Origin of the sequence: Mycobacterium bulgaricum, from assembly GCF_041287165.2 — a bacterium.
Taxonomy (GTDB): Bacteria; Actinomycetota; Actinomycetes; order Mycobacteriales; family Mycobacteriaceae; genus Mycobacterium; species Mycobacterium bulgaricum.
On the sequence record NZ_JBGGKV020000002.1, the window covers coordinates 518244 to 574776 of the forward strand.

General features: G+C 67.3%; 56 protein-coding genes (2 of these 56 only partly in view). 31 read left to right on the forward strand and 25 right to left on the reverse strand.

The window, feature by feature from the left end; translation table 11 throughout:
* From ACAG24_RS09045 to ACAG24_RS09055, 3 genes are all read right to left on the reverse strand, one after another.
* Nucleotides 1-125, reverse strand: partial view of a pyridoxamine 5'-phosphate oxidase family protein gene (locus ACAG24_RS09045; protein WP_370472171.1) — the start only. 292 nt of this gene lie to the left of the window's left edge; only the first 125 of its 417 coding nucleotides appear in the window; it begins with the start codon at nucleotides 123-125; its stop codon lies beyond the left edge, outside the window.
* 37 nt (nucleotides 126-162) lie between these two features.
* Nucleotides 163-585, reverse strand: coding sequence for a nitroreductase family deazaflavin-dependent oxidoreductase (locus ACAG24_RS09050; RefSeq protein ID WP_370472170.1), 423 nt, complete (start codon nucleotides 583-585; stop codon nucleotides 163-165).
* A 75-nt stretch (nucleotides 586-660) separates the two neighbouring features.
* Nucleotides 661-1260: a TetR/AcrR family transcriptional regulator gene (locus ACAG24_RS09055; protein ID WP_370472169.1), complete on the reverse strand. Its 600-nt coding sequence runs from the start codon at nucleotides 1258-1260 to the stop codon at nucleotides 661-663.
* A 72-nt stretch (nucleotides 1261-1332) separates the two neighbouring features.
* On the opposite strand from ACAG24_RS09055, the gene ACAG24_RS09060 reads away from it, so the two are divergent.
* Genes ACAG24_RS09060 through ACAG24_RS09070 form a run of 3 tightly spaced genes read left to right on the forward strand, consistent with a single transcriptional unit; the run spans nucleotide 1333 to nucleotide 5273 of the window.
* On the forward strand, nucleotides 1333-2313 hold the full coding sequence (locus ACAG24_RS09060; protein ID WP_370472168.1) for a nitrilase-related carbon-nitrogen hydrolase: 981 nt from the start codon (nucleotides 1333-1335) through the stop codon (nucleotides 2311-2313).
* Nucleotides 2310-3914: an amidohydrolase gene (locus tag ACAG24_RS09065; RefSeq protein ID WP_370472167.1), complete on the forward strand. Its 1605-nt coding sequence runs from the start codon at nucleotides 2310-2312 to the stop codon at nucleotides 3912-3914. The genes ACAG24_RS09060 and ACAG24_RS09065 overlap by 4 nt, the downstream gene beginning before the upstream one ends.
* 9 nt (nucleotides 3915-3923) lie before the next feature.
* The gene (locus ACAG24_RS09070) at nucleotides 3924-5273 is read left to right on the forward strand and encodes an APC family permease (RefSeq protein WP_370472166.1); all 1350 of its coding nucleotides are present in this window, start codon (nucleotides 3924-3926) and stop codon (nucleotides 5271-5273) included.
* A gap of 58 nt (nucleotides 5274-5331) precedes the next feature.
* Here the strand turns inward: ACAG24_RS09070 and ACAG24_RS09075 are convergent, their stop codons facing one another.
* From ACAG24_RS09075 to ACAG24_RS09085, 3 genes are read right to left on the reverse strand one after another with little or no spacing between them, the layout of a single operon-like run.
* Entirely contained in the window at nucleotides 5332-6366 is a 1035-nt protein-coding gene (locus tag ACAG24_RS09075) for a ketopantoate reductase family protein (RefSeq protein WP_370472165.1), read from the reverse strand.
* A gap of 34 nt (nucleotides 6367-6400) precedes the next feature.
* Nucleotides 6401-9511 (reverse strand): helicase HerA domain-containing protein, encoded by a 3111-nt coding sequence (locus tag ACAG24_RS09080; RefSeq protein ID WP_370472164.1) that lies wholly within the window; start codon nucleotides 9509-9511, stop codon nucleotides 6401-6403.
* Nucleotides 9511-10122, reverse strand: a complete 612-nt coding sequence (locus ACAG24_RS09085; protein ID WP_370472163.1) for a hypothetical protein — start codon at nucleotides 10120-10122, stop codon at nucleotides 9511-9513. Before ACAG24_RS09085 ends, ACAG24_RS09080 begins: the two co-directional genes overlap by 1 nt.
* Nucleotides 10123-10161: 39 nt before the next feature.
* Here ACAG24_RS09085 and ACAG24_RS09090 point away from each other — a divergent pair, with 39 nt between their 5' ends.
* Nucleotides 10162-10845, forward strand: a complete 684-nt coding sequence (locus ACAG24_RS09090; protein WP_370472162.1) for a TVP38/TMEM64 family protein — start codon at nucleotides 10162-10164, stop codon at nucleotides 10843-10845.
* A 1-nt stretch (nucleotide 10846) separates the two neighbouring features.
* Here ACAG24_RS09090 and ACAG24_RS09095 read toward each other — a convergent pair whose 3' ends face one another.
* Complete coding sequence (locus ACAG24_RS09095) at nucleotides 10847-11167, reverse strand: DUF732 domain-containing protein (protein ID WP_370472161.1); 321 nt, start codon at nucleotides 11165-11167, stop codon at nucleotides 10847-10849.
* Between the two features lie 33 nt (nucleotides 11168-11200).
* Between ACAG24_RS09095 and ACAG24_RS09100 the strand changes: the two genes are divergently transcribed.
* The gene (locus ACAG24_RS09100) at nucleotides 11201-13543 is read left to right on the forward strand and encodes an AAA family ATPase (protein ID WP_370472160.1); all 2343 of its coding nucleotides are present in this window, start codon (nucleotides 11201-11203) and stop codon (nucleotides 13541-13543) included.
* A gap of 65 nt (nucleotides 13544-13608) precedes the next feature.
* Entirely contained in the window at nucleotides 13609-14628 is a 1020-nt protein-coding gene (locus ACAG24_RS09105) for a threonine aldolase family protein (protein WP_370472159.1), read from the forward strand.
* On the opposite strand, the gene ACAG24_RS09110 is transcribed toward ACAG24_RS09105, so the two are convergent.
* A complete protein-coding gene (locus ACAG24_RS09110; RefSeq protein ID WP_370472158.1) occupies nucleotides 14526-15290 on the reverse strand; it encodes a DUF998 domain-containing protein in 765 nt (254 codons plus the stop codon). The two genes, ACAG24_RS09105 and ACAG24_RS09110, sit on opposite strands and share 103 nt — an antisense overlap.
* Before the next feature lie 81 nt (nucleotides 15291-15371).
* Here ACAG24_RS09110 and ACAG24_RS09115 point away from each other — a divergent pair, with 81 nt between their 5' ends.
* The 7 genes from ACAG24_RS09115 (at nucleotide 15372) to ACAG24_RS09145 (ending at nucleotide 22216) form a co-directional block, all read left to right on the forward strand.
* Complete coding sequence (locus ACAG24_RS09115; RefSeq protein ID WP_370472157.1) at nucleotides 15372-16001, forward strand: TetR/AcrR family transcriptional regulator; 630 nt, start codon at nucleotides 15372-15374, stop codon at nucleotides 15999-16001.
* 143 nt (nucleotides 16002-16144) lie between these two features.
* Nucleotides 16145-17269: a baeRF11 domain-containing protein gene (locus tag ACAG24_RS09120; protein WP_370472156.1), complete on the forward strand. Its 1125-nt coding sequence runs from the start codon at nucleotides 16145-16147 to the stop codon at nucleotides 17267-17269.
* An 83-nt stretch (nucleotides 17270-17352) separates the two neighbouring features.
* A complete protein-coding gene (locus ACAG24_RS09125) occupies nucleotides 17353-17487 on the forward strand; it encodes a hypothetical protein (RefSeq protein WP_370472155.1) in 135 nt (44 codons plus the stop codon).
* Nucleotides 17488-17745: 258 nt separating this feature from the next.
* Nucleotides 17746-18888, forward strand: a complete 1143-nt coding sequence (locus ACAG24_RS09130) for an NAD(P)/FAD-dependent oxidoreductase (protein ID WP_370472154.1) — start codon at nucleotides 17746-17748, stop codon at nucleotides 18886-18888.
* Between the two features lie 21 nt (nucleotides 18889-18909).
* On the forward strand, nucleotides 18910-19773 hold the full coding sequence (locus ACAG24_RS09135) for a CHAD domain-containing protein (RefSeq protein WP_370472153.1): 864 nt from the start codon (nucleotides 18910-18912) through the stop codon (nucleotides 19771-19773).
* A gap of 74 nt (nucleotides 19774-19847) precedes the next feature.
* Nucleotides 19848-20762, forward strand: coding sequence for a quinone oxidoreductase family protein (locus tag ACAG24_RS09140; RefSeq protein ID WP_370472152.1), 915 nt, complete (start codon nucleotides 19848-19850; stop codon nucleotides 20760-20762).
* Nucleotides 20759-22216: an aldehyde dehydrogenase family protein gene (locus ACAG24_RS09145; RefSeq protein WP_370472151.1), complete on the forward strand. Its 1458-nt coding sequence runs from the start codon at nucleotides 20759-20761 to the stop codon at nucleotides 22214-22216. Before ACAG24_RS09140 ends, ACAG24_RS09145 begins: the two co-directional genes overlap by 4 nt.
* A gap of 87 nt (nucleotides 22217-22303) precedes the next feature.
* Here the strand turns inward: ACAG24_RS09145 and ACAG24_RS09150 are convergent, their stop codons facing one another.
* Both ACAG24_RS09150 and ACAG24_RS09155 read right to left on the reverse strand, forming a co-directional pair.
* A complete protein-coding gene (locus ACAG24_RS09150) occupies nucleotides 22304-22453 on the reverse strand; it encodes a hypothetical protein (RefSeq protein ID WP_370472150.1) in 150 nt (49 codons plus the stop codon).
* A gap of 8 nt (nucleotides 22454-22461) precedes the next feature.
* The gene (locus ACAG24_RS09155; protein ID WP_370472149.1) at nucleotides 22462-23208 is read right to left on the reverse strand and encodes an alpha/beta fold hydrolase; all 747 of its coding nucleotides are present in this window, start codon (nucleotides 23206-23208) and stop codon (nucleotides 22462-22464) included.
* 33 nt (nucleotides 23209-23241) lie between these two features.
* On the opposite strand from ACAG24_RS09155, the gene ACAG24_RS09160 reads away from it, so the two are divergent.
* The 6 genes from ACAG24_RS09160 (at nucleotide 23242) to ACAG24_RS09185 (ending at nucleotide 32508) form a co-directional block, all read left to right on the forward strand.
* Nucleotides 23242-24174 (forward strand): NAD(P)H-dependent flavin oxidoreductase, encoded by a 933-nt coding sequence (locus ACAG24_RS09160; RefSeq protein WP_370472148.1) that lies wholly within the window; start codon nucleotides 23242-23244, stop codon nucleotides 24172-24174.
* 144 nt (nucleotides 24175-24318) lie between these two features.
* Nucleotides 24319-25809: a DUF3375 domain-containing protein gene (locus tag ACAG24_RS09165; protein WP_370472147.1), complete on the forward strand. Its 1491-nt coding sequence runs from the start codon at nucleotides 24319-24321 to the stop codon at nucleotides 25807-25809.
* Nucleotides 25806-26501 (forward strand): DUF4194 domain-containing protein, encoded by a 696-nt coding sequence (locus tag ACAG24_RS09170; protein WP_370472146.1) that lies wholly within the window; start codon nucleotides 25806-25808, stop codon nucleotides 26499-26501. Before ACAG24_RS09165 ends, ACAG24_RS09170 begins: the two co-directional genes overlap by 4 nt.
* Nucleotides 26494-29886 carry an ATP-binding protein gene (locus tag ACAG24_RS09175; RefSeq protein WP_370472145.1) on the forward strand — a complete coding sequence of 1131 codons (3393 nt, stop codon included), beginning with the start codon at nucleotides 26494-26496 and terminating at the stop codon, nucleotides 29884-29886. Before ACAG24_RS09170 ends, ACAG24_RS09175 begins: the two co-directional genes overlap by 8 nt.
* Before the next feature lie 22 nt (nucleotides 29887-29908).
* Nucleotides 29909-30928 (forward strand): TIGR03617 family F420-dependent LLM class oxidoreductase, encoded by a 1020-nt coding sequence (locus ACAG24_RS09180; protein WP_370472144.1) that lies wholly within the window; start codon nucleotides 29909-29911, stop codon nucleotides 30926-30928.
* Nucleotides 30925-32508: an MFS transporter gene (locus ACAG24_RS09185; protein ID WP_370472143.1), complete on the forward strand. Its 1584-nt coding sequence runs from the start codon at nucleotides 30925-30927 to the stop codon at nucleotides 32506-32508. Before ACAG24_RS09180 ends, ACAG24_RS09185 begins: the two co-directional genes overlap by 4 nt.
* Here the strand turns inward: ACAG24_RS09185 and ACAG24_RS09190 are convergent.
* Genes ACAG24_RS09190 through ACAG24_RS09200 form a run of 3 tightly spaced genes read right to left on the reverse strand, consistent with a single transcriptional unit; the run spans nucleotide 32505 to nucleotide 34335 of the window.
* Entirely contained in the window at nucleotides 32505-33188 is a 684-nt protein-coding gene (locus tag ACAG24_RS09190; RefSeq protein ID WP_370472142.1) for an aspartate/glutamate racemase family protein, read from the reverse strand. The two genes, ACAG24_RS09185 and ACAG24_RS09190, sit on opposite strands and share 4 nt — an antisense overlap.
* A 16-nt stretch (nucleotides 33189-33204) precedes the next feature.
* Nucleotides 33205-34131 (reverse strand): NAD(P)/FAD-dependent oxidoreductase, encoded by a 927-nt coding sequence (locus ACAG24_RS09195; protein WP_370472141.1) that lies wholly within the window; start codon nucleotides 34129-34131, stop codon nucleotides 33205-33207.
* A 57-nt stretch (nucleotides 34132-34188) separates the two neighbouring features.
* Nucleotides 34189-34335 carry a hypothetical protein gene (locus ACAG24_RS09200; protein ID WP_370472140.1) on the reverse strand — a complete coding sequence of 49 codons (147 nt, stop codon included), beginning with the start codon at nucleotides 34333-34335 and terminating at the stop codon, nucleotides 34189-34191.
* 139 nt (nucleotides 34336-34474) lie between these two features.
* Between ACAG24_RS09200 and ACAG24_RS09205 the strand changes: the two genes are divergently transcribed.
* The 5 genes from ACAG24_RS09205 (at nucleotide 34475) to ACAG24_RS09225 (ending at nucleotide 37162) form a co-directional block, all read left to right on the forward strand.
* Nucleotides 34475-35014 (forward strand): RNA polymerase sigma factor, encoded by a 540-nt coding sequence (locus tag ACAG24_RS09205; protein ID WP_370472139.1) that lies wholly within the window; start codon nucleotides 34475-34477, stop codon nucleotides 35012-35014.
* Nucleotides 35005-35448, forward strand: a complete 444-nt coding sequence (locus ACAG24_RS09210; RefSeq protein ID WP_370472138.1) for a hypothetical protein — start codon at nucleotides 35005-35007, stop codon at nucleotides 35446-35448. Before ACAG24_RS09205 ends, ACAG24_RS09210 begins: the two co-directional genes overlap by 10 nt.
* 106 nt (nucleotides 35449-35554) lie before the next feature.
* The gene (locus ACAG24_RS09215; protein ID WP_370472137.1) at nucleotides 35555-35725 is read left to right on the forward strand and encodes a CsbD family protein; all 171 of its coding nucleotides are present in this window, start codon (nucleotides 35555-35557) and stop codon (nucleotides 35723-35725) included.
* A gap of 91 nt (nucleotides 35726-35816) precedes the next feature.
* The gene (locus ACAG24_RS09220; protein ID WP_370472136.1) at nucleotides 35817-36071 is read left to right on the forward strand and encodes a lipopolysaccharide assembly protein LapA domain-containing protein; all 255 of its coding nucleotides are present in this window, start codon (nucleotides 35817-35819) and stop codon (nucleotides 36069-36071) included.
* Between the two features lie 80 nt (nucleotides 36072-36151).
* A complete protein-coding gene (locus ACAG24_RS09225) occupies nucleotides 36152-37162 on the forward strand; it encodes a TerC family protein (RefSeq protein ID WP_370472135.1) in 1011 nt (336 codons plus the stop codon).
* Here ACAG24_RS09225 and nhaA read toward each other — a convergent pair.
* Nucleotides 37156-38382, reverse strand: coding sequence for a Na+/H+ antiporter NhaA (gene nhaA / locus ACAG24_RS09230; RefSeq protein WP_370472134.1), 1227 nt, complete (start codon nucleotides 38380-38382; stop codon nucleotides 37156-37158). The two genes, ACAG24_RS09225 and nhaA, sit on opposite strands and share 7 nt — an antisense overlap.
* Nucleotides 38383-38688: 306 nt before the next feature.
* Between nhaA and ACAG24_RS09235 the strand changes: the two genes are divergently transcribed.
* Nucleotides 38689-39252 (forward strand): TetR-like C-terminal domain-containing protein, encoded by a 564-nt coding sequence (locus ACAG24_RS09235; RefSeq protein WP_370472133.1) that lies wholly within the window; start codon nucleotides 38689-38691, stop codon nucleotides 39250-39252.
* Here ACAG24_RS09235 and ACAG24_RS09240 read toward each other — a convergent pair.
* From ACAG24_RS09240 to ACAG24_RS09260, 5 genes are all read right to left on the reverse strand, one after another.
* A complete protein-coding gene (locus ACAG24_RS09240) occupies nucleotides 39228-39881 on the reverse strand; it encodes an HD domain-containing protein (protein WP_370472132.1) in 654 nt (217 codons plus the stop codon). The genes ACAG24_RS09235 and ACAG24_RS09240 overlap by 25 nt on opposite strands.
* 68 nt (nucleotides 39882-39949) lie before the next feature.
* Nucleotides 39950-40927 (reverse strand): GlxA family transcriptional regulator, encoded by a 978-nt coding sequence (locus ACAG24_RS09245; protein ID WP_370472131.1) that lies wholly within the window; start codon nucleotides 40925-40927, stop codon nucleotides 39950-39952.
* Between the two features lie 56 nt (nucleotides 40928-40983).
* Nucleotides 40984-41295: a hypothetical protein gene (locus tag ACAG24_RS09250; protein WP_370472130.1), complete on the reverse strand. Its 312-nt coding sequence runs from the start codon at nucleotides 41293-41295 to the stop codon at nucleotides 40984-40986.
* 2 nt (nucleotides 41296-41297) lie between these two features.
* Nucleotides 41298-41972: a DJ-1/PfpI family protein gene (locus ACAG24_RS09255; RefSeq protein ID WP_370472129.1), complete on the reverse strand. Its 675-nt coding sequence runs from the start codon at nucleotides 41970-41972 to the stop codon at nucleotides 41298-41300.
* 79 nt (nucleotides 41973-42051) lie between these two features.
* Nucleotides 42052-42879 (reverse strand): helix-turn-helix transcriptional regulator, encoded by an 828-nt coding sequence (locus ACAG24_RS09260; protein WP_370472128.1) that lies wholly within the window; start codon nucleotides 42877-42879, stop codon nucleotides 42052-42054.
* Between the two features lie 78 nt (nucleotides 42880-42957).
* On the opposite strand from ACAG24_RS09260, the gene ilvD reads away from it, so the two are divergent.
* The 4 genes from ilvD (at nucleotide 42958) to ACAG24_RS09280 (ending at nucleotide 47048) form a co-directional block, all read left to right on the forward strand.
* Entirely contained in the window at nucleotides 42958-44802 is a 1845-nt protein-coding gene (ilvD, locus tag ACAG24_RS09265) for a dihydroxy-acid dehydratase (RefSeq protein ID WP_370472127.1), read from the forward strand.
* A 46-nt stretch (nucleotides 44803-44848) separates the two neighbouring features.
* Nucleotides 44849-45523, forward strand: a complete 675-nt coding sequence (locus tag ACAG24_RS09270) for a haloacid dehalogenase type II (protein WP_370472126.1) — start codon at nucleotides 44849-44851, stop codon at nucleotides 45521-45523.
* Between the two features lie 268 nt (nucleotides 45524-45791).
* Nucleotides 45792-46397 (forward strand): TetR/AcrR family transcriptional regulator, encoded by a 606-nt coding sequence (locus tag ACAG24_RS09275; RefSeq protein WP_370472125.1) that lies wholly within the window; start codon nucleotides 45792-45794, stop codon nucleotides 46395-46397.
* Nucleotides 46398-46469: 72 nt separating this feature from the next.
* Nucleotides 46470-47048: a TetR/AcrR family transcriptional regulator gene (locus tag ACAG24_RS09280; RefSeq protein ID WP_370472124.1), complete on the forward strand. Its 579-nt coding sequence runs from the start codon at nucleotides 46470-46472 to the stop codon at nucleotides 47046-47048.
* A 173-nt stretch (nucleotides 47049-47221) separates the two neighbouring features.
* Here ACAG24_RS09280 and ACAG24_RS09285 read toward each other — a convergent pair whose 3' ends face one another.
* The 6 genes from ACAG24_RS09285 to ACAG24_RS09310 form a co-directional block, all read right to left on the reverse strand.
* A complete protein-coding gene (locus tag ACAG24_RS09285) occupies nucleotides 47222-49366 on the reverse strand; it encodes an EAL domain-containing protein (protein WP_370472123.1) in 2145 nt (714 codons plus the stop codon).
* 208 nt (nucleotides 49367-49574) lie between these two features.
* Nucleotides 49575-50543, reverse strand: a complete 969-nt coding sequence (locus tag ACAG24_RS09290; RefSeq protein WP_370472122.1) for a GGDEF domain-containing protein — start codon at nucleotides 50541-50543, stop codon at nucleotides 49575-49577.
* Nucleotides 50544-50620: 77 nt separating this feature from the next.
* Nucleotides 50621-51118: a GyrI-like domain-containing protein gene (locus tag ACAG24_RS09295; RefSeq protein WP_370472121.1), complete on the reverse strand. Its 498-nt coding sequence runs from the start codon at nucleotides 51116-51118 to the stop codon at nucleotides 50621-50623.
* A gap of 216 nt (nucleotides 51119-51334) precedes the next feature.
* Nucleotides 51335-53083 carry a VanW family protein gene (locus ACAG24_RS09300; RefSeq protein WP_370472120.1) on the reverse strand — a complete coding sequence of 583 codons (1749 nt, stop codon included), beginning with the start codon at nucleotides 53081-53083 and terminating at the stop codon, nucleotides 51335-51337.
* A gap of 327 nt (nucleotides 53084-53410) precedes the next feature.
* Entirely contained in the window at nucleotides 53411-54640 is a 1230-nt protein-coding gene (locus ACAG24_RS09305) for an HNH endonuclease signature motif containing protein (RefSeq protein WP_370472119.1), read from the reverse strand.
* Between the two features lie 45 nt (nucleotides 54641-54685).
* Entirely contained in the window at nucleotides 54686-55756 is a 1071-nt protein-coding gene (locus ACAG24_RS09310) for a fatty acid desaturase family protein (protein WP_370472118.1), read from the reverse strand.
* A 236-nt stretch (nucleotides 55757-55992) separates the two neighbouring features.
* Between ACAG24_RS09310 and ACAG24_RS09315 the strand changes: the two genes are divergently transcribed.
* Together ACAG24_RS09315 and ACAG24_RS09320 are read left to right on the forward strand one after the other, a co-directional pair.
* Complete coding sequence (locus ACAG24_RS09315) at nucleotides 55993-56304, forward strand: WXG100 family type VII secretion target (protein ID WP_370472117.1); 312 nt, start codon at nucleotides 55993-55995, stop codon at nucleotides 56302-56304.
* Nucleotides 56304-56533, forward strand: the 5' portion of a protein-coding gene (locus ACAG24_RS09320; RefSeq protein WP_370472116.1) for a WXG100 family type VII secretion target. It continues 55 nt past the right edge of the window; 230 of the gene's 285 nt are visible here — the first part of the coding sequence; it begins with the start codon at nucleotides 56304-56306; its stop codon lies beyond the right edge, outside the window. Before ACAG24_RS09315 ends, ACAG24_RS09320 begins: the two co-directional genes overlap by 1 nt.

Consider the following 56533-nt stretch of genomic DNA (forward strand, 5'->3'; position numbering starts at 1 on the left):
CCGGGCTCATAGCCGTACCAGATCGGCACCGCGAGAGGGGCCCTGCCGGGCCGCTCCACCGCGATCACCCCGACGTGGAGCTCGGACAGGTACTGCTCACGTTCGTCGCTCGTCATCTTCGCCATGCCCAGGGGAACGCGGTGCGACCGCGGTCACATTCCCTCAGTCGGTGACGAGCTCGAAGATCGGGATGACGCGGTCGGTGCGCTTCTCGTACTCGCCGAAACCGGGAGCCTGTTCGACGATGACGGCGTAGAGGCGGTCGCGTTCTTCTCTCGAGACTTCGTGCGCCGTCGCCGGCTTCGGCGGATCAGCGCCGATCTCGACGATGACCTCGGGGTTCTTCCGAATGTTGAACGCCCAGGCGGGGTCTCGGTCTCGGCCCGCGGCCGAGCCGACGATGTAGAGGTGGCCTTCGATGTCGAAGTACGCCGTCGGTGTCACGCGCTGCTCCCCACTCTTGGCGCCGGTGGAGGTCAGCAGCAGCAGTGGGAAGCCTTCGAACTGACCGCCGACCTTTCCGCCGTTGGCCCGGAACTCCTCGATGTTGCGCTCGTTGAATTCGCGTTCTGCGTCGTCAGCCATGCCCCCATCCTCCCATCAGCTACTAGACGCCGCCGATCGTCGACGGCGCGCTGACCCGCGGCGACCAGCTCCGAATCAGGGCTGGAGGCCTCTCAGCAACACCCCGAGCCCGTATTCGAACGCGTCGTCGGCCCGGCCCGGCTTGGGCGCCCCGGTGGCCAGCGCGGCGGCCAGCTCGGCGCTGACCTCGGTACCGGAGCGCCATGGTTCGTCCGGTGCGGCCACGTCGAGCGCGGCGCCCAGGACGTAGTTGTCCACCAGCGTGATCGACCGCAGTGTGTCCGCGGGGCTGAATCCCGCGCGCTGCAACGTGATCGCGAGCGCGTTGTACATCGTGAACGCCTGGGGGCTGTTGACGGCGTACTGCGTCAGCAGAGGGATCAGCGTGGGATACCTCGCAAAACTCGACCGGTAGGAGCGCGCGATGTCGGCGACGACGTCGCGCCATGGCCTGCCGGGATCGTCGTCGGGCAGGTGCACCTCCGACATCGCTCGCTCACGCAGCAGCTCGACGATGCCGTCGCGCCCCGACACGTGGTTGTAGAGCGACGACGGCTGCACCTTCAGCTTGCGCGCGACACCCGGCATCGTGAAGCCCCCGGTCGCGCGCACGAGGTCGAGCGCGGCCTCGGCGATGAGGTCGACGGACAGGATCGGCTTCGGCGGTCGCCCCATCCCACCCCTTCCTCTTGCGGTGGCGGGTGACTGAGTTCACAATAAACGAACTGCATTCGTTTTAGGAGCTGGATGATCGTTCTCACCGCACCGGCCGCGGCGCCGCTCTCGCGCACGACCGAGTCGCACCGTCCACCACTGCGCGTCGGCCTCGTGCAGCACCGCTGGCGCGACGATGCCGTCGAGTTGCGAAAGGCGCTGCGCGACGGGATCGACCGCGCCGCGGACGCGGGCGCAACGGCCGTGTTCCTGCCCGAGATCACGCTGCTGCGCTATCCGGCCGACCAGCCCGGCGGCGAGCAGGCGGACGCGCTGGCCGAGGATCTACTCGAGGGGCCCACCTTTGCTCTGGCCGCCGAAGCGGCCGCGGCGCACGGAATCTTCGTGCACGCCTCACTGTACGAACGCTCCCCCGCCTCGGACGGCCTCGGGCTCAACACCGCGATACTTGTCTCTCCCGCAGGCGAATTGGTGGGCAAGACCCACAAGCTGCACATCCCGATCTCGGCGGGATACTACGAGGACACCTACTTTCGGGCGGGGCCCGCCGACGATCCGTACCCCGTGCACGCACCGGACGGTCTCGGCGCCCGCATCGGCCTGCCGACGTGCTGGGATGAGTGGTTCCCCGAGGTTGCCCGCAGCTACTCACTCGGGGGCGCGGAGATTCTGGTGTACCCGACGGCGATCGGTTCCGAGCCCGTGTTCCCCGACTTCGACACCCGGCCGTTGTGGCAACAGGTCATCGTCGCCAATGGCATCAGCAGCGGGCTGTTCATGATCGTCCCGAACCGTGTGGGTGACGAAGGGACCGTGACGTTCTACGGGTCGTCGTTCATCTCCGACCCCTACGGCCGGGTGCTCGTGCAGGCCCCGCGCGACGAGGAAGCGGTGCTGGTGGCCGATCTCGACCTCGACCAGCGCCGCGACTGGCTCGAGCTGTTCCCGTTTCTGCTGACCCGCCGGCCCGACACTTACGATGCACTGGCCAAACCCGTTGACACACAACATCCCTACGGCACCGGCCACGAGGCGACGGCGGTGGTCAAGTGAGCGCGACACTGTTCACCGGCGGGATGATCTGGACGGGCCGCGAGGAAACGGGCGCGTTGCTCGTCGTCGACGGCGTCGTCGCCGCGATCGGGGACGACGCCCGCGGCCACGACGCCGAGACCGTCGACCTTGAGGGCGGCTTCCTGATGCCGTCGTTCGGCGACGGTCACGCCCACCCGCTCTACGGCGGCCTGGAGGCCGTCGGGCCCGCGGTACGCCAGGCGACGACGGTCGACGAGATCGTGCTCGCTGTCAAGCAATTCGCTGAGGCGAACCCCGATGAGGAATGGATCGTCGGGGCGTCGTATGACGGAAGCCTGGCCGAAGGCGGCCTGTTCGACGCGCGCTGGCTCGACGCTGCGGTCTCGGATCGCCCGGTGGTGCTGCGGGCGTGGGACTACCACACCGTGTGGTGCAACTCCGTCGCGCTGGAGCGGGCCGGAATCACCGCCGAGACCCCCGACCCCGTGCTCGGCGAGATCCCGCACCGTCCCGACGGATCCGTGCTGGGAACGTTGCGCGAATGGGGTGCAGTCGATCTGGTGATGGACGTGATGCCACCGCGTGACGAACAGCAGCGCATCGACGCGCTCGGCACCGCGGCCGACTATTACCTTGCCCACGGCGTCACCTGGGTGCAGGACGCCTGGGTCGAACCGGCAGACGTCGCCACCTACGTCGAGGCGGCCCGCCGAGACGTGCTTCGGATGCGGTTCAACCTCGCGCTGTACGCCGACCCGCGCCACTTCGACTCGCAGATCACCGAATTCGCCGCGCAGCGTCGCCTCGTCGAAGAAGTGGGCAATCCACTGCTCACGGCACAGACCGTCAAGTTCTTCGCCGACGGCGTGGTGGAGAACGAGACCGGGGCGCTGCTGCAGCCGTACTGCACGGGGCTGCACGAGCATTCGGGCATGCAGAACTGGGAGGGCGACTCGCTGGCCGAGGCCGCGCGCCGCGTCGACGAACTCGGCCTGCAGATCCACATCCACGCCATCGGCGACGCCGCGGTCCGTCAGGCCCTCGACGCGATCGAGTACGTGGTGGTGCAGAACCCCGCGCGGGACCGTCGTCCGGTGATCGCGCACTGTCAGCTGGTCGATGACGCGGACCTGGCGCGGTTCGCGGACCTCGGCGTGATTCCGAACATGCAGCCGTTGTGGGCTCAACTCGACGCGCTGATGACGGTGCTGACCATCCCGCGGCTCGGCGCCGAACGCGCCGACAGGCAGTACCCGATCAACACCTTGGACACCTCGGGTGCGCCGCTGAGCTTCGGGTCGGACTGGCCGGTGTCCTCCGGCGCGCCCCTCGACGGCATCGCGGTCGCGACGTCGCGGCGCACCGCCGACGGCAGCCCCGAGGGCGGCTGGACTCCGCACGAAGTCCTGCCGATCGAGCGGGCGCTGTCGGCCTACACCTCGGGCGTGGCCAATCAGGCGTTCGCCGAGCATGTCTGGGGCAACCTGGCGCCGGGGGCCAGCGCCGACATGGTCTGGCTGCAGCACGATCCGCGCGCCACCGCACCGCTCGATCTGCCCACGATGGGGGTGCGGGCGACGTATCTTCGCGGAGTGCCGATGTATCAGGCACGGGACTGAAAGGCTGACATGACTTCAGAATTCATCGCCGACACCGACGAGGGCACTCTCAAGCGGGCGCTCGGCCTGCCCTCGCTGGTGTTGTTCGGCCTGGTCTACATGGTGCCGCTGACAGTCTTCACCACCTACGGCATCGTCACCGAGACCTCCGGCGGCAGACTGCCCCTGGCCTACATCGTCACGCTGATCGCGATGGTGTTCACGGCTTTGTCGTATGCCCGCATGGCGGCGGCGATCCCGGTGGCCGGGTCGGCCTACACCTACACCCAGCGGACGTTCGGTGCGCCGGTCGGCTTCCTCGCCGGCTGGTCGCTGATGCTGGACTACCTGTTCCTGCCGATGCTGAACTACCTCGTCATCGGGCTCTACCTCAACGCGGCGGTGCCCGCGCTGCCCGAATGGGTCATCGTCCTGGTCACCATCGCGATCGTCACGGTGCTCAATATCGTCGGCATTGTCTCGGTCGCCCGCGCCAACTTCCTGATCATCGCTGTTCAGGCCGTCTTCATCGTCGTCTTTCTGGTGCTGGCCATCGGCAAGATCGCCGGGTATGGCTCCGTGGACCTGCTCGCGCCGTTCACCGGTGACGGGTCGGCAGGCGGCATGAGTCCGGTGCTCGCCGGCGCCGCCATCCTGTGTCTGTCGTTCCTCGGCTTCGACGCGGTGTCCACCTTGTCGGAAGAGGCCAAGGACGCCAGACGCACGGTGCCGCAGGCGATCCTGATCGCGACCATCGTGTCGGGCATCATCTTCATCCTGCTGTCCTACGTGTCGCAGCTGGTGTTCCCGTCCAACGACTTCGCCGACGTCGACTCCGGCTCTCTCGACGTGATGGTCGCCGCGGGTGGCACATTCGTCAACGCGCTGTTCACCGCCGCCTACGTCGCGGGCGCCACCGGATCGGCACTGACCTCGCAGGCGTCGGTGGCCCGCATCCTGTACGCGATGGGCCGCGACGGCATCCTGCCCCGCAAGGTGTTCGGGCACGTGTCGGTGAAGTTCAGCACCCCGGTGTATGCCATTCTCGTGGTCAGCGTCATCTCGCTGCTGGCCATCGTGATCGACCTCGCGACCCTGGCATCCCTGGTCAGTTTCGGTGCGCTGGTGGCATTTTCGGTGGTGAACCTGTCGGTGATCAAGCACTACTTCATCGACCTCAAGGACCGCTCCAACATCGTGCTGAACCTCATCGCCCCCGCGATCGGCTTCCTGCTGACGGTCTGGTTGTGGACGAGCCTGTCCGGGATGACGCTGGTGCTCGGGCTGATCTGGCTCGCGATCGGTTTCGTCTGGCTGCTGGTGGTCACGCGCGGCTTCCGCCGGCCCACCCCGGTGCTCGATCTCGAAGAAACCGCGTGATTTCGGCGTGATTATCGCCGCTCAGCGGCGAAAATCACGCCCAAATCGCGCGAAAAAGCTACAGCCCCAGCCGTTCCGCGAGCTCGGCCTCCGTGAATCCCCCCGGGCCGCCTCCGGACCGCGCGGCGTGGCGCGCCAGCCTCGCCAATGTGGCGTTCAGCGGTGCTGTTCCGCCGTATCGGTGTGCGATACGCGCGATCTCGCCGTTGAGAAAATCGGTCTCGACGCTGCCGCTGTTGCGGGCCAGCGACTGCCAGGTCGAGTTCGGGATGACGTCGCCGGTCCCCGCCACCGGACGGACGGTGGGCCCCTCGGCGCGGGCGGCCTTGGAGACCTCGAACGGCACGTACTCGATTCCGGCCTCTGCGAGAACCGCTTCCCCCTCGCTGATGACCGCGGTCGCCACCTCGCCGTCGCGGGCGGACCCGGTCAGTGCGACGACGGCATTGCTCAAGTTGGTGAGCAGCTTGTTGTATTTCCATGGCGCGGCATCGGGAGGCAGCTTCACCAGCACACCGGCAGGACTCCACGATGCCGCGATGCCCTCGAGCAGATCCCGGTCCTCCTGCGTGGCCAAGTCCGCCGGCCAGCGCGCGATGTGGAACTGCGCGGCCACCGGCCATGACTTGGCGATCACCTCACCGGGTGTCACATATGCGGCAGGCGTCCATACGCACACGCCGAAGACCCGCGCGAACAAGCGCAACGCCTTCTCCTCGGCGACCACACCGTTGAGCGCCGTCAGCACCGGCAGCAGTTCGCCCGCGGTGCCGATGACGTCGTCGCCGTCGTGCACGGGCTGATCGGCCCACTCCTGCAGCGCCGCGTCGAGTTGGTGCGTCTTGGTTGCGAACACCAGCACGTCGCGATTCGTGAGCCGAACGTCCTCTGGCCTACCGGCCGCCGACACCGGGATCTCGTACGTGTCGTCGGGCGTGCGCAGCACAAGGCCCTTGTCGGCCAGAACCTGCGCGTGCTCACCCCGGGCGACCAGGACGACGTCTAACCCGGACCGCGCCAGCGCCCCGCCGACGGTTCCACCGACCGCCCCGGCTCCGATGATGACGTACCGGCGTGAAGCATGCTGCGACATGATTCCACGGTAGCCGCGGCTCTCCACCCCGTGGCTATCCGACGGCCAGCGACAGCACTTCCTCGGCCGACGGTGGGCTCGGCGGATGATGCGACAGGCACCATGGTGCGACGATGCGGTGGAACGCCTCACCTTCGGTCGCGACGTAGAAGTTGCCCGCCCGCAGCCTGCTGATGTCGTCGACCAGACCGCCTTTGGCGCGGGCCATTTCGCGGGCGGTCTCGATCTGGGCCGGCGCGTTCAGTAGCCCGTAGAACTGGGTGGCCGCGTTGCCGGGGATGTTCAGGTTGAGACCTTTGGGCGCCTGCGTCGCGAAGACGAGTCCCAGACCGTACTTGCGCGCCTGCGACGACAGCGCCAGCGTGCTGCGGGTGCACGGCGTGAAACCCCTTGCAGGAGCGAAGTTCTGCGCCTCATCCATCACCAGGAGCCCGCCGAGCGGTTTGTCCCCGGCCGGGTGGCGTTTGATCCATGCGAACAGCGCCATCTGCAGCTGGTTGACGAAGCTCTGCCGCTGCTCGTCGGATGCGAGCCCGATCATGCTGATCACCGAGACCCTGGCCCGGTAGCCGTCGGACGGGGTGAGGAGCACCCCGGGGTCGACGGGGGTGCCCGCGCCACCGAACAGCGGATCGTTGACCATCGCCGCCCGCAGATTCTGCGAGAGATCGCCCGCGATGGCGTGGGCGCCCGCCATGTCGCTCACGTCGTCGGGCAGGTCGGCGAGCAACCGGATGAATCCGGCCAGACTTTTTCCCGTCGCTTCGCTCGCCCCGGTATCAGGCTGAGCAGTCCTGCCATAGCGCTGCAACGCTTCTCGCAGCACGGCACGGGATCGGGTCGCTTTCTGACTCTTGCCGGTGATCAGTGCACGCGGCTCCAAGGCCGAGCACGCCGCCTCGACGGCCTCGGTGAACTCATCGGCGTCGTCGAGAACGCTGGAGAAGTCCGGCAGCGGCTGGAAAGCGAGCGGACGGCCGTTGGTACGTCGCGGCGTCCAGATCGTCACCTCGGTGTTGGCCAGATAGTCGTCGGCGCGCGCGTCGTCGGAACGGCGCCAGCCCATCGGCACCTGCGGCCACGCCGCCCCCAGGCGCGACAGGTCGTTGTTGGGATCGAGCACGATCGACGAAACGCCGCGCAGTGCGCACTCCTCGACGAGGCGCCGGATCAGCACCGTCTTTCCCGATCCCGACCCCGCGAAGATCGCGACATGCTTGCGCAATGACGAAAGATCTACGGTCACAGGCGTTCCGGTGTGCAGGTCGAACCCCAACGGCACTTCGGTCTCCGAGATGTGGACCGGATCGTCGTCGACCGGCTCCGGTTCGGGTTCCACGACGGCGGCGAGGTCGTGCTCGAGCCCGAGCGCCTCGATCAGCAGCGCCAGGCCGTGCGCCGGTTTGCGGGCCCGCAGCCAGCCGGGCAGTTCCGGGTTGTCGTCGTTGATCAGATCCCGCAGTGCGGTCATGGTGCGGATGTCGTCTTCTGACAGCGGCAGGGTCTGACCGCCCGCGGCGTGGAACTCCTCGATCACCTCGGCGGTCTTCTTCCCACTCGGCCACGGCGAATTGCGGAGCAGGTACAGCTGGCGGCGGTCGTCACCCGGACCGAATCCCGTTGCGGTGATTGCTTTCCGTACCCTGCTTAGTGCGGCGCTGGCGTTGCTGGCCGCGACGGCGCGAAAAGCCCAGTGCCGTTCATCCTCGGTGGCGCGGTCAAGGTTCTCCCGCAGGCGGGCGTGCAGCATCACCTGGGTGCCCGGCGGCGGGTCGCAGACAAACGTCTGCTCACCGTCTCGCTCGGCGATCCACGCCGTCAGCGCCGCCGACAGCAGCTCGGGCATCGTGGTGTCCTCGCCGTCGTGCGCGATCGCCGCCTCGGGTACCGCACGACGCCGATACTCCGCGAAGCGCCTGTCCAATTCGCCGGATGACGCCTCGAAACCATTGGAGGACGGCGATTCCCAGGACGGTTGCGCATCAGCACTCAGATGCTCGAGCTCGACGACGTCCCCGTGCTTGAGGCATTCCCGCACGTGGGTGTCGGCGCGGATCAGCAGTTGTCGCGGCGTGTAGGACGGCGCCTCCTCGAACGCCACCGGGGCAAGCGGCCAGCTGGGGTAGGGCGGGGTGAACCCCGCCGCGCGGTAACTCGCGGAGAACCGGCGCTCCAGGATGGCGCGCCCGACGTCGGCGCTGGGCAGCGGCGACAGCACGCCCGTCACACGGAACCGGTCGGCGACACTGGCGGCCGCGCGGTCCTGAATGTGCTCCCACACCGCGGGCAGGCACGCCACCACCGGAACCGTGCGCCGCGTCGTCTGCCGCAGGGCCATCAACCCGTGGGCGACCTGTTCGAGCACGCCGTCACCGGAGGGTTGGGCCAGCGACTGCGCCAGCAGCGTGTCGATCTGGTCGACGGCGAGCACCGCAGGCCCCGCCAGCGCGACCAACCGGGAGATGTCACGCACGCATTCCTGCGCCGACGCCGGAGCCGCGCGCAATCCCCACGGTCCGCGCTCTTCGATGCTGAACTCCTCGCTGCCCTGCAGGAAGCCTTCACCGATGTCGTGGGCGACGAAGTCGTTGGAACCGAGCAGCACCAGAGCGCGCAGCGCCTGATGGCATTGCCACACAGTCTCTTTCGCGACCACCGACAGCGCCTTGATGAAGCGGTACAGAGTTTCGGCGTCCAGGTCGTCGTCCCCGATGATCGCCCGCCGGTCGGCACGCGACACGTGCGCCAGCGACGACAGCTCCCACAGCAGATCCTTGAGCTGGGTCTCCCGGTGCGCCCCGGGCCTGCCGAGGCTTTCCAGGATGCCGCTGCGCACTGACTGCCAGAAGCTGGCGGCGTCGAGCAACTCGACGACGAAGAAGAACCCGCTCTCGACCTGCACGCGTTCCCGGATCTGGCCGAGCAGGTGCGTCTTGCCCGAACCGGCGGGCCCGCGAATCACCACCCCCAGCGGCGCCGACTCCGGGTCGCGCTGCGCGTCACCGAATGCGGCGATCACATCGTCGACGGCGTGCTCGTTGAGCCCCGTCACATGCGTGGCCGCCTGCGGGCGCCACAGGTCGTCCGAGGTGGGCGCCCACGTCAATCGAAGCGACGACAGCGCGTCCCGTTGCAGTACGTCCATCACGCCTCCATCGCGATCAGATGCTTGGGCCGGTCCCCGATGACCACGGCCGCGGCCCGGTCCTCGGCCGTGAGCACCTTCTGGTCCTCCTGCGGGATGACGCTGACACCCGGGGTGCGGTGCAGGGCCATCAGTGCGGCGTCGACGTCGGCGCGGGGATCGGTGACTTCGGCGCGCAGCGCAGTCAGCGACACCCAGCCGCCCGGCCGGGCCGCCAGGCGCCCGTAGGCGGCCCGGATCCTGTCCTCGGTGGTGGCCGGGGTTACGCCGAAGACGTCGGCCAGGCTCACGTCGGCATGCTCGAGGTAGCGGCCCAGCGCGCCGAGCACGGTGTAGAGCGCCTTTGCGGGGCCGGCCGAACGTGGTGGCGGTTTGGCGTCGACGAGTTCGCGGCACAGTCGCCAACCCTGGTCGGTCAACTCGTGGACGAATCTGTTTCCGGTGCGCTCGGATTCGATCAATCCGAGGCGGTTGAGCTTGTCGCGGCCGGCTTTGTCCAGCGCGGGCCCCAGCGCGACCAACTGCGCGTTCGGCACCGGTCGCGCCTCCGCCATCAGCACCAACAGCACCGCCCGTTCGGTTCCGGTCAGGTCCGTCGCCGTCACAGTCACGGGTGCCAACTTAACCGGGTACGGCAGGATTGCGGTGGCATGGTTGACACCGAAGACACTCCTCCGACGTCGCGGCGGCGGCATATCGCGCGCCTCGCCGTGTTCGTGGCGTTGCTGTCGGTGTTGTTCTATCTGACGGCGATCGAGCGGGTGATCGACGTCGCCGCCGTTCGGGAGCTGATCGAGTCGGCGGGGCCGCTCGCACCCGTGGCCTATGTCGTGGTGTCGGCGGTCCTCGGGGCGTTGCTGGTGCCGGGGCCGATTCTGGCGGCCGGCAGCGGATTTCTTTTCGGACCCGTGCTCGGCACGTTCGTGACGTTGGGTGCGACGATCGGTTCGGCCGTCGTCACCGCGGCGGTCGGCAAGCGCGCGGGTCGCGACAGCGCGCGCGCCCTGCTCGGTGAGCACCGCGCAGACAGGATCGACCGGCTCATCGAACGCGGCGGACTGTGGGCGGTGGTCGGTCAGCGGTTCGTGCCCGGCATCAACGACGCGCTGGCGTCGTACACCTTCGGCGCGTTCGGGGTCCCGTTGTGGCAGATGGCGGCAGGAGCCTTCATCGGCTCGGCGCCAAAAGCGTTCGCCTACACCGCGATGGGGTCGACGGTCGGCGAGTTCTCGGCGCCACTGCTGGCCGCGGCGATCGCGGTGTGGTGCGTGACCGCGGTCGTCGGCGCGTTCGCCGCACGCCGGGGCTGGCGCAAATGGCGCAGCGAGGGCTGAGTCAGCCGCCGACGAGGCCGCGATGCTGGTCGCAGTAGGCCGCGACGGACGCACCGATCACCATGCCGGACTGCTCGGGCGTCAGCCCGTTGGCGGGGCCGATCGCGGCGGCCACCGCCTCTATCGGCTGGCCCTGGTCGAGGCCCGCGCAGGCGGTCAGCCCCATCTCGACCGCCGCCGCGGGGTCGGCGACGGGCACCCCCATCATGTCGAGCACCTCGAGAAACGTCTGGTCGTCGGCGGTGGCGGGCGCGGCGGTCAGCAGCGCGGCAGTTCCCAGCGCAGCTGCACAGGCGATCTTCAGCGACTTCACGGTGTCCATCCTGCCCGATACTCGGCGCAGTAGCCTGCGTCCATGTCGGCCATCGTCCTCACCGAGGAGTTTCGGGAGGCGCTGGCCCTGCTGGCCGGCGGTCGGCATGTGTTCCTCACCGGCAAGGCGGGCACCGGCAAATCGACGCTGATTCGGCGGTTCATGGCCGAGACCGATCGGAACGTGGTCGTGGTGGCGCCTACCGGTATCGCCGCGCTCAACGTCGACGGCTACACGATCCACCGCATGTTCGGCTTCCGGTCGACCCTGACGCTCGATGACATTCGCGGCGGCGAGTACCGCCCCGGCAGGTTCACCAAGACGCTGGCGTCGCTGCAGACGCTTATCGTCGACGAAGCGTCGATGGTGCGCGCCGACGTGTTCGACATGGTCGCCGCCGCTCTGGAACGTTTCGGCCCTGAGCCGGGCACGCCGTTCGGCGGCGTGCAGATCGTGCTTGTCGGCGATCTCTACCAGCTGCCACCGGTGGTCCGCGAGGACGAAGCCGCCTATTTCACCACGACGTACGAGACCCCGTACTTCTTCTCGGCGCGATCGTTTCGTCGCGACGATTTCCCGACGGTGTCGCTGACGACGGTGTTCCGCCAGCTCGGTGACGACCGGATGACGGCCATTCTCAACGAGATTCGTGAGGGAGTTCTGCTCGGACATGCACAGGAGCAGTTGAACGCTCGTGCCGACAGGGATTTCGTGCCACCCGAGGACGAGTTCTGGCTGACGCTGGCGCCGACGAACCGCCTCGTCACCGCGCGGAACCGTCAGCAGCTCGAGCGGCTGCCCGGCGACGAGATGGTCCACCACGCGAAGGCATCCGGCGATCTGGCGATGTTCGAGGCACCGGTCGAGGAGACCTTGCGGTTCAAGGTCGGTGCCCAGGTGATGATGCTGAACAACGACCAGGGCAGTCGCTGGGTGAACGGGACGGTCGGACGTGTGGCGGGCGTCGGATACGACCGCTACGGCGCCGTCGTCGAGATCGAGTTTCCCGACGGCACGAGCGCGGACGTCTCGCCCTACACGTGGGAGGTGACGCGGCCCGTGATGTCGGGCTCGTCGCTGAGCCGCGAGGTCGTGGGCTCGTTCACGCAACTGCCCTTCAAGCTGGCGTGGGCGATCACGATCCACAAGAGCCAGGGGCAGACGCTGGACCGGGTGATCGTCGATCTGACCGGCGGCATGTTCTCGACGGGTCAGCTGTATGTAGCGCTGAGCCGCTCCACGTCCCTGGCCGGGTTGGTGCTCAGAAGGCCTGTGCTGCCGAAGGATTTGAAGACGGATCGGCGAATCGCCCGCTACCTGCGAACCTCGTCGGGCGATGCGGGCGCCCGGCGGTATTGCGCGATCGGCATGCTGACCGTGGGCGATGAAGGACGGATGTCGCGACCCCGCCCGGTCGAGTTGGCGGTGGCCTTCGACGACGGCACCGCGGTGACCACGCTGATCAACCCGCAACGGGATCTCGCCGATGCCCGAACGGCTTTCGGCATCACCGTCTCCGATGTGCTGCTGGCGCCGACCCTACGGGAGGCGTGGGCGGTGATCGCACCGATGCTCGCCGGCTGCACCCCGGTGGGCGCGGGAGTGGACGACCAGCTCGGCCTTCTCGACTTCGAGCTGAAGCGGCTCGGCTACGTGACGGCGATGCCGCTGGGCGTGGAACTACGGGGCACGCGGATACGCGGGACAACCGCGCTGGAGCGCGCTCGCGCGGCGCTGGACGCCCACCGCGACAACGACTCCGAGGACGGGTCGTCGGCGTTCGACGACCCCGATTCCGCGGAGATGTCAGGGCTATTGGTGAGCCGGGATTCGTCGGTGCCCACACCGGTCGCCGACCACCTTCCGGCGCTGTCGGCATTGTTGAGAATCAGCCGAGACGTCGGCGCGGTGCTGCTCGGCAGTCAGCCACCCACCACCTCGGCGAGCACGGGTTGGGAGCCGGGCGCCCGACAGTCGGTGGCCGACCAGCTGCGGGCGGCTGCATCGCGGGTGCAGCTCACCGACGCGGTGCTGGCCCGTTTGCGCGCGGCCGAGGCGGTGCTCGGGGTCGAGATCCTTTCGGGGGCCGAGCTAGTCGCACAGCACTCGGTCGCCGACGTGCTGACCCCGGGCGCGAGGATTTGCTTCACCGGCACCGCCCAGGATTCGTCGGGCCGGATCGTCGAGCGCGACGAGATCGAACGTCTGGCCGCAAGCGCGGGGCTGGCCCCGGTGAAGACGGTGACCAAGACCCGCTGCGACGTGCTGGTGACGGCCGAGGCGGGCACGCAGTCGGGCAAGGCACGCAAGGCGCTGGAGTACGGCAAGCCGGTACTCGACGCCGCCGACTTCTTCACCTGGCTCGCCTCCCGCCCCGCGGAATAGCATTCCTGGCTGCGATTCGCACCCCGTTCACAGCCCTCACTTCTCACTCGGCGCAGAATGGAACGGTGCCGTCCACAGCATTCGCTTCGGACAACGCCGCACCGGCGCATCCGAAGGTCCTCGAGGCCCTGCACCGCGCCAACGACGGGTCCGCCCCGTCCTACGGCGACGACGAGGTCACCGCGGAGGCGTCGGCTGCACTGAAGCAGGCTTTTGACTCCCCGGACGCCGATGTGCTGTTCACGTTCACCGGTACCGCGGCCAACATCATCTCGCTGGCAGCGGCGGCGAGGCCGTGGGACGAGATCTTCTGCAGCGACGTTGCGCACGTCCTGGTCGACGAGGCGGGCGGGCCGGTGCGACTGTCCGGCGCTCAGCTGACGCGGTTGCCGAGCACCGACGGACTGATCGCCCCCGACGAGCTCGAACGCAGAGTGCTGGGCCGTAAGGCTGTGCACCATTCACAACCCCGCATCGTGTCGATCACGCAGTCGACGGAGAGCGGCCGGGTGTGGACGGCCGAAGCGCTCCGCGAGTTCGTCGACCGCGCGCACACTCTCGGCCTCCTCGTCCACGTCGACGGCGCTCGCGTCGCCAATGCGGTTGCCGCACTCGGGGTCTCACCCCTGGAGGCCATCGCCGACGCCGACATCGTCAGTGTCGGCGGCACCAAGAACGGCATGCTGTTCGGCGATGCCATCCTGGTTCGGCGGCCCGAGCACTTCGACGGAATTCGCTTCGTGCAGAAGCAGATCGGTCATCTTGCGAGCAAACACCGGTTCATCGCAGCGCAGTTCACCGCGCTGTTCACCGACGAACTGTGGCTGCACAACGCCGCGAATGCCAACGCGATGGCCCGAAGACTGAGCGCCGGACTGGACTCGCTGGGCTTGCAGCTGGCCTCCCCCGCCGAATCCAACGAGGTGTTCGTCAAGCTCGACGCGGACGTGCACACGCGGTTCGCGGAGTCGTACATGGTGCATCAGCCGGACCTCGGCGAGCCGGTGGTGCGGTTCGTGTGCTCGTGGGCCACCACCGACGCCGAGGTGGACGACGCCCTGGGCGTGCTGGACACGCTGCTCTGAGCCATCCCGACCTCTTTGTAGAGTTTGGCTGACAGCGCTGTCAGCCACGCCCATGCCAGTACGACCGCCGCGGTGAAGCCGAGCACAGCGGGTGCACCCAGAGTTCCAGTGGCCAGCGCCCCGAAGCCGGCAGCGAAAGCGACGGACACGACGCGCGAAAACCACGCCCACCCGTTCGCACCCGAGCGCGCGAACACCGCACCCACCGTCAAGCCCGCCGCCGCGAAGCACGCAAAGCCCACTCCCGCGACCAGGAAATGCGCCACGCCATGCCAACTCGGCGTACCCACGCCCGGCGGGGTTCCTGGCGGAAAGCCGTCCGACGGGTCGGCTCGAAAGATGCCCGCGGCCACCAGTCCGATGCCGTAACCGGCCAGCAGCGCCGCCGACCATGTCGCCGGGCGACTTGGCGGCAGCGCGCGACCGATGCCGACCGCCCCCGCGATCGTCATCGCGCCGACCACGACGAAGTTCGCAACCTGAACCCATCCGCAAGGGCCGTTGACGAGCTGGCTGACGGCGTGGCGAGTGGGGTCATACCCGTCGCGTGTGACCATTTGTGCAGCTGCCACGATCAGATAGATCGGTCCGGCGATGACGCCATAACCGAGCAGCGACTTGGTGATTCGCACATCGAGTGGCGGGCAGTCGGCGTCGGCCATGGCATCTCCCTGATTGGCACGTGAACTAGACCGTACAGTACTGGTACGCAAACTAGACTGTCCAGTACCTGAAGGAGGCACATGGAGGTCGCACTGCCGACGCGTTCGCTGCGGAAACGCGAAGCGATTCTGTCTGCCGGCCAGTACCTGTTCCTGGCCCATGGATACAAGGGCACCAGCGTCGATCAGATCGCCGCGGCTGCGGCGGTGTCCAAGCAGACCGTGTACAAGCACTTCGGGGACAAGCGTGAACTACTCTCGGCGATCGTTTCCGAAGTGGTCGACGAAGCGGTCAAACCTTTCGTCGAACACGTTGCCGCACTTGCCGAGACAACCACTTTGGAGCAAGACCTGATCGCGTTGGCCACCACATATCTGCGGTCTGTCCTCTCCGAGTCTGTCGTCCAACTCCGCCGACTTGTCATTGCCGAGGCTGCGGCGGTGCCAGACCTGGCGGCGCTTTACTACGACCACGCCCCCGCGGAGACACTGCGGGTACTTGACGAGACGTTTGGCCGACTCGCCGACCGCGGCCTACTCGCCGCAGATGATCCGCGCACGGCAGCAGAGCATTTCGCGTTTCTCGTCGTCGGCAAGTCGATCGACAAGGCTCTGTTCTTCGGTGGCCCCGAGACACTGTCGGACCTCGATGTCGACGCGCATGCCCGGTCGGGTGTGCGCGTGTTTCTCGCCGCCTACGGTCCTCGCTGAGCCGCCCGCATGCCGGCCCCTTTCTCCTGGCAGCGAAATACGCACGCATGCAACTCATCTGGCTGTACTGATGCCATTCACTCAGGGCGCTCTCAGATTCCGCTCCTACGGTGGAGGGCACACCGGACACAAAGGAGTGAGTGGTGACGCGATATCAACTTCCCGATACCGACGATCTGCGGCGGCTGGGAGAGCCTCACGAAACGGCCATCACGGTCTACGTCGAGACCCTGCCGGGCCCCGATCAACGCGACAACAATCTGCTGACCGCCAAGAGCGCAGTCGACCGCCTGCTTCGCGACGTCCGCGACCGCGGGGTCAGCGATGCCGTTTCGGAGCGTCTGCGCGGGCGCTGGCAGGAGATCGCGGAATCCGATGTCTGGCTCCGTCTTTCACGGTCCCTCGCCATCTTCATCGCCGAGGACTTCCACGAGGTGTACGTGCTGCCCAATGCGTTGCTCAACCAGTCGCAGGTCGGGGCGTACTTCGACATCGGCCAACTGGTGCGTGCCGTGACCACTCCGCAGGAAGCCTATGCGCTGACGCTGTCGGCCAACGGATGGAATCTCTGGCGGGCAACGGCCACGTCCCGCGCCGAAGAGATGACCCTGCTCGGCGACCATCCCGCCGACGTCGCCGATGCCACCAACCGCGCGACTGTCCGCGATCGCGACCACGTCCGCCGACTCGTCGGTGACGAGGGCAAGAAGGTCCTGTTGGAGACCTATGCGAAGCGCGTCGCCGACGCCGTTGAGGCCGAGTTGGGCCGCCTCGACCCGGCAGGGCGTACGCCGCTGTTCCTGTTCGCGTCCGATCCGCTGCTCAGCCTCTACCGGGGGCTGGACAGCAAGCGCGACATCGTGACAGTGCAGGGCGCCGCCGAGTCCTTGCGGCCCGACGAGATCGACGACGCGATTCGCGCGTCGCTTTCCGAGCTCAACATGCGCCGTACCGACGCCCTCGTCGAGGAGATCGGCGATGGGGTCGCGCGGGGCCTGGTTGCCTCAGACCTCGCCGACATCGGCCGGGCGGCCGTAGCCGGCGCGATTTCAACGCTCGTCTACGACTTCACCATCGACGTCATCGGTCGTTTCAACGAATCCAACGGCCGAATCACGTACGGCAACACGGGTTACGACCTGCTGTCGCGCATCGTCATCAGGGTGCTCGACAAAGGCGGCGAGGTCGTCGCCGTCCGACCGGGCGAGGTCACCGCCGGCATCTGGAACGGGACCGCCATCGCCGCGTTGCGGTATCCGTTGTCCTGACCGCCGAGCCGCACGAAACGATTGCTTACCCGATCAACTTCGGCCACCGACCGCGCCCGCAGATCCGCGGGCGCGCAATACCTTTGACCCCGCTTGCGCTGGTCTACGACAAGGCACTGAACCCCGTGGACTACCTCAAACAGAATTGGACACCCCGCGCGGCGGTCGAGGTCGTCGAGCATGAGGCGCTGACACAGGCCAGACACGGTTTCCCGTGACCATGGCGGGGTACGCCCTCGCCATGACAAGCCCCAGCGAAACGCCTGAGCGTCTCACCCCGACCGAGGTTCCCGAGCGCCTCGTCCCAGATGACGTGCCCGAGACGCAGCCCGGGCCCGAGACCACACCCCAACCCGGCCCGCCTCAAAAGGCCTAGGCGCTCGGCTCGCTCCGGCAGCCGCGGACGCGCCGACGTGCGTGACGTGGCCGTCACTTCGTGAAGATATACCCGGCGGCCGGGCGGGTATGCCGGGGAGGTGAGCAACGCAGGATTACTGATCATCGGCAGTGGGCCCGCCGGAGTCGCGGCGGCCGAGGCGTATCGGGAGCGAAGGGCCGACCACCCCGTGCGCATCGTGACGGCCGACACCCGACCTCCATACCAGCGGCCGCCGCTGAGCAAAGATTTCCTTCGTGGCGAGACCGACGACGCACCGATGGACATCACCCGCCCGTTCGAAACGACGCTGCAGACCCCGGTAGAGACGATCGATGTCGGTCGTCGCCTCGTCACCGCCGGTGGCATGCGATACGAATACGACGCGCTCGTCCTGGCATGCGGTGCGAGCCCGCAACCACTGCCCGTTCCCGGCGGCGAGAAGGCTCTGCTGCTCCGTTCGTTCGACGATGCGAAGCGGCTGCGGGACGCGGCCACGTCGGCGAAGACCGCCGTTGTGATCGGGGCGGGGTTCATCGGGTGTGAGGCCGCCGCATCGCTTGCCATCAGGGGTATTTCGGTCACGCTCGTCGCCCCGGAGGAGATGCCGCAGCGCAAGCGTCTGGGAGAGGACGCCGGCGTGCGGCTGCGGCGTCTCGTGGAGGCGACCGGAGCGCGCTTTGCAGGCGACGCGCGAGTCACGTCGGTGGGTGACGGAGCGGTACATCTGGAGGACGGCACCGCCATCCAAGCCGACCTTGTTCTCGCCGCAACCGGTGTCAAACCCAATGCGGCACTGGCTGAAGCCGCGGGGATCACATTGCAGAACGGGCGCATCCCCGTCGGACCGGACATGCGGACTGCGGTCGACGGCGTGTGGGCTGCCGGCGATGTCGCGTTCGCCGTCAACGCCGATGCCGGCCGGGCACTCGCCGTCGAACACTGGGGCGACGCCATGGACCAGGGGGAGGTCGCGGGCTCCGCTGCCGCCGGTGAAGATGCGAAATGGTCTGGTGTTCCGGGCTTCTGGACGACGATCGGCGATACAGACGTGAAGTACCACGCTTGGGGAGACGGCTATGGGCGTAGTCGGCTGATCGAGCGAGACGGCGGATTCACTGTCTGGTATGAGTCTGACGGAGCCACCGTGGGGGTACTCACGTGCAACGCCGACGACGATTACGAGACCGGCGAAGAACTCATCACCGCCGGCAAGCCGCCACCGGTCGACATGTCGAAGTGATGCCCCGAAAGGAGTTCCACGATGACTGCTCCCCCCGTACCGCGTGCGAAGAAAGACGGCGCGCCGCAGCACGTGTCCCCGTTGGTCGGGTATTTGACCGAACAGATCGGCCTTGTGCTCGAGGGTCTCGGCGGCCTGCGTGACGGCACCGACCCCATCCACGACACCCGGGTGGCGATTCGGCGCACCCGCAGCACGCTGCGCGTCTTCAACAAGCAGCTCGACCCCGAGGCCGGCCCGGCATTCGAAGAAGAGCTCAAGTGGTTTGCGGGTGTGCTCGGCGATGTGCGTGATGTACAGGTTCAACAGCAGAGGTTGCGCGAGGCCCTCGACGAGATTCCCGAGTTGCTGGTGCTGGGGCCGGTGGGATCGAGGATCAACCTCGACCTGAGAGGCGTCGAGACCCCGGCACGCGAACGGGTGTCCGACGCGATGGAGACGACGCGCTACTTCGACCTCGTCACGGAGTTGCAGCGGTGGGGCGCCGCCCCGCCGGTCCAGACCGGTGGGACCGTGAAAACGCTGCGCGCGACGGCGCGGAAGGCGGCCGACAAGGCCGACAAACGCCTGCGTGCCGCCCTGAAGAGCGACGACGACGCGCTGCTGCACCGTGCCCGCAAAGCCGCCAAGCGGGCGCGCTACGCGCACGAGCTCCTCCAGCGGGATGGCGCTGAGAGGAAGGTCAAGCGAACGGTGAAGCACTACAAGCAGATCCAAAGCGTTCTCGGCGACATGCAGGACACCGTCGTGGCCCGCACGATACTGCGCCAGTTGGGGGTATCCGCGGGCACGACTCCCGGCGAGAACGGCTTCACCTTCGGCCTTCTGTACGCCCGCGAGGAACAGCTGGCGCAGAAGTGTCGGCAAGACGTCGCCAAGCTGTAGTCATTCCGCGCACGCCAGTTTCGGCCCCTCGTGCCCGGGTAGTCCGCCGTTCATCTACGAACGGGAGGTCTGCCATGCGCGCAGCGGTACTGGAAGCAGCGGGTCAACCGCCGACGGTCAAGGACTTCGACGAACCCACCCGTGACGTCGTCCAGGTGAGCCTCGCCGGCTGCAACCCCGTCGACCTCGCGCTGGCGTCGGGCGAGATGGGTGACCCTGATGTGCCCGCCGTCGTCGGCAAGGAGGGCGTCGGATACACCGTCGACGGCACCCGCGTGTACTTCAACTCGCCGATGTCGCCCTTCGGGTCCTGGGCCGAACTCGCGCAGTTCGATCCCGACAGAACGTTCGAGGTTCCCGACACCGTAGGAGACGACCTCGCCGTCGCGCTCGGCATCGCGGGCCTGGCGGCGTGGCTGCCGCTCACCCGCCACGCCGACGTCTCCGCCGGCCAATCCGTCCTCGTCCTCGGCGCGACCGGAGTCGTCGGGAACATCGCCGTGCAGGCGGCCAAGATTCTCGGAGCCGGCCGCGTGGTGGGGGCCGGGCGCAGCAAGGAGGGCTTGAACAGAGCCCGCGAACTGGGGGCCGACGCGGTCGTCGAGCTCGGTGGCGACGACGATGCCGGCGCGCTGAAGGCCGAAGTGAGAAATGGCTACGACGTCGTCGTCGACATGGTCTACGGACAGCCTTTCCTGGCGGCGCTGGACGCCTCGGCCGTCGGCGCCACCCTCGTCACCGTCGGGCAGGGCGCCGGTGGTGCGCCCGAGATACCGTTCGCGAAACTGATGGGGCGGACGCACGTCGGGCACAACAACAATCTGCTACCCGCCCGCGTGATGCGCCAGGGCTATCAGGAGCTGGTGAGCCTGGCGGCCGAGAAACGCATCACGGTCGACACCACCCGATATCGCCTCGCCGATGCCGAAAAAGCTTGGCAAGCACAGGCTGACGGCCCGCACGTCAAGATCGGGGTCACCCCGCGATGAGTACCTACCCCGATTTCGACACCATGCCGATCGGCGGCCGGTGGCGCGGTGGATCCGCGGGCAAGTCGCGGGAGATCACGAACCCCTACACAGGTGACACTCTCGCCGAATTGCCTCAGGCAGACCGGAGCGATCTCGACGTAGCATATGACGCTGCGGTTGCCGCACAACAGGATTGGGCTTCTCAGCCGCCGCTGGAGCGGGCTGCGGTCATGCGTGCAGCGGCCGATGTCATGACCGATCGCAAAGAGGAGATAGTCAGCTGGCTCGTGCGTGAGACCGGCGGGACATCGGCCAAAGCCGAGCTGGAGTGGAACCTGGTGCGTTCGGTGATGTGGGAGGCAGCCTCCATGCCCCACCACGTCGAAGGCCGCATCATGCCCTCGGACATCCCGGGCAAGGAGAGCCGCGTGTACCGCGAGCCCGTCGGTGTCGTCGCGGTGATCTCGCCGTGGAACTTTCCGATGCAGCTCTCCAACCGTTCGGTCGCACCGGCGTTGGCAGTCGGCAACGCCGTCGTCCTCAAACCGGCCGGCGACACCCCCGTGACGGGCGGCCTGCTGCTGGCCCGCATCTTCGAGGAAGCCGGTCTCCCGCCCGGTCTCCTGTCCGTGGTCGTCGGGTCGGGCTCGGATATCGGCGACGCGATCGTGGAGCATCCCGTGCCGCGGGTCGTGTCCTTCACCGGATCCACGCCGGTGGGCAAGGGCATCGCCGAGAAGGCGGGGCTCAAGAAGCTGGCGCTCGAACTGGGCGGCAACGGGCCGATGGTGATCCTCGATGACGCCGACCTCGAACTCGCCGTCCAGGCAAGCGTGTTCGGATCGTTCTTCCATCAGGGCCAGATCTGCATGATCGCCAACCGGATCATCGTGGACGCCACGATCCACGACGACTTCCTCCACCTTTTCCTCGATCGGGTCAAAGCCCTCCACGTCGGCGATCCGACCGACCCGGCAACGCATCTCGGGCCGGTCATCAATCAGTCCCAGCTCGACGGGATTCTCGACAAGGTGCAACGAGCCCAGGCCGACGACGCCGCGCTCCTGCTCGGCGGGGATCCGTTCGGACCGACGGGCCTGTGCCTACCCCCGCATGTGCTGATCGGCGACAACGATTCGCCGACGGCGCGCGAGGAGGTGTTCGGCCCCGTCATCACGGTCATCCAGGCCGACGGTGAAGAGGATGCGCTGCGGCTGGCCAACGACACCGAATACGGCTTGTCCTCGGCGGTGTTCAGCAGGGATGTCGACCGCGCCGTCCGATTCGGGCGGAGGATCAACGCCGGCATGACGCACATCAACGACTCCCCCGTCAACGACGACGCGAACACCGCCTTCGGCGGTGAGAAGGGTTCGGGTATCGGCAGATTCGGCGGCCAGTGGGCCATCGACGAGTTCACCACCGACCACTGGGTGTCGGTCCAGCACCGCCCGCGCGAGTACGCCATCTGAAGATCCGGGTCACATCGCACCGCGAGCGCGCGTGTCTGCCCGGTCCCGGCCCGGTGTGTCGCGTACAAATGCGCGCGCTCACCGCACCTACAGCCCGGCGGCGATGAGGTTCACCAGCGATGCCACGATCACCGATCCGAACAGATACGTCAACAGCAAGCCGACGGCGACCCCCGTCGCCAGAAGTCCGACGACGGTGCCGCCGAGCACCCGCACAGCCGGGCCGCGCAACGTCACAACGAGCCCTATCCGAGCTTCTCCCAGAACGACGACAACGCCTCCGCCCCCCGCTTCGGATCCTCCAGCATCCACCAATGCCCCAGCCCCTCAAGCACTTCCGTTCGTGCTCCGGCGCGGTCGGCGGCGCGTCCGGGGTGCTCGCTGACCCTGGCATACGGGTCCGCCGTGGCGCGCAACGACAGGCCGGGCCGGGACGCCAACGCCTCCAGGTTCCGCCCCGCCTCGGCCATGGCAGGCTGCGCGGCAGACCGGTACAGCGCCAGGATCGCGGTGCGCATGTCGTCGTTGACATGTTCGGCGACGGCGGCGGCGATATCGGGCGGAAAGCCAAGGGAGACCAGCAGTTCCGTCCGTCCGGGCACCCCGCCGGCCATCATCGCGTCCAGGGCTTCCTCGCCGGCGCCGGGTGTCTGCCACACCTGGGCCATGTCGTGCCAGACGTAGTCTTCATCGAACAGGCCCAGGACATCGCAGACCCAGCTGCGTACGAGTTCGGGCCTGTGCATGACGGCGTTGACGACGTGACCGCCACCCCAGTCGTGGCCGACCAGATCGATCGGGCCGTCGATCTTCTCGAGCTCGCCTTCCAGCCAATCGCGATATTCGAGGAACGTCGCACCGAACCCGTCGGGCAGCGGTGCGCCGAATCCGGGCGGCGACAGCAGCACGACGTCGTCGCGGCCGAGCACCGCCGTCAGCGGGCCCCAGATGGCCGATGTTTCGGGATTGCCGTGTACGAACACCACCGTCATAGGCTCATCCTGGCATGACCGCGTGGAGGTGGGATGGAAACGATAGCGACCCGGTGGTCGGCCGCGATGAATCTGAACGCGCCGATCGTCAACGCACCGATGGGCGGCGCCGCAGGTGGCTTGCTGGCCGCGGCGGTCAGCCGCGCGGGCGGACTGGGCATGATCGGCAGCGGTAGTTCGGGATCAGCGGAGCAGCTCAAGGCGCAGCTGCGCCAGCTCGGAGACATCAAGCGCCCGTTCGGTATTGGCTTCATCGAATGGGTCGTCGAGAAGGACACCCACCTTCTCGACACCGCACTGGAGGCGCGTCCCGCCCTACTGGCCGTCAGCTTCGGGGAGGACTGGGAATGGGTGGGTCGCGCCCGGGACGCCGGCTGCGTCACAGCGACACAGGTCGCCGATCTGGAGTCGGCGCAGCGCGCCGTCGACGCGGGTGTACAGGTGCTCGTCGCGCGCGGGTCGGAAGCCGGCGGGCATGGCACACCGGCCGTCTCGACGCTGCCGCTGCTCGCCGCGGTCCTCGACCGGGTCGACGTGCCCGTCCTCGCCGCCGGCGGCATCGCCTCCGGCCGCGCCCTGGCTGCGGTGCTGGCGGCCGGGGCCTCCGGCGCCTGGATCGGGACGGCGTTCGCCGCGTGCCGGGAGTCGCTGCTGTCCGACGCAGCCCGGCAGGTCCTGGTCGACGCGCGCGCCGGCGACACGCTGAACACCCGCGTGTTCGATGTCGCCCTGGGCTACCCCTGGCCCGAGCACCTGCCCGAGCGGGTCATCCGCAACGCCTTCACCGAGGCCTGGGACGGGCGCACCCCCGACGAGCAGGCCCGCGCCCAACTGCGCGAGGCGATCGCCGCCGACGACTTCCGCGTGGCGCCGGTCAACGCCGGCCAGGGCGTCGGTGACATCGACGCCGTGGAGACGGCCGCCGCGGTCATCGAGCGGCTCACGAGCGTGCGTCCAGGGTCGTGATTTCCGCCATTCCACGACCCTGAACGCACGCTCGGCGAAACCCCACGACGCACTGCAATCCCGCTGGTCACATGCGTCACAGCCCGCCCGGGAAACCCCGCGACACTCCCGTGCCGACGCCCGGCGATGTCTCCGCGGTGGCCTATGTTGGGGCCTCCGGACCGACACAGCGCAACCAAGATCAGGAGCACGGTGGACGACAACGCAAACCTGTCGGCCGTCGACTTGCTCGAACTCAACCGCGACCTGCAGGGCTCCCGCGCGATCCGGCTGCTCGCGACCACCAACCTCAGCCTGTACGCGACGTTGATGGAACGGCACCTCGCAGACGGCGTCATTCCGGAGAGCACCCTCGTCGTCCGGTTGGAACGCGATCTCGAAGACCTCGACGACCCGCAGCCCGGGCTCGCGCTGATCAAGTCGTGGGCCAGCCAGGGCTGGCTGCACCGCATCGTCGACCCCCGCAGCGACCAGAACGTCTGCTACCTGACCCAGGACGCACGGCGCGCCCTCGACTTCCTGCGCGGCATGCGCCGCCAGGACACCATCGCCACCGGCGGCTCCATCACCGGCATCGCCTCGCGCCTGCGCCATGTCGCCCTCAAGGTCGGCAACGACCCGGCCCGCATCCGTAAGAGCATCGAGGCCGAAATCGCCGAGTTGCATGCCGAACTCGACGAACTCGACAGGGGTGACCGTCCCGCCCCCGATGTCACGGACTCCTACGACGAGGCCCGCGCCATCGCCATGCAGATGGAGCGCCTGATCACCGACATCGGCCAGTACGGGACGATGATCGAGCAGGCCACCGCCGCACTCGACGAGCCGATCGACAGCAATGTCGAGTACCGCGACCGCCAGCGCCAGATGTACGCCGACTACCAGGCCGCGTGGGACTCGCAGGGCCGCGACAGCCACCGCGCGTTCCTGCGCATGATCAACGACCCCGACCAGCGCGCGGAGTTCGAGGCCGACGTCGCCGCGGTCGCCGATGCGCTGCCAGCACTCGACCCGGCGCTGCGCAAGGTGATGGCAGGGTTCTTCGAACTCGTCGGCCAGCAGATCGATGAGGTCGAGCGCATCCAGCAGCGCTGCGCGCAACGCGTCAAGCGGTTCACCGCATTCGGCACGCTGGAGCAGAGCCGCGGCGTCGCGCGTCAGCTCAACGAAGCCATCGGCGCGGCACGGAATCTGCTGAAGTCCAGCCTGATCGACTCGCGGCTCGACATCGAACTGCCACTCGCCCGGCACGCCATCAGCTCGGTCGGCGCGCTCAGCTTCAAGATCGGCGATCTGTCCAGCCCTAAGCCCGCCGCAGCCGCCGAGGGCGAGGTGGACCTGACGACGTTCGCGTCGCTGACCACCCAGGTCGACGCACCCGCCATGTCGGACATGCTCAATGCGGCCGTCCGCAGCGGCCCGGTGTCGCTGCAGCAGGCAGTCGACATGCTCGACAACGCGTACCTCGGCCACGTCATCGTGTTGTGGTCGTGGGCGCTCAAGCAGCCCAACGACCCGAAGCCCGAGTCGACGACCGTGCGGTTCCGTTCCCTCGACGGGAAGGATCGCGAAATAGCCGTCCCCGATTTGTTTTTCACCGAACCGATCACCACTCTCGTGGGAGCTGCCTCGTGACCGCTACCGAGTCGGACACCGACTACTCGGGCTTTTCGTCGCTGCCCGAGGTCGATCAGACCGCCCGTCCCCCACATCAGCGCAGGCCGCGTTTCGACGGTGACGTCTCCGAGTTGCCCGACCGCGCATGCTGGGCCTTGCAGCATCTGCTGACCCGCCGCTACATCAGCGCCGAGACCGACGCCGACATCTACGCATGGGTCCTCGAATACCGCAGCCAGCTCTCGACGCGGCTGTCCGAGCTGGACCTGTTGCTGCGCATCGTGGACGGCGCGGATGTCGCCTTCATCGAACAGGCCCGCTACGAATCCGCGAAGGGCATCAAGCTTCTCCGGCGTGAACCGCTCGGCACCTACGACTCCATCCTGGCGCTGCACCTGGCCCAGATGATGCGCGCTGCGGCCGGCCAGAACGTGCTGATCAGTCGCGAGGAGATGCACAACCTGTTCTCCGGTGTCCTCAACGACACCGACCGCGACGCGGTCACATTCGCCGGCCGCATCGACGCCGCGATCGCGCGGCTCACCGGGCTGGAGATCCTGCGCAAGAGCCGCGATGACGAGGACAGCTACACGATCAGCCCGGTGATCTCCGCGGTCATGACGGCCAGCGTCATCAGCGAGTTGCAGCAGCAGTTCGAACTGCTCCTCAACGGAGCAACGCCTGAAGAGGAAACCCCACTCGATGACTGAACAGTTCCACCTGTCGCGGCTGCAGGTCATCAACTGGGGCGTGTTCGACGGCTACCACGACATCCCGTTCAGTGAGGGCGGCGCACTGATCGCGGGCGGCTCGGGCAGCGGCAAATCCTCACTGCTGGACGCGATCTCACTCGGCTTCCTGCCGTTCAACCGGCGCAACTTCAATGCCTCCGGCGACAACACCGCCGCCGGATCGAGCGCCGGCCGGCGCACCGTCGACAAATACGTCCGCGGCGCGTGGGGTCAGCGCAGCGACGGCGGCACCAGCCGGGTGATGTACCTGCGCGGCGAAGGCACCGCGTGGTCGGCGGTGGCGGTCACCTATTCCAGCGACTCCGGACGCACCGTGACGGGCCTGGTGCTCAAGTGGCTGACAGGTGAATCGCGCAACGACTCGTCGAGCCGCTTCGTCCTGGGCGACGGCGACCTCGACATCGAGGACGTCTGCAACCGTTGGGCGGCAGGGCGATTCGACACCGCGGTGTTCAAAGACAACCGGGGCGAGCGAAGCGACGGGAAATCACACGGCTGGCGCTTCACCACGAAGGTGGAGTCGCAGTACCTGGCGCAGCTCTACGCGACCATCGGCATCCGCGCCTCCGACGCGGCCCAGCAGCTGCTCGGTAAGGCGAAGTCGCTGAAAAGTGTTGGCGGACTGGAACAGTTCGTCCGGGAGTTCATGCTCGACGAGCCCGAGAGCGTGACCCGGCTGCCGGAGGCGCTCAAGCAGATCGACCCACTGGTCGAAGCGCGCGAGCTACTCGCCGTCGCGCAGAAGAAGCGCAAGATCCTCGGTGACATCGAGAAGATCCAGCAGCGCTACGCGTCGGAGTCGACCGACCTGGGCATCATCGACCTGGTCGACCTGCCGATGGTGCGGGCCTACACCGACCACGTCCGGCTGGCGCAGTGCCCGACGCAGATCGCGCAGCTCGACACGACCATCGACCAGCTCGACAACGAGCACGAGGACATCACCCGCAGCCTGAATCTGGCCAAGGCCGAGGCGGATTCGCTCAACGCCCAGATCAGTGGTTCCAGTGCGAGCATCGGCCCGCTGCAGTCGCAGGTGACCGCCGCCGAGACCGAGGCCGAGCAGGTGTCGCGCCGTCGCGGCGCCTACGAGGATTCGCTGGCCGCCCAGGGCATCGACGTCCCGGCTACCGCGGACTACTTCTGGAATCTCCGCGAAGAGCTGTTGAGCGAGGCGACCGAGCTGCTTGCGAAAGTGGAGCGCCATCGCGAGGCCTCCACCGACGCCGAGTACGCGCAGAAGGCCGCCCGAATCACGCGCGACGAAGCAGCCAAAGAGCTCAAGCGCGTCGAGCATGTGGGTTCCGCGCTCCCGGAATTCGCACTCCTCATGCGTGAACAGATCTGTGCCGCAGTCGGTGTCGACGCGGGCGACCTCCCCTACGTCGCCGAGCTCATGGACCTCAAGCCGGACCAGACGCGCTGGCGCACGGCCGTGGAGAAGGTGCTGCGCGGCGTCGGCCTGCGGTTGATGGTCCCCGACCAGCACTGGACGAAGGTACTGCAATTCGTCAACGAGACGAACATGCGCGGACGCCTGCAGCTGCATCACGTGCGAGCCAAATTCCTCAACGCCGAGCCGGTGGACCCGGAGCCGAACACGTTGGCGGGCAAGCTGTTCGCGGTCGACCCGGCACATCCGTGTGCGGCCGAGGCCGTCGACGTCGTCACCGCCGCCGGTGACCACGTCTGCGTCGACACCCCCGACGTGTTCGTGCGGTTCCGTCGCGCGGTCACCGACACCGGCCTGTACAAGGATTCCGACCGGCTGGCGATCAAGGACGACCGCCGTCCGCTCAAGCAGTCCGAGTACCTGTACCAGGGTGACGTCTCGGCGAAGATCAATGCGCTGACCGTCGATCTGGCCGCGGCCGAGGAGGCCTACCAGAAGGCGCGCCGCACCGCCGACGACATCGCCGCCCAGCGCCAGCAGTGGCGTGACCGCGCGGCGGCGTGTAAGGCGATCTGCGAGCAGTTCCCGCAGTGGAGCCAGATCGACACCGAGACCGCCGACGGCCACGCCGACCGGTTGCGCGAGCAGTACGAGCTGCTGCTGGCCGATCACCCCGACATCGAGGCGCTGAACGCGCGCGCCGACGAATGCTGGTCGCAGATACAGAAACTGATGACCCGCCGCGGGGCGATCCAGACTCGGCGCGACGACCTCGACGACCGACGGACGAGGCTGCTGGAGCTCTCCGAGCGGCTCCAGCCGGGATTCGTGTCGGAGCCGCTGACCGAGTTGCTCGACAGGTACGCGGGCCAGATCCCGGTGAGTCTTGAGCTGCTCGAGCCCGAGCCGCACCGCGATGCGCTGTTCTCCTCGATCAAGAAGGAGCGCGAGCAGCTGCGCGAGAGCCGCCGACGCTCCTACGACGAGCTGGCGCGCATCCTCAACACGTTCGACACGACGTTCCCGGACGCGATCCCGAACAACTCGGAGAACTTCGACGAGCGCGTGCACGATTACGTCGCGCTGTGCAAGCACATCGACGAGCGCGAGCTGCCCGAGGCCTATGAGCGGATGATGCGGCTGGTCACCGAGCAGGCACCGGACGCGATCCTGACGCTGCACCGGGTGGCCGAGCAGGAGGCGCGACGGATCAGCGACCAGATCGACCGTGTCAACACCGGTTTGGGAGCCGTCGAGTTCAACCGCGGCACCCGGCTGACGCTGCGGGCCACCCCGCGAAGCCTGACGGCGGTGTCGGAGCTGACGGAGATCGTCCGGGCCATCTCGAGGCGCATCGCCGAGGTCGGGCTCGGCGACAAACAGGCGATCCTCGATCAGTACGCCGACATTCTCCGGTTGCGCAACCGGCTCGCGTCGACCGCGCCGGAGGACAAGGCGTGGACGCGCGACGCGCTCGATGTGCGCAACCGGTTCACGTTCGACTGCGCGGAGTGGGATGTCAGCAGCGAGGAGCTGATCCGCACGCACAGCAACGCCGGCGACAACTCCGGCGGCGAGCAGGAGAAGCTGATGGCGTTCTGCCTCGCGGGGGCACTGAGCTTCAATCTGGCCAGCCCCGACAGTGCCGACAACAGACCGGTTTTCGCACAGCTGATGCTCGACGAGGCGTTCTCCAAGTCCGATCCACAGTTCGCGCAGCAGGCGCTGCAGGCGTTCCGCAAGTTCGGCTTCCAGCTGGTGATCGTCGCGACGGTCCAGAACGCGACAACGATCCAGCCCTACATCGACAGCGTGGTGATGGTGAGCAAGACCGAGGCGACGGGCCGCAACGCCCGCCCCGTGGCGACGGTCGCGACGCGCACGATCTCGGAGTTCGGGGAGCTACGGCGGGAGATGCGGGCAGCGGCGAAGGTGCCCGCCGGGGTCTGACGCACGGCGTAGGGTGCCAATCGTGCACGTCGACGTCATGACGACCCCGCAGCCACTGCGATCCATCGGCGAGCTTGCGCAGCGCAGCCGAGCAGCAGGATTTGACGGCCTGCTGTTCACCGAAACGGGCCGCACGGCCTACCTCAATGCCGCCGTCGCGGCGCAGGCAGCGCCCGGGCTCGACCTGTCGACGGGCGTGGCCGTCGCGTTTCCCCGCAGTCCCTTCGTAACGGCTGCGACGGCGTGGGAGCTGCAGGAGGCCACGGGAGGACGGTTCCGTCTCGGCCTCGGCACGCAGGTGCGCACTCACGTGGTCCGACGCTACGGCGCCGCGTTCGAGCACCCCGGTCCCCGATTGCGCGATTACGTGCTGGCGGTCAAGGCGTGTTTCGCCGCGTTCCGCTCCGGCACGCTCGACCATCACGGTGACTTCTACGACCTCGACTTCATCACCCCGCAATGGAGCCCGGGTCCCATCGACGCGCCGGATCCTAAGGTCGACGTCGCGGCAGTCAACCCGTGGATGCTGACGATGGCCGGCGAAGTGGCCGACGGGGTGCACGTGCACCCGCTCGGCGAGCCGGGTTACATCGCCCGTCATGTGATGCCAGGTCTGGCCAAGGGGGCGCAGAAGTCCGGCCGTTCGATCGACGACATCGCGGTCATCGTTCCCGTCATGACGATCGTGGGCGACACCGAGGAGGAGCGGCACAGGGAACGCGAACTGGTGCGGACCAGCATGAGTTTCTACGGCAGCACCCCGAATTACGCGTTCATCTGGGATGAGGCCGGTTTCGAGGGCACGACGGCCCGCATCCGGGAGAAGCAGAAGGCCGGCGATTTCGCCGCAATGGCGGCGCAGATCACCGACGAGCACATCGCCACGTTCGCGACGGAGTCGACGTGGGACGGCCTGGCCGACGCACTCCGAGAGCGCTATGGCCGCACCGCGACCCGCCTGGTGCTCTACAACGCGCTCGCAGATCCCGAGCGCATTGAACGCTACGGTGCTGTCGCCCAACGTCTGTCGGCATCCGAGTGACGTCCGCAGCATCGGTCTCGACATGGGCGCCGCTGCGCTCCCCTGTCTATCGGATGCTGTGGATCGCGCAGTTCGTCTCCAACCTCGGCACCTGGATGCAGACCGTCGGCGCGCAGTGGATGCTCGTCGGCGATCCGCGCGCCGCGGTCCTGGTGCCGCTGGTGCAGACGGCCACCACGCTGCCGGTGATGCTGCTCGCGCTGCCTGCCGGTGTCCTCGCCGATCTCATCGACCGGCGCCGGCTGCTCATCGCCACGCAGGCCGCGATGGCCGCCGGCGTGGGGCTTTTGGCGTCGCTGACCGGCGCTGGGCTGACCACGCCCGCCGTGCTCTTGACACTGCTGTTCGTGATCGGGTGCGGGCAGGCGCTGGTGATGCCGGCGTGGCAGGCGATCCAGCCTGATCTCGTTCCGGCACAACAGATTCCGTCCGCATCCGCGCTGGGCAGCATGAGCATCAACCTGGCGCGTGTCATCGGACCGGCGATCGCCGGTGCGCTCGTGTCGTTGACCGGCCCCACGATCGTGTTCGCGCTCAACGCGGTGTCGTTCATCGGGATCGTGGTCGTGCTGTTCGTCTGGCGGCGGCCGCCGGTGGAGAACGCCCCGAGCGAGCGGGCCCTGTCGGCGCTGAGCGCAGGCGGACGGTTCATCCGCAGCTCGCCCATCGTGCGGCGCATCATGCTGCGCGCGGCGTTGTTCGTCGTCCCGGCGAGCGCGGTGTGGGGATTGCTGCCCGTGTTCGCCAAGGATCAACTGCACCTGTCGTCGTCGGGCTACGGGTTCCTGCTCGGCGCGCTCGGCGCGGGCGCCGTGCTGGGCGCGTTCGGGTTGGGCAGGCTGCGGTCCTGGTTCGGCCAGAACACGCTACTGGTGTTCTCGGCAATCGGCTTCGCCATCGCTGCCGCGGCGGTGGCGCTGGTGCACAACTTCGGGTTGGTGCTGGCGGCGCTGGTCATCGGTGGAACATCGTGGCTGTTGTCGCTGTCGACGCTCAACGCGTCCATGCAACTGAGCCTGCCCGCCTGGGTGCGCGCCCGCGGGTTGTCGGTGTATCAGCTGGTCTTCATGGGCGGCCAGGCAATCGGCTCAGTCGTGTGGGGTGTGCTCGCCGGGACCACCTCCAGCGTCACCAGCCTCCTTGTCAGCGTGGGGCTGCTGTTGGTCTGCGCGGTGTCGACGCTGTGGTGGCCGCTGCACGCGAACACCGGAAACCTCGACCTGACACCGTCGTCGCACTGGCCCGAGCCGACGTTGCTGTTCGAGCCCGCGCCGCTGGACGGGCCGGTCCTGGTGATCTCCTCCTACAGCGTGACGGCCGAGAACGAAGAGGCGTTCCTCGCCGCGATCAGGGTGCTGGGCCGCTCCCGCCAGCGCACCGGAGCGGCGCAGTGGCGGGTGTTCCGCAGCATCGAACACGAGTCGACATTCATCGAGACGTTCCTCGTGCGCTCCTGGGGTGAGCACATGCAGCAGCACCACACCCGGCTGACCGAGCAGGACCTGATCATCGAGCGCAGGGTCGAGGAGTTCACCGACGGCGCGCCCGTCATCAGCCATCACTACCTCGCGGTGCGCTAGCCCGACAGCGCGAAATCGACCGCGGCCGCCACATGCAGCTGCGTCGTCGGGAACACCGGCACGTCGACGTCATCCGGGCCGATCAGTAGCTCGACCTCGGTGCAGCCGAGGATGACTCCGTCGGCGTCCATCCGCCCGACAACGTCCCGGTAGAAGGCCCGCGACTCGTCACGAATCACGTTGTGGCACAGCTCTTCGTAGATGATGCGACTGACCCGCACACGGTCGTCGGCGTCGGGGACGACGACCTCGACGCCGTGCGAGGCGAACCGTTCGACATAGAACGATTCCTGCATCGTGAACGCGGTGGCGAGCAGCCCGACACGGGTCACGCCCGACGCTGCCACCGCCCTGGCGGTGGTGTCGGCGATGTGCAGAAACGGCACCGTGACGGACGCCTCGATGGCGGACGCGACGTAGTGCATCGTATTGGTGCACAGGACGATCGCATCGACGCCGATCGATTCGAGTCGCGCCCCGGCCTGTGCGAGCCGTTCGGCGACGGCGCCCCAGTTTCCTGCGAGCTTGAGTTCTTCGATTTCGGCGAAGTCAACCGATGCCAGAACGATTTTCGCCGAATGCAATCCACCGCAGCGTTCGGCGACCGCCTGGTTCAGCAGGCGGTAATACTCGGCGGTGCTGACCCAGCTCATGCCGCCGATCAGCCCCAGCGTCCGCATCGATGGGTCCTCTCCGTCACTCCGGAGGGTAGGGCAGCCCGAAGTCGTCGGCCAGCAGACTCTGCACGATGATCATCGCGGCCTGCGATCCCGAAGCGATCGCGCCGGCGATGTGCGGCTGCTCGGTGCACACGTCGCCGGCGGCGAACACTCCGCCGGTGCTGGTGCGTTGGATGTCGTCGATGGTCAGGGGTTGAGTCCCCAGTGGCCCCGGGGTGCACGCGGCTCCCAGCTGTTGCGCCAAAGGCGAGCGCTGACGGACGGGTGCCTCCACCAGAAGCCCCTCCCGGCCCAGCCTGGTTCCGTCCGCGAACACGACGTGGCTCAGTTCACCGTCCTCACCCGCCAGTTCGACGACGCGCCGCTCGTCGACGACGACGGCCGCGCTGTCCAGCACCCGTTCTTCGTCGGGCGACAGCTCCGACGGGCCGTCGGTGAGAAGGACGACGTCGTCGGTCCACCCGCGCAGCATCAGCGCGGTGTGCACACCCATCTCGCCCGACGCCAGTGCCGCCAGCTTCTTGTCGCGCATCTCCCACCCGTGGCAGAACGGGCAGTGAAACACCGAGGTGCCCCAGAGCTCGGCCACCCCCGGCAGCTGCGGCGGGCAGTACGACATCCCGGTGGCGAGTAGCACCCGCTTCGCGCGGACATCTGTGCCGTCGACGTCGAGGACGAACCCGCGGTCGACAGATGTGCCGCTGAGTACCTCGCCGCGACGGAACTCGACGCTCGGGTAGGCGGACAGCTCCTGCCGCCCGGTGGCATACAGCTCGTCGGGCGGTCGCTGGTCGAATCCGAGCAGCCCACCGATCACCGGCGACGCCCGGTTGCTCGGATCGTCGTTGTCGATGACCAGCGTCGTGCGGCGCGCCCGTCCCAGGACGAGCGCCGCGCTCAGCCCGGCGGCGCCTGCGCCGACGACCACGCACTCCCATTCCATTCCGGCATGATTCCCGTGGAGCGCGCGGCTGAACGTCCGAAAAACGACGTATTCGGTCTAGGTGTTGAAGTCGGGCAGGCCCTCGACCGGCGCGGATTGTTCCTGCACCTGCGCCGGGTCGGTATCGGCTTTCGCCTGCTCCTGGACCTCTGCGGCGTGCCGCAGATTGTCGCCGGTGTTCTCCGCGTGATCGGGTCGGCTCACGAACTTCTCCTTTGTCGGTTGGGCCGCGTATACCCACGCGACGTCGCGATTACGTCACCACTTCGGCCCTCGCCGCGGGGTAACCCATACGCGGCGCCCGGAGTACTCGGCCGCATGACGGTTCAGGAGGACGCCGGCCATGACCGATGACCGTGTGTTGGCCGCTGCGGCGCGTGCCGGCGACGAGGCCGCATTCGAATGCCTGGTCCGAAGACATGGCCCGGCGCTGTACCGCTACGCCCGGCGCATGACAGCCGACGCGGACGCCGTCAACGACATCGTCCAGGACACGTTCGTGTCGGCTTGGCGGCAGATCGGCACCTTTCGCGGCGACTCCGCGGTGCGTACGTGGCTGTTCGCGATCTGCGCAAGGAAGGTCGTCGACTCGCACCGCGTCAAGAGGGCCATCCCCATCGACGACCGACTGATCGAGCCCGCTGCGGCGGGCGCCGACTACGACCCCTTCGCGTCGGCTTCCAACACGGCATTCCTGGAGGCGATGGAGCTGGCACTGGGCGAGTTGCCGCCGCGCCAGCGCGCGGTCTGGATGCTGCGGGAAGTCGAGGGCATGACCTTCCCTCAGATCGGCGCCGTCCTGAGCTTGAGTCCGGACGGAGCGCGCGGTCACCACCATCGCGCCAGGGCGACCCTTCGACAGAGGCTGGCACAGTGGCGATGACCGGAAACGAGGACGACGTCACCATCCGCGCCGCGCGGACGCTGCAGGCCCAGCCGGAGCCCGGGTGGCACCAGATCCGGGACGCGGTGATCGCGTCGGTACGGTCGACCCCGCGCGGCGGCTGGCCGCTGCTCGTCGAAGATCCGCGCCCCGGCACGGCCGCGGGCATCATGCGCGTCAGCGGGCTCGTCCTGGGCGCCCTGCTCAGCCGCGCGCTGGCCGACGATCCCGATTACGCGGTCACCGGCATCGACGTGGCGGTCGAAGACAGCCTCTTGCAAGGCATTTCGGTTGAGCTCAGCGCCCGGTACCCGGCAGAGCTGCCTCCTGTGATCAGCCGGGTGCGGGCGCGGTGCCACGCGGTGGTCGCCGAGGTGATCGGCGCAGCTGCGGGAGTCCCGATCCATGTGACCGTCAGCGATGTGCACCGATGAGCACGCGCGTCGCGCAGATCACAGCAAAGACGCGTTCGGTTCCGCCCGGCATCTCCGTCTACAAATTCGACGGCCAAACAGGTCGTGGACGAGAAAGGAAATGACCATGGGAATCGCAGACAAGGCCAAGAACGCTGCCGAAGACGCCGTGGGCAAGGTCAAGGAGACCGTGGGTGACCTGACCGGCAACGACGACCTCAAGGCCGAGGGGCAGAAGGACCAAGGCGTGTCCGGCGCGAAGAAGGTCGGCGAGAACATCAAGGACAAGCTGAGCTGACCGCACGCGGGCCGCGCCACCTCCCACGGCGGCGCGGCCCGCCCTCGGCACCACAACCGTTCACAGACAACACCTTTAGGAGACGACCCTCATGACCACCACCAATGCAGGAAACAAACCGGCGGTCGGCGGCTTCGCGACCAAGTTCGCCCTGGGCGTGGCGTTCCTCTTGATCGTCGCGTTGCTCATTTTCGTCCTACAGAACACCGTCCACACCCAGATCAACTTCATCGGCTGGAACTTCGATGTCGCACAGGGTGTTTCGCTTCTGGGCGCCGCTGCGGTCGGTGCACTGATCGCGCTGACCGTCAGCGCTGCGGTGCGCCTGCGTCGCGCGACCCGCTAGCACGTGTCGGGCACCGTTAATATCGGCTTCACAGGAAACCGACAGCCTGAGGAACCGCGACCACGAGGTGAACTGAACACATGCTCGAGATAAGTGCCCTGACATGGGGTGTGACCATCGGCGTCATCATCGCCCTTCTGGCGGTCGACCTGATCCTGGCCGCACTGCGACCGCACAAGGTCGGCTTCCGCGAGGCCACGGCGTGGTCGGTCTTCTACATCCTGGTCGCGATCGGGTTCGGCGTGTGGTTCGCGATGACCTACGGCGGCGACTTCGGCACCCAGTACTTCGCCGGTTACATCGTGGAGAAGAGTCTGTCGGTCGACAACCTCTTCGTGTTCGTCATCATCATGACCACCTTCGCGGTGCCCGAGGAGCATCAGCACAAGGTGCTGACGTTCGGCATCATCCTGGCGTTGATCATGCGGGCAATCTTCATCGCTCTGGGCGCGACGCTGATCTCGATGTTCTCGTTCATGTTCCTGCTGTTCGGCGCGCTGCTGATCTACACCGCGATCCAACTGTTTCGGCACCGCAACGAAGATCCCGACGTCGAGAACAACATCATGATCAGGGCCACCCGCAAGGTGCTGCCGATCAGTGACGACTACGACGGCGGCAAGCTTCTGACCCGCCGCGAAGGCGCGCGGATGGCGACCCCGCTGCTGGCGGTGTTGATCGCCATCGGCAGCGTCGACCTGCTGTTCGCGCTCGACTCGATCCCGGCGGTCTTCGGTGTCACCAGCGAGCCCTACATCGTCTTCACTGCGAACGCGTTCGCACTACTCGGGTTGCGTGCGCTGTTCTTCCTCGTGAAGGGCCTGCTGGACCGGCTGGTCTATCTGTCCACCGGCCTGTCGATCATCCTGGCGTTCATCGGCGTGAAGCTGATCCTGCACTGGGCTCATGTCGACATCAATCCGAGCATTCCCGAGATCAACACCTACGTGAGCCTGGCGGTCATCATCAGCATCCTGGTGATCGTCACCGTCGCGAGCCTCATCAAGACGCGCAACGACCCGTCGGCGAAAGCCCATCCGGGTTCGTTGCGCGCCTCGCGGCCGAAGGAGCGCCCTGACAGCGCTCACTGAGCGGCCTTGGCCTCCGCGCGACGCTTGTACGAAGCGTTCCGGATCCCGAGGATGACGGCGCCGCACACCGCCGAGATCAGCGATCCGGTCAGGACGCCGATGCGTACGTGGTCGGCCACGGTGCCGCCGTCGAAGGCGAGATCACCGATCAGCAGCGAGACGGTGAATCCGATACCGGCAAGCAACGCGACGCCGCAGACATCGACCGGATGCAGATCGGACGCTGAGCCGGTGAATCGCTTCGTCAGCAGGGTGATGCCGGCGATGCCGATGACCTTGCCGGCGACCAGTCCGGCGATGATTCCGAGGGTGACGGGCTGGGTCAGCGATTGCGCCAACCCCGAGAGTCCGCCCACAGTGACGCCGGCGGCGAGAAAAGCGAAGACCGGTACGGCGAAGCCCGCGGAGATCGGGCGAACGGCATGTTCATACCGCTCGCACCATTGCTCAGCGGGCACGACGAGCCCGAGTGCGACACCCGCGATCGTGGCGTGAATTCCCGCCTCGTGGACCAGCGCCCACGTGACGGCGCCGACCGGGATCAAGAGCCACCACTTCGTCGGCCAACGGCGGACCAACCAGGCGAACAGCGCCAGCGGAACCAGAGCCGCGAGCAGGGGTGCGAAGGACAGCGAACTTGTATAGACGACAGCGATGATCGTGATCGCGATCAGGTCGTCGACCACAGCCAACGTGAGCAGGAAGACTCGCAGGCTCGAGGGCAGATTACGTCCGATGACGGCGAGCACGGCCAGGGCGAACGCGATGTCTGTCGCGGCCGGAATTGCCCAGCCGTCAGCGGCATTGGAACCCGCGAGCGCGTTGACGCCGAGGTAGGCCAACGCGGGCATGATGATGCCGCAGACCGCGGCGACGATCGGAACCGACGCCTTTCGCAGGTCCCGCAGTTCACCCAGGACGAATTCGCGCTTCAGTTCCAGCGCCACCACGAAGAAGAAGATCGCCAGCAGACCGTCGGCAGCCCACGTCGCGAGCGAGAGATTGAGGTGCAGCGTCTCTGGGCCGATCGTCCAGGAGCGCAACGCGTGATATCCGTCCGACCACGCCGAGTTCGCCCACAGCAGCGCCCCCACCGCGGCCAGGAGAAGCAGCACGCCGCCCACCGCATCCTGGCGGAGCACGTCGCCGAATTGAGCTATCTTGCCTGTCTTACGCGTCGCCTCGTCGGAGGCAGGTGTCAGCGTCATATTGGAATCCATCAGGAACCTTTCGGGCACGTAGACAACAAACGTGCCGACCAGGCTTCCCGGCTCTCCGGGGCCAGGGTACCACGGCGCATGCGACTTCAAACGTCGACGTCGAGCCGTCGACCCCAGCTTATGCACTGTATCCCCCTGTCGCCCAACATCTTTCATCGCTCTCGCGGCCAACGGCATCTGCCGGTGACGCGCCTCCCAGGTATCCGGCGGCATATGTTGTCACGCCGCCGCCCCCGACAAAGAAGTGTTCGGAGCACCATCGCGCTATGGCATCGTTGAATCGGCACGTATTGCGAAGGGACCCCGATGACGGTTGAGCACTCACCCTCCGACGACGAACGGATCGTCGCCGCGGTGCACGACGAGGTCGCGCGCTGGGGGATCGATCGGTTCGACGTCGGCGCCATGGCGCATCGTCACGGCCTGGACATCGAGGCGATCCAGCAGCGCTGGCCCGATCCGGAGGGGCTGATCCTCGACGCCCTGGCGCATCGTCCGGGGGACAACGCTCCGCCGCCCGACACCGGGTCTCTGCAGACAGACCTGTGCGATCTGGCGATGCGGATGGCGGCGATGGTGACGTCCGACGCCGGTCGCAAGTTGCACGGCGGGCATCTCATCGGCGATACGCACGTCGCCAGTACGGAGGTGCGGAGATCCGCATGGCTGGCGCGCGCGGCGACGCTCGAGGAGGTCTTCCAGCGTGCGCGGCAACGCGGTGAGATGGCCGACGGCGTGGACTCTTTGACGGTGCTGGAACTGCTCTTCGCTCCGGTCAACATGCGCGCGCTGTACACCGGCATGCCCGTCGACGAGCAGTACTGCCGGACCGTCGCCGATCTGGTCTACCGCGCGGTTGCCGCGCGCTGATCGCCCCACGGGGACGCCGCGAGGACGTCCCAGAACGTGACGGCTGACCCGTTGATCGCTTCGTGGGCATGCGCCGGGAACGTGAACGGCGGCGCCTTCTGCGGGTTCGACCTGGTGCCCTCGGCGACCATGTCGAAGATCGCGTAGCCCAGGTCGTGGCGCGGCCAGGCGGCGTGAACGCGGTCCGCGAAGCCCGCCGAGAGCCGCGCCGCATCCATGCCGTTGATGTCCAAGCTGATCCCGTGGTGCACGACGGCGTGCTCGGTGCCGAAGCGATCGGCCAGGCCCACGCTGGTGTGCAGGGCGATCGCCTGCCATACCGTCGATGTCCGGTCGGCGGTCGCTCCGTGCTCATCCAAGAACCGCTTCGCGGCGTCGGCTCCGTCCACCTCGAATCGCTGGTCACCCTGACCGCGATCGGTGAGGCCGAGGTCATGCAGGACACAGCTCAGGTAGACGAGTTCGTCGTCGTAGTCGAGGCCGGCCCGTAAACCGTTCGCCGCGGCGAGCTCGCGCGCGAAGAGGTAGCTGCGGATGCAGTGGTTGGTCAAGACGGGTGGCGAGACGTCGACGACGAGTTGCCATGCGGCGGTGCAGATCTTGGTGTCAGGCAGATTCCAGGTGGTCATGGCTCAACAGTGCCTGGACCCCGGAGTCGCGACCAGTGGCCGGATGGTCAAGGTGCGCCGAGATCTGGTCAGGAAGCCGACGGATAGTCGGCCTCGCGTCCCCGAAAGGTGTTGCGGTACATCAACGGTGCCACGCCACTGAGGCGCCGGAACTGCTCTCTGAAGTTGGCCGCCGACGTGAAGCCGACGTCGCGACCGATCCGCTCGACGCCGAGTGACGTGCTTTCGAGCAACTCCTGAGCATGGCGGACCCGCACCCCCGTCACCCACTGCATCGGCGTCTGGCCGGTTTCGGCCTGGAACCGCCGGTTCAGCGTACGGATGCTCATCGCGGCACGTTCGGCAATCGCCGCGAGGGTGAGCTCTGTGTGCGCGTTCTGCTCGATCCATTCCAGGAGGTCGTCCAGCTCGGTGCGTTCGCCGATGGTGTTGGCGGGGAGCTGATTTCGGACGATGAACTGTGCTTGGCCGCCGCTGCGATGTACCGGAGCGACGGCGAGCTTCGCCGCGGCTGCTGCGATCGAAGCACCGTAGTCGCGGTGGACGATGTGCAGACACAAATCGAGGCCCGCCGACGCGCCGGCCGAGGTCAAGATCTGACCTTCGTCGACGTACAGGACGTCGGTGTCCAGATCGACGGCCGGAAATGCCGCCCGGAAGTGGTCCGCCGCCGCCCAGTGCGTGGTGGCGCGTCGTCCGTCCAGGAGCCCGGCCGCCGCCAGCGTGAACGCTCCCGTGCAGATCGATGCGATCTGGGTGCCCGCGTCATAGGCCGTGCGCAAGGCGGCGAGCACGTCGGGCGGAGTCTCGACGGTGACGTCGTGGCAGCCCGGCACGATGATGAGGTCGGCCTCGGGCAGGACGTCGAGGCCGTGGTCGGTGCCGATGCTCAACGGTCCCGCCGCCACCAGTGGTTCCGTCCCGCAGACCTGAACGGCATAGCCGTTTCCCCCGGTACGCAACGGAACTCGCTCGAAGACCTCGACTGCGAGGCTGAGGTCGTACGCGATCACGTCGGAGACCGCGAGGATGGCGACGGTGCGCATGGGGTGACTGTACAGCGCCCATGGCAAGATCTCGTTGCGAAGCCGCGATATTGACACTAGGCCCGGCGCCGGCCGGTCACGGCGGACTGCGGCAAGCGCCCTGCACGGGAATGACCGGTGAGCTCGTCGCCGTGAACGGTGACGTCGAACTCCAGCTTGAGCCGCATGGGTTTCGTCACGGTCTGCTTCCACGTAACCCGTTGACAGTCAGCGTCTTCAATGACGACGATGTCGGTCAGCGGCACGGTCTCCGACTTGCCGGACGCGGTCGCCGCGATCGCACCGTCCCGTGAGGCGAAGCGGTACACGATCTGCAGCGAGCCGACGGGTGTCTTGATCCGGACGTCCCAGTCGCCAAGAATGCCCACGCTCACACCGCCTGCGGCAGTCGGCCGCTGTTGGTCCACACGGTGCCGCGGCGCTCGTAGTCGAACATGGCCTCGACGGCCAGGGCGACGCGAGGACCGTAGCCGCGGTTGAGCAGATGCAACGCGAGGTCGAGACCCGACGTGACACCACCGGCGGTGACGAGGTCTCCGTCGTCGACGACCCTGGCGCGCACCGGAATCGCGCCCGTCGCGGCGAGCACGTCGACACCGAGGTGATGGGTGTTGGCGTGGCGGCCGTCCAGTAGGCCTGCCATCGCCAGGGCCAGCGATCCGCCGCAGACCGTCGCCACCGTGATCTCCGGATTGGCCATGGCTTCCCGTATCAGCGGCACCGCAGCGGTGTCACCGAACCGGGCGAGCAGCACGGGGATGGTGTCGACGCCGTCGTCCGGGTCGCCCTCGATCGGCCCGAGCGCGCCGGGCACGACGACGAAGCCGGGTTTGGTCGGATCGAGCTGACCCGTCGCCTGCAATACCAGGCCGCGCGTGCCGGGGTAGCCGCTCGCCCCTCCGGTGACCGGCCGCGGCCCTTCCGCGGACACGAGTTCGACGTGGAGCTCGCCTCCGACGGCGTCGCTACCGGCGACGAGGACCTCGTACGGGGCGACGACGTCGAGCGGGTCGAATCCGTCGAACAACACGATCTGCGCATCCATGCCGCCCATCGTGCTGCGGTTCGGCCGGCGTGGACAGCGACCATCGCGACAGGTTTCGCCGGGATCTTGCCAACCTGGGTTACCGCCGCATGAGCCCGCGAAGCCGCTCGGCCGCACCCGAACCCGGCACCGGAAGGTACGCCACGATCTGGATATTGGGTACGTCGACGGGGGCGACCTGGTGGTGTTCGAGCCGCAGCTCCCCCGCGACCGGATGCCGGAAAAGCCTCTCCCGCGACGTGAAGCGTTCGATGCTGGTGGCCTGCCACGCCTGTGCGAAGTGGGCACTCTCGGTCGAAAGACGTGACACCAGCGCGGTATACGACGGCTCCCCCACCCGCGTCCCGGCGTCGGCGCGGAACTCCGCGAGGAAGCGTCGGCTGTCGGTGTCCCAGTTCGGCAGCAGCTCGCGGATGGCCGGATCCATGAAGACGAGCCACAGCAGATTGCGGTCGGTGGCGGCCACGCGCTCGATGTTCGGGTACAGCGCGACGTAGGCGGCGTTCCAGGCGGCGATGCTCCAATCCGGTGCGAGCGCGAACGCGGGATAGCCTTCGAGCGCGTCGAGGAACCGCTGGATGTGCGCGGGCAGCGGACCGTCGGCCAGGGCCGGGTCGACGGCGTAACCGCCCAGCGCCAGCACGTACTCATGCTCGGCCGGTGAGAGGAGCAGCGCTCTTGCCACCGCGTCGAGCACCTGCTTGGACGGGTTGATGTCGCGACCCTGCTCCAGCCAGGTGTACCAGGTGACGCTCACCCCGGCCTGCACGGAGACCTCCTCCCGCCGCAGCCCGCTGGTGCGGGCGCGGGGTACGTCGGGCAGGCCGAGGTCGGAGCGGACAACCGCTTCGCGGCGCGCGCGCAGGAACTCGCCGAGGGCGAGCCGCTGCTGGGCGCGTTTGTCCATGTCGCCAAGGCTAGTACCGGCACTACCAGTATCAGCGCCGCCTTCCGGACCGCCGGGAATGGGACGAGCGTAGAGCCCATGCCCGAGTTGAGGTCTCGTACGGTCACGCATGGTCGGAACATGGCGGGGGCGCGCGCGCTGCTGCGCGCCGCGGGTGTGGACGGCGCCGACATCGGCAAGCCGATCATCGCCGTGGCGAACAGCTTCACCGAGTTCGTGCCGGGCCACACGCATCTGCAGCCGGTCGGGCGCATCGTGTCCGAGGCGATCAAGACCGCCGGCGGCGTGCCACGCGAGTTCAACACGATCGCCGTCGACGACGGCATCGCGATGGGCCACGGCGGCATGCTCTACTCACTGCCCTCGCGCGAGCTGATCGCCGACTCCGTCGAGTACATGGTCAACGCCCACTGCGCCGACGCGATGGTGTGTATCTCCAACTGCGACAAGATCACCCCCGGCATGCTGATGGCGGCGCTGCGACTGAACATCCCGACGGTGTTCGTCTCGGGCGGACCGATGGAGGGCGGCACCGCGGTGCTGGTCGACGGCACAGTGCGCACCCGGTTGAACCTGATCACCGCGATCGCCGACGCGGTCAACACCGAAGTGTCCGATCCGGACCTGGCGCGCATCGAGGAGTCGGCGTGCCCGACGTGCGGGTCGTGTTCGGGCATGTTCACGGCGAATTCGATGAACTGCCTGACGGAGGCTCTCGGCCTCGCGCTGCCGGGCAACGGTTCGGTGCTGGCGACGCACACCGCGCGGCGGGCGCTGTACGAGGACGCCGGCGCGACGGTGATGGACCTGTGCCGGCGCTACTACGACGAGGACGACGGTTCGGTGCTGCCGCGTGCCATCGCCAACCGGGACGCGTTCGACAACGCGATGGCGATGGACATCGCGATGGGCGGATCCACCAACACCATCCTGCATCTGCTGGCCGCGGCACGGGAAGCCGAACTCGACTACACGCTGGAGGACATCGAGAAGCGCAGCCGCGCGATCCCGTGCCTGTGCAAGGTGGCGCCCAACGGGCACTACCTGATGGAGGACGTGCACCGTGCCGGTGGCATCCCGGCGATCCTCGGTGAGCTGTGGCGGGGCGGGCACCTGCACGAGACCGTGCACTCGGTGCACTCGGCATCCTTGGCGGAGTGGTTGCGGCGCTGGGATATTCGCGGCGGAGCTGCCTCGGAGGAGGCGGTCGAGATGTTTCACGCCGCACCCGGTTGTGTGCGGTCGGCGTCGGCGTTCAGCCAGTCGGAGCGGTGGGACACGTTGGACACCGATGCCGAAGACGGATGCATTCGCGATGTGCGCCATGCTTATTCGGAGGACGGCGGATTGGCGGTGCTGCGCGGCAACCTGTCGGTGGACGGCTGCATCGTCAAGACCGCGGGCGTCGACGAGTCGATCCTGAAGTTCTCCGGGCCCGCCGTGGTCGTCGAGTCGCAGGAGGATGCAGTGGACGCGATCCTGGGCGGCAGGGTTCAGCCTGGCGACGTGGTCGTGGTGCGCTACGAGGGACCGAAAGGCGGCCCGGGGATGCAGGAAATGCTGTACCCCACCTCGTTTCTGAAGGGTCGTGGACTCGCGACGGTGTGCGCGCTGGTCACCGACGGCCGGTTCTCCGGCGGGTCGTCGGGATTGTCGATCGGCCACGTCTCCCCCGAAGCCGCCGCGGGCGGCACCATCGCGCTGGTCGAAGACGGCGATCTCATCACGATCGACATCCCGCACCGGATGATCCAGGTCGATGTCGCCGACGACGAACTCGACCGTCGCCGCGTAGCACTGGAGGCGGGCGGCGGGTATCGGCCACGCCACCGCGAGCGGGTGGTGTCGTCGGCGTTGAGAGCCTATGCGGCGCTGGCGCTCTCGGCAGACAAGGGCGCGGCGCGCGACGTCTCCGCGGTGTAATAAGTCCTTCTCGCGCACAGGGGCTCACCGCCGATAGCCTGTTTCTGTGAACCGAGTGCTCATCTTCGACGTCAACGAGACGCTGCTCGACATCGAGTCGCTGACACCGGTGTTCGAAGAGGCCTACGCGGATCCGACGGCGATGCGCGAATGGTTCGCCCAACTGGTGTTGTATTCGATGACCCTGACCGTGTCGAAGCAGTACGTCGACTTCTTCACCCTCGGCCGCGCCGTCGCGCAGATGCTGGCCGACATCCGCGGCGTCGACATCACCGAGGCTCACCTGGACCGGCTGGCCTCAGCCATGTCGCAGATGCCGGCACACCCCGACGTCGAAGACGGATTGCAGTCGCTACGTGCGCAGGGCTTCAGGCTCGTCACGCTGACCAACTCGCCGACGAATCCGCACCGGCCGAGCCCGCTCGACAACGCAGGACTCGGCGGCTACTTCGAGCGGCAGTTCAGCGTCGACCCGTGCCGGGCATTCAAACCCGATCCCGGGGTCTACCTCCAGGTCTGCCGCGAACTGGAGGTGCAGCCGGACGAATGCGTGATGGTGGCCGCGCACGTCTGGGACACGATCGGGGCTCAGGCGGCCGGCATGCGGGGCGCCCTGATCACCAGGCCAGGGAATGCGGTGCTGCAGGCCTCCGAGACCGTGCTGCCCCACGTCACCGCAACCGATCTCCAGGATCTGGCCCGCCAACTCGGCGACGCCTGACCGCGGGCACGCGGCCGGCCCCGGTGTCGCCCTCCCCAGCCGAAACACCAGAGACCGGCGCGCCTCCCCAGGCCCGCCCAACCCCTCGGTGTGCGTACCTTTCGACGGTTCTGCCGACCATAACCACGGTTATCGTACATAAACGACCGCGTTCTTGATGAACGAATGGGTTTCTCGAGATGGTCCGCAGGGTTAGCGCCCGGTGGCTCGAAAATCGCTGATGGGGTCGCCCTATACTTCGTGGCAGTACATGCAGAGGAGCCGCCGCATGGCCCAGCAGCTCGCGTCGGGGCGGCACGGTCTCAGTCGCGACGAAGTCGCCACCAACCAGAAGCAGCGGTTGTTCAAGGCGCTCGGCGAGGTGATGGGCACCAAGGGCTACAGCAACACCACGGTCGACGATCTGATCAAGCATGCCGGGGTGTCCCGCGCCACCTTCTACCAGCACTTCGATTCCAAGCTGGACTGTTTCATGGCCGGCTATGCGGGCATGCAGGGCTACGTCATCGCGGCAATCTTCGAAATACCCGCGACCGGCACACCGATGGAACGCTTCGCATCCATGCTGCATCGCTACCTCGGTTTCCTGGCCTTGGACCCGCCACGGGCGCGGCTGTACCTCCTCGAGGTCTACGCCGCCGGGCCCGACGCGATGCGCCGCCGGATGGAATTGCAGCAGGAGTTCGTGGACGGGGTGGCGAAGATCTTCAAGGCGCGCAGCAAAGCCGATCGCTTCGCGTGCCAGGCGCTTGTCGCCTCGATATCGATGCTCGTCACCACCGCGCTCGTCGACGCTGATCCCGAGGCGGTCCTCGCGTTAGAGAAGCCTGTCCTAAAGTTTGCCGAACGCGCGCTCGGTTCGTGCGCCATGTGACAAGTCACGTGTATTCCTTCTTCGCGCACAGGCTATTTGGCCATCGAGGCATTCATAGTTCACACTGGATCGATGTCAGAGCCAGTTCCCTCGCAGAGTCTGCGGGAGCGCAAGAAGGTGCATACGCGCCTGGCGATCCGCCGCGAGGCCTTCCGGCTCTTCGAGAAGCACGGCTACAGCAACACCACCATCGAGCAGATCGCCCACGCCGCCGACGTCTCGCCGCGCACGTTCTACCGCTACTTCGGTGTCAAAGAGGCGCTGCTGCTTTCTGACGACCAGATCTCCCCCATCGTGGAGGCTTTCGTCGCTGCGCCAAGCGAGATGACGATCGTGGAGGCGTACGCGTTCGCCGTCGGGAAAGTTTTCGGCGGCTTGACTCTCGAACAACGTGAGGACGCGATCGCCGGGCAGCGCATGCTGTACGACACCCCGGAGGCGTGCGGCATGCTCTACACCGCCTATGTCCGGATGATCGACCTGATCACCGAGGCGCTCACGGAGCGAACCGATGCGCCCGCAGAGGAAGCCGAACGACGTGTGATCGCCAGCGCGATCGTCGGAGTGCTGATCGGCGCCTCGCACAACACCCCACTGCCCGAGGCCGCGCTGCAGAGCGCGCTGAAGATCCTCGGCCGCCGCCTCTCCTGACTTCGCACCGCGAGCGCGCGTGTCTGCCCGCCGACACGCCGTGATCTTGCGTGCAAAAGCGCGCCCTCGGCAGCGACGAGGGCGCGGTTTCGGATCGTCAGAGGCGTCGTAGTGTTCGGCGACAACAACTTTCACTGGTATGGCGCGGAATGCCGCGCCGCGGTCACCGCCTGCTAGTGGCCGCGAGCGACGGGTGATCGGCGGCGGGCGGGCCGCTTCCGACGCCGCTGTTCGTACATGGCTTGGTCGGCCCGATCGAGGACGGCGTCGACGGACCGTCCGTCGCCGGGCTGATGCGACGCGTATCCGATCGTCAACGAGACCTGCACCTGGCTGCCGTCGGACAAAGTGACTGGCGTGCTGTCGAATTGGTCCTTGATCCTGTCGGCGAGCAGACCGAGCCCGTGGTCCTCGACGGAGTCGGTCACGATCAGAAATTCGTCTCCGCCCCACCGCGCCACGAGGTCGTCATCTTCGACGGAGGCGAGAAGTCGAGCCGCCACTTCGACGAGGAGCTGATCGCCGGCATGGTGACCGCGGAGGTCGTTGACCGCCTTGAAACGCTCGATGTCACAGAACAACACGCCGTAGCCGTCGTTGTTCGCGTGCAGCTCTTCGATCCGGTTCCACGCGGCGGAGCGGTTGGCGATCTCGGTGAGCGGGTCGGTCGCTGCCCGGCGTGCCAGCTCGGCCTCGCGGACGCGGTCCGCGGTGACATCCACGATCTGCGAGACGAAGCAGCGCGGCCGGTCGCGTGGGGCGTGTACCAGCACGACAGTCAGGGCGCACCAGACGATGTGGCCGTCGGCGGCGATGTAGCGCTTGTCCATCCGGTACGAGCGCCGCTTGCCTTCCAGGCATTCGTTGACGAACATCAGGTCCGAATCCAGGTCGTCGGGATGGGTGATGTCCTGAAAGGTCATGTTCGACAACGTTCGTCGGCTGTAGCCGAGCATGGCCCGCAGTGCGCGGTTGGTGCGCAGGAAGGTGCCGTCGAGTCCGACTACGGCCATTCCGATGGGCGAATGGGTCAGCGCCAGCTCGAATCGCCGCTCCCCCAGCAAGTCGACAGCGGCGGGCTGAAGCGGCTCGGCGGGCGTCGCGGTGACGGCGGCGGCGGGAAAACCATGGGTGTGCGAGGTCGGCCGGCTGAGGTAATAGCCTTGGGCCCAGGGTATTCCGGCCGCGCCGATGGCGTCGAGTTCTCCTTGGCTTTCCACGCCTTCGGCGATCACGGCTGCGCCGATCTGACCGGCGAATTCGGCGATGGCCTGAGCGAGGCGGCGGCGAGCGTCGTCGACGTCGATGTGACGGGTGATCGATTGGTCGATCTTGACGAACTCGGGACCGAGCTCCAAAACGTGTGAGAACGAGGCGAATCCGGCGCCGACATCATCGACGGCGACCCGGATTCCCATGGCCCTGCAGGATTCGAGGACGTCGTCGAGGGCGGCATAGTTGGGAACGGCGGTATGTTCGGTGATCTCCAGGACGATGCGTGCCGAGTCGACGTCGGCGAGGATCTCCGCCCACGGGACGACAAGAGCTGCGGCCGGCGAGATGTTGATGGCGATGAAGACATCATCGGGCAGTTGGGGCATCAACGAGACGACGCGGACGACGATGGCCGTTTCGAGTTCGATGCCGACGCCGAGCTGGGCCGCCTGTTCGAAGAAGGCGTCTGGGCGGAAGGGTTCGCAGGGGAAGCGGGCGAGTGCCTCGACACCGACGACCTTGCCCGCCGCGACGTCGTGGATTGCCTGGAAGACGACCTCGAAATCGTGCTCCATCACGACGCGTCGGATGGCCCTCCGCTGGTCGGCCGTGTCGGCGCTGCGCACCGGTGACTCGATGAGGGTGCCGATCAGTTCGGCGACCTGCCTGACGAGCTTGAGGTCGTCGTCGCCGAGGTAGGGCTTGGCCTCCTGGCTGACGACGCAGACCATTCCGGACGATGTGCCGACCGCGCCAAGCACCGGCACGCCGACATAGGCGCCGAGGTTGTATTCGCGGGTGATGGGGAGGACGGCGGTGGTCCGGTTCGAGGACGTGTCGGGGATGACGGCGGGCAGTCGGCCGTCAATGACGCGGACGCAGTAGGTCTCGGAGAGCGGTGAACGCTGTCCGGGCGCGAGGCCCATGTTGTCGGTGTTGCCGTCGAGGACTTCGATGACCTGGGCGCCGTCGGTGAACGACGACAGCCAGGCGGCGTCCAGCCCGAGGCGCTGGCGCAGCACGCTCAGCAGCGTGCGTACCAGGTCAGCGGGGATTTCTGCTTGGTCATCCACAAGGCGCCCGCCCGCCTCATCGACCCACATAGCAAAACCATAAACCCGGTTATCACCGGCTCGCTGTGCAATGGGGGCACCGATGTGGTTACGAAGTTCTAAGACAAGATCGGCAATTCAGCCTGCATCAATCTGTTTCAGTGGGGCTCGGCTGCGCGACAGAACGGGCACGGACGTCGCCGAGCGGCCGTCGGCCGGGGCAAATGCCTGTCAGGCTTGGTCCTCACGATGGAGAGAATCATCCGCTGCGACCGCCTCCTTTGGCGGCGTAGAGCGCGGCGTCGGCACGGTTCCACAGCTCCGCGAGGTCGGCGGTGCCGCCAGGCTGGGCCGCAGTGCCGATGCTGGCGTCGGGCGCGAGCTCCTTCGCCGCGCGGACGAACCGGTCGACGATCGCCGTGTCGCGCGTCGCGATACAGGCGGCGAATTCGTCACCGCCCAGCCGCGCCAGGAGCGCCCCTTTGGGGAGCACGGAGGCCCACCGTTCGGCGCGCTCGACGAGGTGCGCATCGCCGGCAGTGTGGCCGTAGGTGTCGTTGATCGACTTGAAGGCGTCGAGGTCGATCGCGATGACCGTGACGGCGGTCGCCGCGGACCGAGACCGCGCCAGGAGGTCGGCGCATGCGATGTCCCAGCCGGCTCGGTTGAGCAGCCCGGTCAGTGGGTCGGTGCATGCTGCGGCCATCAGGCCACGGGCGACGAGGCCGAAGGCCTCCGCCGCACCAATGATGGCGATGGGCACGATGAAGTAGGTCGTCGCCGCCTTCGGAGCCGGTGCCACCGCGAGGGCGACCGTGCAGGCTGCTGTCAGCGAAAGGATCAGCGCCCAGGCAATTTTCGGCCTGTAGAAAGCGCGCAGATGCATGGCGAGGAACATCGCGGCCATCAGGCAGGAATACTCGGCGACGATCAGCCGATGAAACGCCATCACCGCGGGTGTCGCGATGATCGCGGCGAGAATGGCGGGGAGCGGCCGGTTGGGTTGGCGCGCAAGGTAAACGAGTGCGGCGATACCCAGTACGACGGCGACGATGCCGCCGATGGGGTTGGCCAGCGTCGCGTTCTCGCGAACGGGGAACAGTGTGAAGGCCACGCCGGTGGCGTAGAGCGCGGTGGTGGCGATCAGATAGATCTGCAGCGGACGGATCTGGGCGACCAGCATCCGGCGTCGACCGGGGCGCCCGCCGACGGGACTGAGCGGGTACACGCCGCTAGCTCTTCAGGGTGAAGCCGAACACCTCATGAGCATCCCAGAAGTGCAGTCGGTACGCGGCGGGGCCCCGCTCAGTCGGCAAGCTTGAACCCCAGCACCGTCACCCACTGGGCGGGGTCGGGCTCGGTCGCGGGTCCGGTCTCGAAGATCTCGACGCGGCCGGCCCATTCCTCGCCGTCGTCACTCGAGGTCGAATCCCAGCGCAGGTCCTGACCAGATGCCCAATCGAGCAGCCGCGCCGTGGCGTCCATCAGCCCGTCGAAGTGGCCGCGATGGGTGGCGACGGCGTAGCGCCCGCCGGGCAGCGTGTCGGTGGAAACCGCATCGTCTTCGGGTAGCGGCGTTGCGATCGGAACGCAGGCCTCGATGTGCAGTTCGCGGTCCATGTCGATGACGCGGTAGCGCAGAAAGGGCGCACCGGTGGGCTCGAGCCCGTGGCGCAGGACGGCGTCGAATACCTCGGGGAAGCGGTCGGCGATGGCGCTGACCTGGTCCATGGTGACGGCGCCGCCGACGAAGGCGTACAGCTGGGGCTCGCGATTCTCGATGGTCGGTTGTTCAGTCGTCATACGTGTGTTGACCGTGGGGGTACTCGAAAGTCATCACGGCGTGAAGTCCGCAAGGAAGCACACTGGAACGACCGCGCCGCGAGCCACACAAGCGTTCACGGCATCAACGAAGCTGACACCTATTGGGCAGTCCATGCGAAGGTGGAGAACCGCGAGAGCGCGTAACTTTCGGCGGGTTCGATCGTGCGGTACCGGCGGACGCTACTCAAATAGCGCTCAGCCGCCGCAAACCACTTTGGGAATCGGGTCGTAGCGCACGGTATGGGATTCCGTCCGCGTCTCCCCGGTCGCGATGTCTGTCAGCGTGCGGGTGTCGGTGATCGTGAAACCGGGCGCACCACCGCTGGCACTGCACGATTCACCGTCGGGGATGGTGATGGTGCGCGGACTGGTCGGCGCGGACCGCGGACTCTGCGCCGAGGACACCTCATAGCGTTTGATCCCCACCAGGCGGACGGTGACCGATCCCGACGTCCACACCGTCTGGATTTGCACCGGCGTGGTTCCGTCGTTGCGGAACTTGACGTCGATGACGTCCCCGAAGACAGTGGCCTCGCGGCCCGCCGGATACCGGCTGATGTAGTAGCTATGCTCCTGGTGCTCAACAAGTTCCATGCCGGCAAAGTACGCGGCGTTGAACAGCGTGGTGGCCACCTGGGACACGCCGCCGCCGACACCGCTGTCGGGTCGCCCGTCGAGGATGATGCCGGCCTCGACGTACCCGTTGGCCGCGTTGCGCGGATTGGTGGCGCCGTTGAGGCTGAACGTCTCCCCCGGCGCGACGACGACGCCGTCGATCGCCCCGGCGGCGCGTCTGATGTTCACGCCCGAGTCGCCCGAGAAGCCCGACGTCTGGAACTCACCGATGACCTCTACGGGCCCGAGCGCGTCGAGCTCCGCGGTAGTGAAGGTCGCCGGCTCGTCGACGTAGACGGCGGCGATGTCGCGCTCGTCGCTGCTCGTGAGCGCGTCCATCAGGTCGGCGAACGTGGCGTCATAGTCGATGCGTCGGCCGTCCTGGGACGGCACCTTCGCCGGCGGCGACGCCCCGAAGTCGATGGTGGCGTTGCGCAGCGGCGTGTCGGACGTGGCGAGCTGGGGCCGGGCAGCGTCGGTGACGACGTTCTCGTCGACGGTGGCCACGATGTCGCCGTCCTCGACGTCGAAGGACAGCGCCGCGACGATCACGTCCTCGGAGATGACGGCTTGGGCGTCGTCGTCGCCGTCGATGACCAGAGGTGCGGAGACGGCCGGCGAGGCGATGTCGTCGATCGCGGCCTGCACGTCGGAAGTGGTTGTGCTGGGCCGCAGTTCGAGGATAGGGAGGTCAATGGTGCTGCCGGAGGCCCAGTCTCGTTTGAGAAGTGCTTGGGACGCGTCGACGTCGAGTTGGCGGCCGTTCTGCGGGTTGACGCCGACGGGCTCGCGGCCGTCGAAGCGTACCGACCCTTCGACAGGGTCCTTCGCGATGGCGGCGCCGAGCTGGTCGAGGGCGGCGGTGAGTGCGGCGTCGTCGGCGGTGGACACGACGCCGATCTCGCGGGTGGTGAACAGCGATGTGATTCGGGTGATCGGGTTCAGCGGCTGGTCGCCGGCCTGCGCGACGGTGGCGGCCCAGTCGACCGAGAGGCCCGCCGCGGTCGGGTCGATCTCGCCGCCCTCGTCGCCGAGCGTAACGGAGACGGGCTGGGTCGCGCGGGGCGTGACGTCGGCGCGGAGGCGATCCTCGGCGTCGCTGAGTTTCATCCCGCCGATCGGCACGCCGGCCGCGGTGACGCCGCGCGGTACGCGATCGGAGCTGAGGAGCAGATCGCCGAGGTAGACGCTCGCGAGCAGCGCAAACGGCGCGGTCAGCAGGAACCACAGGAGGCGGAATCGCCGGGGCTTGGAATGCCTGGTACCGGGGATGACCTGGGGGTGCGCTTTGCCGCCCGGGGGTCCCGGGGTGTGCCCTTCGAACGGCATTCGACTTCGTACCTCGCTGGCTTGCTCCGCGCGTCAGCAAACACGCCGTAAGCCAGCTTATCGACTGACGGCGATTCGTGCCGTGGGGCGATCTAGACGGTGCCGGCGGCCGCCACCCATCGTCGATCACAGCAGTGTGTGCTTGGGTGGTCAAACGGGTGTCCGTGTCGCATTCGAGTCGCGCCGTCCGGCCACCTGGACAATCTCGCTCGGCACTGACGTCGCGCCGCGAATGCCTGCCCGCACCAAACAGATTGATGGCAGACGAAATCCGAAGAACGGCAGCCGGCGGGCCGTCGTCGCGGCGAGCGAGAACTTTTGTCGCAGCTAGTTATTGGTCGGTGGTGGTGGTTGGAAGGGTGTGTACCACCGCCAGTAGGCGCGTTCGCCCAGTGGCCCTCGACAGGGCTCGACAACGGGTGCCGGCTCGGTGGGCGGCCGGGCCAGCGGACCGTGGGTCAGGACATCGCCGTCGCTGTCAGTGACCACGAGGGTATCGGCGGTCCCGGTGATCGTGATTCCGCCGCGGTGATGTTCGCGATGGTGTTGTGGGCACACCAGCACCAGATTCCACAGCTCCGTGGGGCCGCCGTCTTCCCAGTGCTGAATGTGGTGGGCGTGCAAACCGCGGGTGGCGCCGCAGCCCGGCACGACGCAGCAGCGGTCACGGTGTTCCAGGGCGCGACGTAGCCTGCGGCTGATCGTGCGAGTGGTCCGCCCCGCTCCGATCAGCTGACCGTGGCGCTCCAACCACACCTCGCAGGTCGCGTCGCACAGCAGCAAGCGGCGATCAGCGTCCGAGAGCACCGGACCCAAATGCAGAGCAGCGGAATGCTTTTCCGGGTCGAGGTGCACGACCACTGTGGTGTGCGCCCCGTGTGGCCGGCGGGCCACATCGCTGTCCCATCCGGCCTCGACGAGGCTCATCAACGCGTCGACCCGGTTCGGAAATGGCGGCGCCTGATCTCCTGTGGCCTCGCCGTGGTCACGCGTCCACTCGGCACTCACCTTGTCATGGTGCGATTGCACTGCGGCGTCAAACTTCGCGGCCTCCACCCGCGGTAGCCGAATGCGGTAGGTGGTGTGCTCACCGTCCTCAGTCCTGATGAACTCGCGCCGCGGTTCGGGCTTCGACTCGGACTCAGGCTGGGGTTCAAGTTTGACCGCGGTCCGCAACTGGGCGACCGTTGCGACCGCGGCTAATTGGGCATAGTGCGCGTCGGATCCGTCGGCTGCCCGCTCCGCGATGACACCCACTTGGTCCAGCGACAGCCGTCCCTCGCGCATCCCCTGCACACAGCGCGGGAACGCATCGAGGCGGCGCGCGATCGCGACGACGGACTCCGCATTGCGCGGCGCCACGCCGGTCTTCCACGCCATCAACGCCGACACCGAACGCGCGCCGGTCACGCCGGCCAATTCATCCCGGTCGATCTCGGCAGCGATCTCCACAATCCGACCGTCGATAGCATTGCGCTGCCCCGTCAACTCCGCCAGTTCGGCGAACAACAGCTCAAGACGCTCCTTCGGAGCCAAAGAGGTTGCCGTCGCGGACATAACGCCATTCTGCCGAAGGGGTCCGACAAGAAGGGGCTACCGCACTCAAGAACGGTCAGTAACCGCCAGCTCGTGAACGATCCGCTGCGTCCGGAACAGTTGTAGGGCAAGCGATCCGGTGTTGTAGGGCAGGTCGTACTTCTCGAACAGGGCGCGTACGCGGACGCTGATCTCGGGCAGTCGCCGACTCGGCAGATCCGGGAACAGGTGGTGCTCGATCTGGTAGCACAGGTGACCGCCGGAGATGGCGAGCAGCGGGCCGGCCTCGAAGTTCGCGGTCCCGAGCATCTGGCGCAGGTACCACTCGCCTTTGGTTTCGTCCTCGACGACGGTCGGGTCGAAGTACTCGGCACCGCCGGGGATGTGTCCGCAGATGATGTTCACGTACACCCAGAGGTTGCGGACCACGTTGGCGGTGAAGTTGGCCGCCAGGGTGCGACGCCACCGGCGCAGGCTCAAAGCGGGAAAGAACACGTAATCCTTGCCGAGTTGGCGGAAGATTTTGCCGCGCAGCTTGCGCTTCGCGGCCCCGACAGCTGCGGGTGTGTCATCGGCGTCCCGCTCGGCGCGGATCCCGTGCACCGCGATGCCCCACTCGAAGGTGGCCGCCAACACCAGGTTTCGCAGTGGAGTGAGCAGCAGCTGCCAGCGCCAGGGTTGCTCGTCGGTCACGCGCAGCCAGCGATAGCCGATGTCGTCGTCCATGCCGAGCACGTTGTTGTAGACGTGGTGGCGGTAGTTGTGCGAGTGCCGCCACTGCGCCGAATACCCGACCATGTCCCACTCCCAGGTGTTGGAGTGAATCTCGGGGTCGTTCATCCAGTCCCACTGGCCATGGGAGATGTTGTGACCCAGCTCCATGTTCTCCAAGGACTTCGCGTAGGCCAGCGCCGCGGTTCCGAGCAGCCAGCCTTTCTTGGAGCGGCTGCCGGCGATGATCAGGCGCGCCGATACGTCGAGGGCGCGCTGGAAGGCAATCACCCGGCGGATGTAAGCCGCGTCCTTCTCGCCGAGGGACTCTTCGATGTCGCGGCGAATCGCGTCGAGTTCGTCGGCAATGGCCTCGACGTCGTACTTGCTCAGACGGGTATAGGCGGAGACGTCGGCGATCGCCATCAGGGGGTGTCCTCGGGTGGGGTGCGGCGGTACTGCGGCGCATCCGGGCCACCGCGAGATCAGACCGCAGCGTAAAGGCTGGGAGTTGACTGTGGGTAATCGCGGTTCGATGACCCGGGAAATGGTGACGCGGATCACGCCTGGCACCTGCAGCGTGAGGGCGAATTAGCGACAAGACCCCCTCGCAAAGGCTTTTAGGCTGGAAGCGACTCGGTGACCGACCGCACGAGGAAGCTATGCAACCCCTGAGAGCAGATCTTGACGTCGCGTTCGACATCTCGCGCTCGGTGAGCAACGAGGCCGTCGAACTTCATGACCAGCTTGTGGGCTTAAAACGAGACTGGGACAACCTGGCGCGAGGGTGGTCAGGAACGGCGTCGTCAGCGTATGCGCCCCTGTGGGAGCAGTGGCTCGAAGGCGCAACCATGCTCGTCGACACCCTCGAAGAGCTAGCACACAAGCTCGCAGTCACCGCCGGCGAGTACGCCGATCAAGATGCTCAATCGGCGTCCGTGATCTCCTCGGTCGCGATCGAACGTCAGCTCTGATGCGGTACCGGGTTGAACTTGCGGAGCTTCTCGCCTTCGTCGACCGCCTACAGGCCTTCGAGTCACGCGCCGAAGCCAGCGCAACCCGCGTGGATGAACAGGTCGCAGCGCTGCACAACACGTGGTCGGGTGATGCCGCAGACGCGCATCGGACCCGCCACCAGGACTGGATGGACGCAGCCACACAGATGCGTGACGCGCTCGCACAGCTTCGCGCTGCCGCACACAA

Bases quoted from the DNA above. Each gene is read 5' to 3' on its own strand.
- ACAG24_RS09090 (WP_370472162.1), top strand. From the start codon at position 10,162: ATGGTTGACACCGAAGACACTCCTCCGACGTCGCGGCGGCGGCATATC.
- ACAG24_RS09110 (WP_370472158.1), bottom strand. From the start codon at position 15,290: ATGGCCGACGCCGACTGCCCGCCACTCGATGTGCGAATCACCAAGTCG.
- ACAG24_RS09055 (WP_370472169.1), bottom strand. From the start codon at position 1,260: ATGGGGCGACCGCCGAAGCCGATCCTGTCCGTCGACCTCATCGCCGAG.
- ACAG24_RS09305 (WP_370472119.1), bottom strand. From the start codon at position 54,640: ATGTCCGCGACGGCAACCTCTTTGGCTCCGAAGGAGCGTCTTGAGCTG.
- ACAG24_RS09100 (WP_370472160.1), top strand. From the start codon at position 11,201: ATGTCGGCCATCGTCCTCACCGAGGAGTTTCGGGAGGCGCTGGCCCTG.
- ACAG24_RS09075 (WP_370472165.1), bottom strand. From the start codon at position 6,366: ATGTCGCAGCATGCTTCACGCCGGTACGTCATCATCGGAGCCGGGGCG.
- ACAG24_RS09260 (WP_370472128.1), bottom strand. From the start codon at position 42,879: ATGGACAAACGCGCCCAGCAGCGGCTCGCCCTCGGCGAGTTCCTGCGC.
- ACAG24_RS09145 (WP_370472151.1), top strand. From the start codon at position 20,759: ATGAGTACCTACCCCGATTTCGACACCATGCCGATCGGCGGCCGGTGG.
- ACAG24_RS09070 (WP_370472166.1), top strand. From the start codon at position 3,924: ATGACTTCAGAATTCATCGCCGACACCGACGAGGGCACTCTCAAGCGG.
- ACAG24_RS09310 (WP_370472118.1), bottom strand. From the start codon at position 55,756: ATGGCGATCGCCGACGTCTCCGCCTATACCCGTCTGAGCAAGTACGAC.
- nhaA (WP_370472134.1), bottom strand. From the start codon at position 38,382: ATGGATTCCAATATGACGCTGACACCTGCCTCCGACGAGGCGACGCGT.
- ACAG24_RS09215 (WP_370472137.1), top strand. From the start codon at position 35,555: ATGGGAATCGCAGACAAGGCCAAGAACGCTGCCGAAGACGCCGTGGGC.
- ACAG24_RS09280 (WP_370472124.1), top strand. From the start codon at position 46,470: ATGTCAGAGCCAGTTCCCTCGCAGAGTCTGCGGGAGCGCAAGAAGGTG.
- ACAG24_RS09240 (WP_370472132.1), bottom strand. From the start codon at position 39,881: ATGACCACCTGGAATCTGCCTGACACCAAGATCTGCACCGCCGCATGG.
- ACAG24_RS09315 (WP_370472117.1), top strand. From the start codon at position 55,993: ATGCAACCCCTGAGAGCAGATCTTGACGTCGCGTTCGACATCTCGCGC.
- ACAG24_RS09050 (WP_370472170.1), bottom strand. From the start codon at position 585: ATGGCTGACGACGCAGAACGCGAATTCAACGAGCGCAACATCGAGGAG.
- ACAG24_RS09225 (WP_370472135.1), top strand. From the start codon at position 36,152: ATGCTCGAGATAAGTGCCCTGACATGGGGTGTGACCATCGGCGTCATC.
- ACAG24_RS09115 (WP_370472157.1), top strand. From the start codon at position 15,372: ATGGAGGTCGCACTGCCGACGCGTTCGCTGCGGAAACGCGAAGCGATT.
- ACAG24_RS09060 (WP_370472168.1), top strand. From the start codon at position 1,333: ATGATCGTTCTCACCGCACCGGCCGCGGCGCCGCTCTCGCGCACGACC.
- ilvD (WP_370472127.1), top strand. From the start codon at position 42,958: ATGCCCGAGTTGAGGTCTCGTACGGTCACGCATGGTCGGAACATGGCG.
- ACAG24_RS09195 (WP_370472141.1), bottom strand. From the start codon at position 34,131: ATGGAATGGGAGTGCGTGGTCGTCGGCGCAGGCGCCGCCGGGCTGAGC.
- ACAG24_RS09160 (WP_370472148.1), top strand. From the start codon at position 23,242: ATGGAAACGATAGCGACCCGGTGGTCGGCCGCGATGAATCTGAACGCG.
- ACAG24_RS09235 (WP_370472133.1), top strand. From the start codon at position 38,689: ATGACGGTTGAGCACTCACCCTCCGACGACGAACGGATCGTCGCCGCG.
- ACAG24_RS09140 (WP_370472152.1), top strand. From the start codon at position 19,848: ATGCGCGCAGCGGTACTGGAAGCAGCGGGTCAACCGCCGACGGTCAAG.
- ACAG24_RS09165 (WP_370472147.1), top strand. From the start codon at position 24,319: ATGTTGGGGCCTCCGGACCGACACAGCGCAACCAAGATCAGGAGCACG.
- ACAG24_RS09135 (WP_370472153.1), top strand. From the start codon at position 18,910: ATGACTGCTCCCCCCGTACCGCGTGCGAAGAAAGACGGCGCGCCGCAG.
- ACAG24_RS09220 (WP_370472136.1), top strand. From the start codon at position 35,817: ATGACCACCACCAATGCAGGAAACAAACCGGCGGTCGGCGGCTTCGCG.
- ACAG24_RS09190 (WP_370472142.1), bottom strand. From the start codon at position 33,188: ATGCGGACGCTGGGGCTGATCGGCGGCATGAGCTGGGTCAGCACCGCC.
- ACAG24_RS09095 (WP_370472161.1), bottom strand. From the start codon at position 11,167: ATGGACACCGTGAAGTCGCTGAAGATCGCCTGTGCAGCTGCGCTGGGA.
- ACAG24_RS09175 (WP_370472145.1), top strand. From the start codon at position 26,494: ATGACTGAACAGTTCCACCTGTCGCGGCTGCAGGTCATCAACTGGGGC.
- ACAG24_RS09300 (WP_370472120.1), bottom strand. From the start codon at position 53,083: ATGCCGTTCGAAGGGCACACCCCGGGACCCCCGGGCGGCAAAGCGCAC.
- ACAG24_RS09205 (WP_370472139.1), top strand. From the start codon at position 34,475: ATGACCGATGACCGTGTGTTGGCCGCTGCGGCGCGTGCCGGCGACGAG.
- ACAG24_RS09285 (WP_370472123.1), bottom strand. From the start codon at position 49,366: ATGTGGGTCGATGAGGCGGGCGGGCGCCTTGTGGATGACCAAGCAGAA.
- ACAG24_RS09245 (WP_370472131.1), bottom strand. From the start codon at position 40,927: ATGCGCACCGTCGCCATCCTCGCGGTCTCCGACGTGATCGCGTACGAC.
- ACAG24_RS09275 (WP_370472125.1), top strand. From the start codon at position 45,792: ATGGCCCAGCAGCTCGCGTCGGGGCGGCACGGTCTCAGTCGCGACGAA.
- ACAG24_RS09080 (WP_370472164.1), bottom strand. From the start codon at position 9,511: ATGGACGTACTGCAACGGGACGCGCTGTCGTCGCTTCGATTGACGTGG.
- ACAG24_RS09155 (WP_370472149.1), bottom strand. From the start codon at position 23,208: ATGACGGTGGTGTTCGTACACGGCAATCCCGAAACATCGGCCATCTGG.
- ACAG24_RS09295 (WP_370472121.1), bottom strand. From the start codon at position 51,118: ATGACGACTGAACAACCGACCATCGAGAATCGCGAGCCCCAGCTGTAC.
- ACAG24_RS09255 (WP_370472129.1), bottom strand. From the start codon at position 41,972: ATGGATGCGCAGATCGTGTTGTTCGACGGATTCGACCCGCTCGACGTC.